This is a genomic window from Roseburia sp. (genome assembly GCF_041325975.1).
GTDB lineage: Bacteria > Bacillota > Clostridia > Lachnospirales > Lachnospiraceae > Roseburia > Roseburia rectibacter.
In genome coordinates, this window is the sequence record NZ_JBGLEJ010000005.1 from 1,668,373 (window position 1) to 1,726,043 (window position 57,671).

Genomic DNA, 57,671 nt, shown 5'->3' on the forward strand with positions numbered 1-57,671 from the left:
CCCGCCAAATTACCCTTTTCATCATTTAAATTCCTTTCCTTCTAAGTCAGCAACCACCAGTTCAACTGATGTTTTGCTTTTAGCCCTCTAAAGGGCTAATGTTACTGCTCTCCACAAAGAGCAGTGCCACAAGCATTATTACTGATCCGCTTATAAAGCGGTACTTCTTGAATCTTCTTTTCTTGATTCCTCTGCTTGCTCTTTAATATATTTTTGTACTGCTTCGTCGGTGATATTACCAATTGTTTCTACATAAATATCACCTTGCCCCAAACGCCATACCCCACTTACTCTGTTTTTACCTGCACTTGTCATAAATCATTAACGTACTTTTACCCTTCAAGTATCCCTTAAAATTAGATATACTGAGTTTTGGCGGAAGCACTACAATTAGATGCACATAATCCATAAATACTGCATTTGTAATAATATCCACTTCTTTATATTTACACAATGTACTAAGAATCTCCCTTACATCTTCCCTCAATTTCCCATACAATACTTTGGAATAAAAACTATATGATACTGGCATTTCCATCGAGTGTGATGAACTTCTGTTGTCCATTTGAACCTCCTATGCTACAATGAAATTTGGCTTGCGACACCAATTTCATTGTAGCATAGGAAAATTTTTATTGATATCCTCACCGTTTCCAACCACTCTAATCTCCTCAGCATAGCTAGGAGATTAGACATTTCATTTACAATAAACTACTTTATTATTTTGTTTTTCCAGATATTCATCTGCCTGTTTAAAATAAATATCTTTGTTAGGATTATTTACTCCTACTGGATTTTGTTTATTAGCAACTTTTGTTATATCTCCTTCAACTTCGGAAAGCTTTATTTCATAATAACGTTGCTCTAATCCTCTTGCTATTTGTTTACCAGTTTCATCTGGCTGGAAAAATACTGGGCTAGGAGCTACACCTCCAAATTGTTTAAAGTTACCACCATATCGTCTATTAACTATTTCTTGTGCAGTTAAGTTTAATTCAGATGGTGCGCTTGCATATCCGACATATGGCAAACCATTTTTCACTCCTATATAAGTTACATGAGTTCTACCAGTTCCTGTTTTCACATCTAACCCAAATAGGTCTATCTCTCCCAACGTATTAAAAACATACCCATAAATCGTTGGATTACCACCTGCCAATCCAATCGGATCCTGCTGCGTATAACATCCTTCCTCTGGCGAATAATACCGGAAACGATTATAATATAATCCTATTTCTTCATCCTCATACTGTCCCTGAAAACGGAATGGAATTAAATTCTTTTCACCTAATGCTTCCTCCGTTTTTACACGCCCATAGATATCCAGATTTCTTTCCCAAACCTTCTTTCCTTCTTCATCATAGGCTTCCACTGGAGTTCCCAGATAGTCACTTATAATACTGTAATTCCCATCCTTGGTGATTTTTCCTCTGGGAATAAAGTCATCCTGAAATACCCATGTAATCAGATTATCCGGTATATTTTCTCCCTGCCCTGCTTCTTTTTTTGCTTTTTCCTCCTCTCGTTTTTCCAGCTTCAAAATATAATCCGCTTTGAAATCTACTTTATTTTCAGTTTTCCTTCTGCCCACTGTGCATTTCTCTTCCCATTCATGAAACAAGTTGTTTCCATTCCACAGGAATCTTATTACTTTTTGCTGCCTTCCCTCTGATACTCCTTTACTATGTATACTGGTTACTGACTTTTCAATCCTCCTGCCAAAAGTATCATATTGGAAGCTGACACAGCTTTTGTCCGGTCTGGTTACTTCCCGGAGCATTCCGTTTCCAAAATAACGGTACGTCCATGTACCTCCATCCGGTTCTATTTTCTTCGCCAGATTTCCCTCTTCATCATAGAAAAATTGCCTGCCCTTGGTTATAAGCTTCCCATATCCTCCCTGATATTTGTTCCGCTTTTCCTTCAAGTTAATACAGGATTTCTCTAAGCGGCTGCCCGCTCCGTAAATACGATCACTGCAATCTTTTGTTTCATACAGATTTCCTACAATATCTGCACTTCTAAAAATTGTCTCAAAACCAGATTCTTTTGCACTTACTAAGTTACTGAACTGATCATAAGAATACACTGTTGTTCCTTTTGTCAGTCCATTCGTAACCTCCTTTAACTGATAATTCACATCCCATTCATATCTGTGCCTGCGCAATGTATCCGACCAGCCGACAACATTTCCAAAAATTCCCTGATGAGCAGCGTCTGCCTTACTTCGCTGATTACTTACTTCGTGAAAAATCGGTCTGCCAGCTTTATCATAATCCCATGCACTACAGATATTATTAGAGAACAGACGCTGAGTCTCCTGCCCCAAAGCATTATATTCCATCCTGGACACCCACGGCTTTTCTTTATCCAAATATGCCGCCACTTGTGTCGCCTGTCCCATTTCATTCCGACTGGTAAGTATATTTGCTCCAAAACTGCTTACTGTCTGAATACAGTTTCCCAATTCATCATACTGATTAGATATCCAGTGCCTGCCCTGCCACTCTTTCGTAATCCTGCCCAACGAATCTCGTTCAAACTTTACCTTGCCATATTGGTTTTCCACCTCTATTAGAGCGCCATTCTTATTATAAGTAAAGTTCTCATAAGTTTTGTCATAATAATCAGTTCTTATCACACGTCCCAGTTTATCATAACAATACCTTGTATATCTGCCTCCCGGACGATTAATTTTTGTAACAAGACCAGAATAATCTCGTTCATATGTGCGGGTTAAATTGTCATACCCTGTCTCCTTAACAATATTCCCCTTTACATCTCGCTCAAAACGATAGACTTCTTCCTTTTCATTCGTAATGGAAACCAACTCTTCCTGCTTGTTATATTCATATACTATTTTTCGATTACCCTGCCTTCTTGAAGCTATATTTCCCAATATAGTATATGTAAATTCCACCTGTGTTTTTCTATCTTTTGCGCAAAGTACATTATCATAGGCATCATAAGTAAGCTGGACTTCGTTTCCATCTGCCAGTTTTACTCCTATCATACGATTTAAATTGTCATATTTGTATGTTTCCACCGCACCTAAAGGATTTTTTGCCGTGAGGCAATTTCCTCTCTGGTCATATTCCCACGTAGAAAAACTACCATCCGGCAGCGTAACCTTGCTCAAATTCAAGTAACTATCATACTCCAAAAGAACTTCTGCATGATTTGCATAAATTACTTTTTCCACCAACTTATATTGGTTATACTGGTATACGGTTTCCATCCCTGCTTCATCTACCGTTTTCTCTAACGTGTCATCATCATGATAAACCCACTGTCTGATTCCTCCTTCCGGGTTTTTTACCTCCACAAGCCGCCCTGTTTCATCATAAGAAAAACATACTTTACTCGCATCTGCCCGCGTAACCGCTGTAATTTGCGACCAGCCATTATACTGATACAACGTAAAACGTCCTTCTTCGTCAGTCTGACTTATCAACTGATATTTATCATTATACTCTTCTCTTGTTTCAGTCAAGTCAGGATATATGATTTTCGTACAGAGCATTCTTTCATCATAATGATATTCACTGAGTCGGTTTTCCTGTTGTATTCTAACTGTATTATACCTTTCCTCATCATAGTAATCAATCTGCAAGTTTAAGACATCTCCGTCTCCCCATGTTCCAACTGCTCTAGCTCCTTCCTCATACTTATCATATTTCCAATAGAAGGAATTCTTGTTTCTATCAATTTTCCGTACTAATAAATGATTCCGGTATTCCAAACAAGTATCTGCACCAACTGCATCAGTGATTTTCTCTAAATCCTGTTTTTCATTATAAGAATAACAAACCAACACATGTGAATCCTGGCAATTCTCTTTTAAAGCCACCTGTGTAATGCGTCCTTCAGGGTTCGTTATGACATCCAGTTTCCTTCCTACACTATCTACCACTTGACATAAATATCCGTTATGGTCATAGAAAAACTGTATGTGATGCCCCTGCGGATTCTGTATCTTAGTAAGTTTATACGGTAAATAACCATTTGAACTCGGATCAAACAGATAACTATATCTGCTTTCCGGATCAAACAATTGGTAATGATCCTCTTTTCTTCTTAAAAGAAGTTTATTTTCATCACTAAAAACTTCTTCCCCTATTATAATATCAGGGAATACACATGCACGCCCATCATTTAAAAAAACTATTACTGCCAGTTCCTCTTCCAGTACTTCCAATCCCATCTCATAATTGTAACGTGTCCCATGTCCCAGATGCCCCGCAACTTGACTAGCGCTGCACCAGATACGCCGCCATTGTAATGGTAAAGGTCCCGGCAATTCAAAATCAATGGTATCATATATCACATTTCCTGTAATTAAATCTACCGGATCTCCACCCAATTTACAAAATGCTTTTTCTAACCATTTAGGCATATTTTTACCAAATTTTTCCAATAGCTTACGAGAAGTCTTTCGAATTGCTACAGATGTTGCCGGCATTATAAAACCTATTCCAAAAGATATCAATCCCTGTTTCGAGTCATAAGTTCCACCTTTAAAAAGAATATCTATCCCTTGCGAAATTGCATCTGTCAAAAAGGAAACTCCACCACTGACGAACATTTTAGTAAGGAGCTTCGCTCCCTTTAAAGCTTTGATTCCCAAAATTGCGCCAGATACTGCTCCCTCGATTGCTCCTTTTGCACCAGCTAAAGCATAATCCTGCCAGTCACTTACCTCTCCCCGCATAATATCTGATACCGCCATCACTCCAACTGCAAGCGTCCCGCTAATTGCAGCCCCCATACCTACCGCAGATGCAGAAACCCCGATAGCAGCCAATGCAGCACCTCCCGAAGCCACTACTGCTGCCGCCGCCACTGCAACCACTGCAACCACTGCCAAGCCAATCAATACGTTTTTCAGTAATTTCCCCCACTCAAATTTCTTTTCTTCATAAGCAATTTCTTCATTCAGCCGGTCAGTAAAAATCGCCTTTTTTCGCCCTTCATAAATCAGATTATTTCCTGCTTTAATATGAGTATCACCATCTGAACCCCCAAGCAAATAAAGTGAAGATTCCTCCTTTGCCCCCGCAACAATATTTCCTGTCTTGGCAAATATCTTTATTAATTCTTTTGCTTCCAGAGAAAGTTTCTGTTTCGTAAAAATATTTAAGTCTTTATCGCTTCGAATAGATACCCCATTTTCGGCAACCATTTTCATAAATAACTTTTCGTGTGCCTCAAAACTAATATCTGTTGCTCCCAGCTTTAATTCTTTTCCCTCCGGTATTCCCATGTATTTCAGCCTGGGGTTGGAGGTCTTAGCACAACTGCCCCCATTTTTCCGCACTGCATTCATCGCAATCGCACTATTTTCATCGCTGCTGGAAAAATACAGCGAAAGAGTACTGCCAATTTCAGGCATACAATAAAACAGGTTATTTGCCTGCGATGCATAAGGAAACCAGCAGGCAGGCCCCATATTATGCCCCCCATCTATCTTAAGTTCTAATTTTACCCGCTGATTTTCTGTTTCCAAAACCTTGCCCAGTAAAGAAATTCCCTGTATATGAGCATTACTTTTTTTAGGTATGCTCAATGAAGCTTCAAATCCCAATATGTAAGTATAGTAAAGTGCACCTTTCATTAAGAAAGTCTGACTTTCTTCTATTACCATTGGATGTCCTTCATACTCTACAATATTACCCAGTTCGAAACGTTCTTTACTTCGTAGATGATACTTTACAAACTGCTCCTCCTGCACCCAAAAACCGGCTGCAACTGCCTCCTGATACTGTGTTGCATCCTTCTGGATGGTTACTTCACCCGCGCTTTTTATTGTTTCAATATTTTTAGGCAGACCAAACCAGAGCCTTGGTCTCCTTCCTAATACATCTGCTACCAACTGTGTTTGAAAATGAGTTGCCAGACGTTTACAAAACTCCCAGTCTGTTTCCCGATACTGAAGAATAAACTTCCCTATTTCCTGATCTGGAGATGCTGTGCTATTGACAAATGCACTCCCCTGGTAATTTGTCAATACCTGTTGAATTAATGCAGAGTAACTCATTTCTTTATTCTGAAAAGAACGGCTCTTTTCCTCATAATCCAATAAACTGCTCCATGATAATCCATTGATTTCTACATAGTAAATACAATCGTGGTAAGATATACTTACATCTATCACAACACCAGAAAAAAGTAATATTTTCTCCGAATCTTTCTCTCCATATACAACAATAGGGGCTTTGCTCCCTACCTGATGAATGCATTCCTTCCCCGCTTCTTCCTGTAAAACACCTTTTACCCATATCTGACCATGTTGGTTTAATTTTCTGGTAATCCTCAGTTCATAAACCATTTGAAGTAAATATGGACATTCTACTTTTATCTGCCCCTGCATGAATTCATCCGGAATTCCATCAAGAGAAAGTTGATTATCACTCATTTTTATTCCTCCTTTGCGCGTACACGGAAGCCCTATCCCTCTCTTACATTAGTACACTCCCTGTCCGGCATCCATAAATCCAATAACCCCTCCATACTTACAGGTAATTGTGCATTTTACAGTAAGCGCCGGTTCTCCATCCACCAACGTTTCTTCTTGCGCATCTGCCCATTCCTTTGCTAATTCTGGTTCACACAATTTTCCCTCTATAGGCAATGGAACCTCAACTGGATTTCCATCCTCGTCCGTAACTTGTAACAAATCCTTTGTATCCTCAATCTTTATATCTATCCCATCTTTTGTTTCTGACCGACAAGCCCCAAAAGGTGGAATATTCTTATCTATTCCCACTTTACAATCTGTCCTATTCATCATCGCTTTATCTCGTATATACGAGCCATGAGATGCCGGCATATCCAATTTTCTTGTATGTGTTCCACAAGAACAATACATAGTTGCCCCCCGCACTACATAAGGATAGTGCATCTCTTCTGTTTCAGTTTTCATTTCATCTGACATTTTATCTGCTCCTCCCTGCTATCTTCACTGGCTCGAACCAAATTCCATTAGCCTCTCTCCGCAAAATACTTTCTGCTATATCTAACCGCACCACAACTTCCCTGTTAAAATCCTTTGCCATAAAGATTTTCCGCCCCTCTGTCTTTTCCACATCTAATACGAACTCCTGCACATTCCCTTTTTTATCATATTGGGACTGACTTGAATCTGCACATACAATCTCTGCCGGACATATCAAACAATACGGCGTTTGCTTTCCACTTTCTTTTTCAATCAGCATCACCCGTTGAAGATCCATATCCTGCTGATACTTTTGTAATATTTTTCTATATTTATCTGCAATCAAAGGATATGGTTTTTCCAGATAATCCGGATAGTCTATACACCGCCCGGTATATTCTTTTACATATGCAATAGATTGCTTCATAACATTCGTACCAATACCCTCTTTTGAAAACTGTATTTGCGGCAACAAACGTAATCGTCTATCTGTTTTCATGATAAAGTAATCCACTGCCAACCTCCTCCGGGAACTTACAATCCACAATCTGAGCATCTTGAAAATTAATCTCTTCTGCCAGCAATACTTTTGAAAAATCTACTTGAATCAATTTTGCTCCTGCAAAAGAGACATGCTTTATTTTTGCTCCTGCAAAATCAACTTGTTCTAACGTTGCTCCTGAAAAATCTGTATCAAAAATCTTCATTTTTTCCATCTTTGTGTTTTTCAGCATCGTATTTTGTAAATTACTAAAAAGTAAATGGCTCTTATTCCAACTGCTTTGAGTAAAATTACATCCTACAAACGAAGAAAATTGAAATTCCAATTCTTCATAATTTCCTTTTGACAAGTCTAAATTTTCAAAAATCTCATAACTAAAAAGTTTTTTCTTTTTGGATTGTAGATAACTTCTTACCTCTTTGCTATCTTTTATGGTATTATCTTCCTTATACAAAATATCAAACCGATCCAGATACCCACCAATACAGACTACAAAACACGGTGCCCTCTCTATCCTCTGGTACGCCTCTGTCTGAACAACCTTCCGCATCCCTGCCCGAATCAATTCAGCAATATAAAAGAGATACAACTTGCTTTCTGCAAATACCCTTCTTTGTGCCTCTGCCAAGCTTGTCTTTCCATTGGATTTTTTTCGTAACTCCTCCACCAAATCCCCATACTGCTCTAAATAAGAATAAAATTCTCCCACATGATAACTGTCACTACATTCCACGTAATCCAAAAACCAATTCTCATCATACGCATCCAAACGGATTTCATGCTTTTTCAATAAAATATTGGTTTGCAACACAGAAAAATGGATATAGGCAATGGCTCCTTTTCTTCCCTGCCTCTGCATTTCATAGATTTTATTACAATATTCAGAAAAACAATCTACAAACTGTTCAACTAACTGTTCAAAATGACTTTTCACATAGTAATCCAGTTCAGCAGCCAACTCTTTACCTTTTCGTTGAAGGTCAATTCCTTGCACACACTGCACCCCCTCACCTAATTAGATTTTACTTCCTGTCCTGTTACTTTTATATCTTCTTCTATTTTGACAGATGCTGTTTCATTACAGCTTAAATCAACTCCCGTAAGTCCGATAATATTTATATTTTCCTCCGCACTTAAAACTATATTCTGATCTGATTTGAACTCAATATCTTTATCGCTTGTAATTAAAACACCCCCCTCATCCGTTAAGGTAATAACTGTACCATCCGCAATAATATAAATACCTCCCGGAGTTAAACGAATTTCTTTGCCGTCTTGATTACGAAGAGACTTGACACTAGGATCATCTCTCTGCCCACTATATTCTCCGCTGCCTCCAGAAACACTATCACTGCCTCCACCAGGAGAACTGTTATTTACTTCTTCATGTACAGAACTTATCGCATAGCTATGCTCTTCCACACCATCTGGAAAGTAAACTCTTACACTATCACCAATCTCAGGCATACAATACCATCCACTTCCATCTTGTGATGAATAAATTGTTGAATAAGGGAAAAAACACAATTTTCCCGGATTATGTCCTGAAATTTCATCTATTTCCAGTGAAACCTTTACCTGATCATTTTTAATTGCAACAATTTTTGCATTTAATGAAGCTCCGGCTATCCGTTCATTCCATTGGTGAAGCTGACTCATTCCTTTTCGGGTTGTTAATGTCAAATGGTATACAAAAATTCCCTTTTCCATACGTGCCATAATCTGATACACATATAATGTCTGTCCCTGAAACTGTACTTCATCTCCGATATCCGCAGGTGAATATGTTTCCACCTCATAGTAAATAAAATCCTGTTCGCTCAATCCACTGATACCACTGTTTGACAATTTTAAATACTTGCCAATATCTTGTTTTACAACATAGTTAACCGTTTCTAAGTTCAGTTTTCCATTGTCTGGTACACCAAAATAACATCTTGGACAATTTATATGAACATCATTAACCAAGCCCGTATGAAAATGTGAGGCCAGTCTTCGAGAAAATTCCCAATCTGTCTCTTCGTACTGCACAATAAATTGTCCTATACTTGCATTTTGAGTAATAACATCCCTAAACGCAGCATCCGCATAATCAGCGGCTACCTGATTTAACAATTCACTGTATAGCATTTGTATATTCTGAAAGCTCCGGCTCTTTTTCCCTATATCCAAAAGATAACTGTAGGAAATAGCATATACTTCCATATAATAAGAACCCTGTATGGCTTTGACTTTCACATCCTGCACAATTCCCTGAAACAAAATATCTCTATTTCCGTCAGTTTCTCTGACTGACAAACTCACATTGCTTCCCTGACTGTTATTTATCACATAACTGTCCTTTTTTTCCTCTGGAAGCAGTGCCTTAAAATAAAATGTACCATGTTCATTCATTTGTTGATCAATACGTACATCTAATAATTGTTCTACTATATAGGGGGCTACTTCTATATTTTGAAAAGAAATAATTTTTTCCATATTTGCTTCTCCCCCCTATTCTATTGTTTCTACCGTTTCGATTGACTGTATCATTTCAAAGGCAACCGGTCTCCAATATTTCATCTCTTTGGTTCGACAATTAAAACTTCCCATCAATGGTTGTCCCTTCACTGCCAAATAGAACATAAGATTGTATAATTTCCCGTCCATAGCAGGATTTGAAAACTCCACATAAGCAATCTTTTTCCCTAAAACATCCACCGAACCTATTTCTCTCTCTTTAATGCCTGGATTTACTCGTTTCATCATACCAAAAATCTGATTACGAAAATTTTCTATTGTTGCATCGCTTACCTCTCCTTCCATATATTGAAACATCAGATTTATGGTTCCTGTTTCATCTGTAAGAATTGTTTCCGGTCGATGTTCAGACGGATATTTATTTTTAGTCATATCTGGATCTAATGGTACAAAATTCTTCGGCAGCATCATGGTAATTGTATCTTTTGCCAGAAGACTACGTTCAAAATATATCCATTTTCCAAAAATCCTGACACCAGTATATATATTGCGTTCTTCCACTGTTTCTGACTGATTAACCTTAGAACTTTCTTTTTTTTGTTCTGCCTTATTCATCATGTCAATAATTTGTTCATCAAAAAATTCTTCTTTTCCCATCTTTTTCTCTCTTTCTTAAACCATCATTCAATTACTATAAATTTTCAGTTTGTCATTTCAATCCACAATAATCACCCTTGCATTTACTTTTTCTTTTTTGAATTTTCCCATATTATCCACGATATTCTCCAGCTTCTCATACACCATTTGGTTATCGTACGACATGATCTTATCCACTACAGCTTTCTTCATCTTATTACTTAAATATGCCGCAATCACTTTTCGCTCCACCCTCCCCTGTGTATTCCAAACCAGACTGCAAAATCCAAAATCAAACTGATCCTTCTCCTCCATGTTCCAAAGCTCTTCTCCAAACTGCTTAACTACCACCGGGTGCAGCGTTTTCTCCCCCATTCCTGCCACCGTAGCACAGATCAGATTTACCGTATCGTACTCGGTTGACATATCCGCAAAATTCTTATAACTGTCACGCAGTGCCGAACCTTCCCGCAGATAGAAGCGGCACATTTCCATCTGGTTCTCGCCCAGCTCCAGCTCCTCATCCAGAAAAAATCTGACACGGTAAGCCTTGTAGTCTAAATTTGTATCATCCTCCAAAAATTCGGCTTTCAAAACCTGCCACCTGTTCTTGGGCTGATAAGTTACCTCTTCCTCTTCCATCAGCAAATAGATAAAATCGTGAAATTTCAACATCCCTTTCCCGATGACAAGCCGACCATCTTCTGCCCGTATATCACAGCCCTTTAACAGACCGTCCGTATACTCCGCATAATATAACTGCCATCCTGCATAGGTGTAATCCCTGATATCCCACAAACTTTCTTTTTTCAAAATACGCCTGCCCGCAAACACCGGAACCCTGATTTCCATGAAACTTCACACTCCTATTTCTTCCCGTCAAAAAAACTGTTCACCCAGTTATCACTCTCGAAACTGAAAAATTCTGCTTTCCCCAGATAAAGTTCATCCATTTCACAGTAAACCGGAACAACCTGAAATCCCCATTCCTCCTGTTCTGCCCATACGAAGAACTTCACATCTCCATTCTCAATACTGTCCGTCTCTTTCTGTAGAATATGGGAACCATAAACCGCCTCAATCTCCTCATAGCTTTTCTGTGAAAAATCTTCTTGCCTGCATACATACTGAAAACGGCAATGTTCCTCCCCGTCCGCATTTTTCAAGTACAGCGGAAGAATCAAATCCTCCATATTCCTCGAAATAGTTCCCGCCGTATCCCAGTCTTTAAAACCATCCACCAGTACCACTTCTTTTCCATTATGGGTATAAGCGGTAATCCGATAGGGGAGCACAGCTTTACCATTGTTCAGGTGAATATCTGCCAGCCCATATTTCCGGTCACGCAGATATTTCAGCGCCCCGTCCACACAAGTCATCTTTAATTCAAAATCTGCCGCATCAATATTCGCCCTTTTCCGAAACTGTATCATTCTCCCCGGAACGAACTCTTTTAACGCATCCTTGAACAAATCAATCTTGCAGGACTGCCCCGTCAGCTTAATAAAGGAAAAATCCTGTATTCTTCCGCTGTGGTATAATTCCTCCATAAATTTCTGTACAATGCCGTATATCTCGCCGGATAACAGCAGCTCTATCTCAAAATAGTTCATCATCACTTCCGGTATCATCTTTTCCACCGTAAGGCTGTTCCCTTTCCAGAAAGACAGTTTCCACTTATCCAATAAAACAGTATTTTCCCGCTGTCCTTTTTGTTCCGAAGTAACTGTGACCTCCAATGCTCCGACTTTTCCGTAAAATAATTTTTTTATCTGCTCTGCTGTATTGAACAAGGTATAAAAATTATTTTTCACCTTGTAATACTCGCTGCGGTTATATCTTTCAAAATCGGCAAAACGCGTCGGAAGTGTCTCTTCCGCTTTTTGATATTCCTGCTCTAAATACTGATAAAACGCCTTTACTCCATGCGAATCAATAAAACGGTAAATATCCGTATCCATGTATTCCAGGATTTCTTTCACACTGCTTACATTCTGATTTCCAGTTGCCCGCACCAGTGCGATTTTCAATATCTGCATAATGCGGTACGTTATGTTATTTCCGCCAAAGTCCGTATCGCCGTTTTCGTATGTAGTTTCCATATAGATTTTGTAAGCGGCTCTGCGGTCCTGAATACGAAAACGATAAGAACATAAATCTGTTGTCCCTCCTCCACAGTCTATGATAAGCGCTTCATATTCTTCGTTTTCTTCCAAAGTATCCTGCTCTAACATATTCGAAATGGTGTTATATAATACAGCCATTCCCTCATCTAACATAATCTCCTGATTGATCATATATTCCGGCAGTATTTTCCGAAACATTCTGCGGAAATAATGCTTCTGTTTCACCGGGCTTGAGATATGTACCTGCGAAATGCGGCATTTAAAACGGTTCTCCGTTTTTCTTATGATATATAGAAAGAAGCGGCGCAAAATCTCTGCCCTCTTTACCAGCCTCCGCCGTCCCTGTCTGTCAACAATTTCTTCCTCTTTGTCATATTCCCCAATCCATCGTTTTACATCATAAAAGACACAAAAACCCTCGTCTACATAACTCGCGTTTGCCAGCCTTATGGCATCATAACCGAACAGCAGCTTATCGTCTTCTTCCTCCACTGCCAATACTCCTATCACGCTGGGTAATAGCATACTTTCCCCTGCGCCGTCCTCAAAAACCGTATAATTGATTTCATTTTCCCTGCAATTTTTTATTGCTGCCTGCTGTCCCACATGCTCGAAATAAGCAGAATCCAGATACACTCCGGCAGTGGTATTTACAGAACCAAAATCAATCGCCATAGGCAGCATCAGCGTTACCGGTTTTCTCACCACAAAATCAATCAACGGTATACTGTAAACCTCGATATGCTCCGGCAATATCGTCTGCTCTCCATAGTACAGGTGATACATACACTCTGAGTTCTGACGTCCCATGCAGAAAATTCTGTAATCTTTTCTCTGCGTCTCCCGTGTCTCTAACTCCGCCGCCTTAGTAAGATACAATTTTTCCTGTTTTCCCCCATGCTCTTTGAGATTTAAAATCGCACAGAGCGTCTTATCGCTTCCTATTAAAAAGGCATTTGTTCCTGCCAACTCTTTCTTATAAGGAATGGTATAGCCGTCATAATACTCGATGGAAAGTCCCTCATAAGCTAAAATCTGGGACTGGCAGTATAATTCTTCACTGGGCTTTATTACAATCCTGGTATTTTTTAAAAATTCCTCTACCCGCTCTTCTCCCCCTTTTTTCCTGTCACAGATAAGGAAGTCCTGTCTTTTTCCCATGTAACGCATAATCGTCTGGATCAGTTCTTCTTTATCGAGAGGGTGTATCACACCATTCATAATCTTTTCACGACGGCAGATTTCCCTTAGCTGATAGGTGGTCATCAACTCCAGTTCTGATTTTTCATATTTCATTTCGTTTTTCCTTGTATCCGTTCCGGTTGCCTCCATACCTATCACCTCCGCCTCTATATTAAAAGTACCTTATCTAATATCATAGTTTCTTCTACTTCCAAAATTCCGAAATGTTCCTGATAAAAAACTTCTGTCCTCACTCCTATCGGTAAAAAAGTGTCTAATAAAAATTGAACCCTTTTCCTTTCTTCCTGCGTTTCTGCACTTCCAACGTAAATATAAAGTTCATTGGCACAATCCATGCTTTTATATATAATAGAGTCTTGATATATCTCTTGAAACAGCCACTTGAAAATCTCACGATAGTTACGAGAAGATATGACATCCATGAGCGCCAATACAATATATTTTTTTTCATAGGATGAAAATAACTGTATAGCCGCCTTTGCCTTCCTCCCAAACTGCCCGCTTTCCAATTCCTCCACCAGGAACTTAAAATAATAATCCTTCCTGCTCATGCCCATCCTTAAGTCCGTCAGCGCCAGATAATGAAATACCGCATCCACAAAGATTTCCTTTGTTTTTCCATATTCTTTCTGATTAATATCCAACACCCCGCTGAAAATATCAAAAAAGCGGTAAAATGGATTCACCTCTACGGCAGTCTGCTCCACTGTCTGCGTATTTAAATCGTAAAAGGATACCTCCAGATACGGACTTCGTACCTCTGGCACCTCATACTGCAAATCAGCTTCCCTTATTCCGTTTTTTTCCGCTGCAAGCACAACCTCCCAGATATACTGCATACACTTAAACTCCTTTGTCCTATGTCCTGTCTCCCTGTCGTTTTACAAGGCTGTACCGCCTAACATAAAATGGTTAAAGGTGCGAATCCATCAGAATACCAACACACTTATATTCACAGACCGATAACTGTATCTGTGACACAAAAAAACGTACCATATCTTCGCAAAAGTTCTTTTTCTGTCCCTTTCGTGTGAAATACAATGCCAACGTTTTTCTTGTCTCCATCGGGAAAACGGTATTTCCCAAAAATGGATTCATATCCCCTTCCAGACAGGACTCCGGTGGTGTTTCAAGCACCTCACACTTTTCTAACTCTACATAAACATTATGTTCAAAGCTCTGTACCATCCAAAACAACTCTGTCCGGCTGTCAAGGGAACTTTCCTGCCGTTCTCTGTAATTTTGAAAAAAACTGCTTTTTCTGCTGTTGCTTAACATTTCGCAGGTATACCCATGGGAACTTGTATCTGTCTTTTCAATGAAACGATATGCTTCCCAATCCCGAAAAGATTCTTTCAGCGACGTCATAATAATTTTATCTTTTTCATGCCTGACTTTAAGGACATCCTCATTGATCCCAAGCATATATCCGCTGTCCAAATCATAGTTTTTTAAATCCAGTTCATGTTCATAATATTTCTCATCAATGCACGGAACCATAAATTTACGGCACTGAAATGTGAACTTTTCTATATTCCATAACAGCAGCATGCCATTTTTAATATCTTCCTCATAGCTGCCAAAATCTATTTTCAAACCGTTTCCATCCGTTTCCCCGTCCGTATCTATTTCATAAAATCTATCCAGATATCCCGTATTGACTGTTGTCCAGCATATCTTGTTATAGACGAATACCTGATACAGCTCCGACAACGCCTGCTGATAACATTTTGCTTTGCGCACCCGGACGGTATAGGATTTGCCGCTGTCATCGACCCCTTGAAAATCTGCTGCTTTTTCAAATTCTGCTTTCTTTTGATAACTGCCCGCAAAATAGATAATGCAGGGCATTGCTTCCTGCTTCTCCTGCTCCTTATCCTCCTGCAGTAATGCCGGAACAACCGGGTACAGTGTTCCGTTGATAGGGTCATAATCTTTCTGGGTGATAACCGTCATAGAGACTGCATATTTCTCATTTGGAATCTCTATTTCCCGTTTGATTTGATTTTCCAAATCCAGATACCGTTTCTCCATCCGTTCAAAAATCGGCACAAGACCTTCTAACAATATCTCCCTTGCGTCCTTCCGCTCATCCAGATCCTCTATTTCTGTCAGCCTTTTTCGTATGTGCTGCTGTAAATCTGTCATACTTTCCACAATATTTACCCCTCTGTGATCTGCATATCAATATCGCTCAAAATTCCCTCTATCCTCTGCACATCTTCATCACTCCCAAGTTCCTGATAAACCGATTTTGCAGACAGATACTGTGATTTTGCTCCCCACAAATCCCCGGACTGCCGGCGGGCTTCTCCCTGGCTTTCATAGGCAGCCGCCGTATTTTTCTGTTCCTCCTGTTCACTTAACTTTTCTTCTACGGCATCCAATTTTTTCTGTGCATCTTCCTGTCCCGCCGTATCCGCTACTTCACCATACTTGGCAACTGCCATCGTATAATAAACTTTCGCCCCAACATAATCTTTTTCCAGACATGCCTTATCTCCTGCTGCCACCATCTCCGCTGCGGCAACTGTCTGCTGTGCCTGACTGTCTGCTTCTTCCTGTGCCGCGCTCTCGGCATCTGCCTTTTCCTCATAAAGCTTTTCCAGCGAATCCATAGCAGTCTGTTTGCCCTCCGCATCATGTACGGACAACGCGGCTTTTTTTGCCAGCAGATACTTCTCTTCCGCCCCATCATAATCGCCCTGCTCTAACAGGGAATCTCCAAGGTTTATATAATCCTCCACCGACAGGAATACACTGATATTCTCCAGCTTATTTTCTATGTAATCCGTCCCTACATTGTCCGCATATCTGGTGCGATCCAATGCAGAAAGATAGTATTCTTCGGCCGCTTCATAATCTGCGCTGCTGTAGCTTTCATCTGCCAGTATCACAGTCTCTATCACAAAGGAATATTCCTGCAGACGGTTTCTCATACTGCTGTCTTTCAGCTTTTCTGCCAGTTTCTGCGCCTGCTCGCATTCCTCCTTTGCCCTGACATAATTTCCGGTATTGATATATTCCACTGTATTGGTAAAATGATAATTCATATCCTCAGTACGCTGCACTTTTCTATCACGCAGAAACCACAGCACCACACCGATAACGATTGCCGCTATGACAACAATAACCGTAATCGTCACTATTTTTTTTATCCGTTTCCGTTTCTCCGGATTTTGGTATACTTTATTTACAAAAATAACTGCCAGCGTATAGTTGTCCAGATTCTCCGGCTGTCTTGAAAGCAATAAGTCCTCGATATTATCCACCGTTGTCTGCACTTCGTTGTCAGCTTCTGCAAAAACATCATCCAGCTCCGCCTCGTCCACATTCTCCCAGATTCCCCTTGTATACAGAGCAATCATGTCGGTTTCCGCCAGCTTTATCTTCTTTGAAACCACGGGCTTAAAATTTTTCTGTCCCAGATAGGCATAAAGATTATTCCTCTCTTCATGCTGCATCAACTCATCTTTGGCAATTTTCTCCTGCTCCACCATCTCCTGGGCAAGAGACATATCCCTCGTCTGACGGTAAACCGCCCCTCCCCGGTACATGCGGAGCCTTGTGTTCCCCACATAGCCATATCTCATCTTCTGGTAATCCGTTACAACCACTGTAATAGATGCCTTTAACCGTCTGTCACTTTCTTTTCCTAACAATGCCCGGTTTGCCCGCTTTAACAATCTCTTTACAGTTCGCTTTGACAGAGATGGATTTTCCTGAAAACTAAGAATGACTGTCTCAATGGCAAGCCTTGCGCTTTCTACATCCGTGACCTCCGTAATTCCGTCTGCGATGACATAGCAGGCGAACTCATCTAATTCCACATACCCAAAATAATCTCTGTTTTTTAACCTGCTTCCCTCTTCGGAAATAAACCGTGCCTCAAAATCACTGTTCTGTTTTCTCATGTCATTTCTCCAACTCTTATCAGAATTACGCTGGCATTATCCTTATCGCCTTTTTTCTGATTTACCAGTTCCACCAAATCAAATGCCATTCTCTTACAGCTTTTCTTCCGGGCTAAGCAGTCTTCCATCTCTTTCCATGTCACGCTCTCCTGCATTCCATTACTGAAAACTGCCACCACATCCCCTTCCTGTAAGCGAACCGGCTTGTCGTAGAACTGTATTTCCTTAAAACCGTCTCTTCCCAGGTAATTGTAAATTCTTTTTTCCTGCAGCATAGACAGGGCATCTTCTCTTGTCAGAACGCCTTCCACATACTTATCCTGTGCCAGCACATCTACGGTGTGTCCCGTTCCAAGGGGAACCAATTCCTCATTTCGGAATACTGCAATCTTTACATTCCCGACAATCCCGTAAAACAGAAATCCTCCCTGTATCATAACGGCGCTGACTGCCGCCATTCCTCTTCCCTCATCCATCTGTTTTAAAATTTCCCGGTTTGCCGTCTGAAACGCTTTCTTAAAAAAATAGGACGGGTGGTCTGCCATGTTGTACGTTTCAAAAATTTCTTTAAAACCCCGAATGACTGTCTTAGCAGCAATTCTGCCGCCCGCTTCTTTTCCCATTCCGTCTGCTAAAACCGCCAGTAAACCATTCTCATTTTCTTCTATTGTAAAGTAATCCATCTGTATTTCACGGCTGCCGATGGTCTTGCAGGCTCCCGTCTCATATCCCTCTCTGCTGCTCCGGAATACCAGACAAAAACGGTACAAAAATGCAATCCCTAAGAAAGCGCATAAGATACAGACTGTCAGGTACGGGACATTCATTTATCGTCCTCCCACATATAATGCTCCCCGCAGAAAGGGACAAAAAGGAATGTGCTCTCCCCCATCTCAATCACGTCATATGCACTTAACGGCTGCGGCAGATAGACCGCTTCACCGTTCAGATAGACCAGACCGTTGCTGTCTCCCGGCAAAATCATGTTCTCCCGTTTCTTCGCATCAAATACAATCACCGCATGATTTCTCCGTGCGATTTTGTTATCCCCCAGAATCTGAATGTCCATATCATCTGCCCGTCCCACAAAATTCTTTCCGTCCATGACCCGGTAATCTTTGCCTCTTCTCGGACCTTTTACGCATACAATCCAGCCGCAGACCGGATTCTCCTCCTCCAGAAAAAGAATGTCCTCAATTTCTTCCTGCGATTTTTCCACTGACTTTTTTTCTTTCGTGGCTGTCTCAATATTGCAGTACGGACACACTGTTCCATATCTCCTGCTTGAAAAAAGATGTCCGTTCTGACAGCGAATTAAATTTCCACTCATGTTTTTTCCTCCATATGTACACGCTATTTTGCCCCTAATCTGGTATTCCCGATAAAAATAATATCGCCTGCGTTAATCCGGCAGGGATGCTCCCTTGACACCTGATACACTTTGCCATCCTTCGCATCCTGGATTCTTACGCCGTTTCTGCTTCCTAAATCTTCAATATACCACTGCCCCGCCGCATAATTTAACACGGCGTGCTGACGGTCTGCCATTCCGCCATACTCTGTATTCTGAAGATTAATGTCCACGTTTTCCTTATGCTCGTCCCGTCCGATTAAAAGGGACGTCTTTCCGCCAATATGCCAGGCTGATATTTCGTTTCCCTCTTCATCTAACAGCAACAGTTCCTGTATTCCCCGCCCATTTCCTCTTTTTTTCTGTCTGCCGGACAGAGAATCCGTCACTGCCAGCAGCAAAAATGCCAGAAATACAATCCCGCAGACAGCCATAAGCGTATCCCGCCCCCTGCTCTGCTCCATATATGTAAAACATAGAATTATAATTGCAGCGGAAAGACTGCATATCATCATGTCCATGAAATTTTTCTTATTCATTTTCACCTCAATATCACCGCAAATCTGCGTCTGAAAAATCAAATCGTCTTTCTCAACGTTTCAATCCCATATAACGTTCAAATAAATCTGTCACATCCATGGGATTAATCTTTTGTTGCGTGCGATTCTCCTTTTTCTCACTCTGCTTTCCCATGGAAAAAAATCGTTCAAATTCCTTTTCAATATCTCCCGGATCAATCGTTCCTCCTCCGGTATTCTTTCTGCCCGTCCCAGCACCGTTCCTTCCTGTCCCAGCGCTGTTCCTTCCTGCCGCACTTTTCTGTTCTTTCTGCGCTGCCCCGGCATCATACTCTTTTCTTTTTTGTTTATCGCTCAGAATCCGGTATGCCTCTCCGATTTCCTTAAACCGTTCCTCTGCCCGCTTATCTCCCGGATGTGTATCGGGGTGGCATTCTTTTGCCGCTTTTCTATATGCCTTTTTTATGGTGTCCTCATCAGCCGTTTGCGAAACCCCTAATACCTGATATGGATTCATATTTGTTCCAACCTTTCATTCATGGCAATAGAAAGCCCGTAAAATGCGCTTTCTATTGCCGATTTAAGGCGCAGGCTGTCCTATTTGCTGACAATCTGCGCCCTGCTGTTATGCTGAATAATTTCCTTCTACCGCTACAGAAGCGATTTTGTCTTTCTTCTGTCTGAGTACTAATGTGAAGGTTCCGGTTCCCTCTACATCGCCAAACTCTTCTTTGTAGTCAAGCACAAATGCGTTTGGGAAACAATATTTTCTCTCCATTACGCCGCCTGCCACATGCTCTACTGTCACCTTCCGATAACAATCCGCTTTCTCCGCCGGAACAACGGACCATAATGCCAGCTTCCTGGTACTGTCAGTAATATCCCCGTCCAAAGCCGCTAAAATCTTTCCGGTAATTACCATAGTTGCGCCGACATCCTTCGTTCTCGCATTAGAATCCAGCGGAATATCAGTAGTAACCTTTACGCTTCTGACACATTCCTTCGCCACTTCAAAGCTCTCGCTTCCTTCGACTTTTACTAAAAATGACATAATTTCCTCTCCTTTCTTTATTCACCGTAGCCGCCTTCGATCTTCACCGCATCATTCTCGTCCTTTTTCTGCTTGATGTGGAGGTAAAATGTACCCACACCGGTTTCATCATCCATATGCTCCTCATATTCCATGACAAACGCATTGGGGATTGTGTACTTTCTTACCACCTGTCCTGCTGATACAACATCGATCTGTGCATTTCTGTAGCAGTCTGCCTGCTCGGACGGAACCTGAGACCATTTGGATAATCCAAGTGTTCCGTCTTCTCCGTCTGCTCCCACCTTATACAACATTTTTCCGGTAATCTTTACTGCAATGCCAAAATCTGTAGCCCTTGCGTTGGAATCTGTTGCGGAATCGGAACTGAACGTAACTTTCTGGATAGTTTTCTCGTCCAGATTGATGTTCTCTGCGCCTCCACTCACTGCTAATCTAAAACCCATGTTCGTTTCCTCCTTCTTTTCTTTTAGACTTTATTTAAAATGTTCTGTCCTCGCTGTTGACCCGGTTAATCTCGATTTCGAGATTCTTCACGTTACCGTTAAATGCGATATCAAGCGTGCAGTATCCCGCTGCCTCGTCGATGGAATACCGGATATCGTCTCCGTTTCCGATAATCGCATTGATGCAATCCTTCTTCTCCATCCATCTGCTTCTCTGGCTGGTAGGCTTGCTGGAGAAAAACTCCACAATATTTTCCTGCTTAAAATCGCCTGTCGCTAAACGCATCACTCTCTGAATGTAAGTAGTCACCTGTGTCTTATAGATTGGCTCATAACTCTTTCCGTCTGTCAGCAGGTTACGTGCCTTGTAGACCATAATGTTCTGGATATTCATATCCTTAAGCACTGCATTTTCGGAAGAAAATACAAATCCGAAATTCTTCCGGTTGATATCGCTCTTGATATCGTTGGTGTATCCTGTAATCTCTTTTGCCATGGTAGTCCGAACCTGCAGTGCGTGATCTCCTGACTCAATGTCAAACCGGACACCCGGAAGCTCATCGTCCACGTTTTTCTTAAACACTTCTTTTAAGTAGTCCGGACTCTGGTAAGCTGCCACCAAACCGGCTGCCACATAAGCAGCTCCTATGTAGACACCATCAATCCAGATTTTCATAACATCTTCTTTTTCTTTAGACAGCGCTGCCGTATTCTGCTCTGTAATGTACATTTTGTTATCCAGAATGACGCCGGACTTGTCTTTTGGTATTACGGTAAAATTCGGGATACAGGGAATTGCATATTCACTAAAAGGCTTGCCAATCAACTGCGTGCATTTTGTTTCATATTTTTCAATTCCCTCTGTCGCCATAACATTAAAGGTGGTCTTATCCCCCGTCTCATAGCTGAAGAAACACTGCACTTCATAATCTTTCAGCGCATCCAGAATCCGAACCAGCGATTCCATGCTGTTCACATCCTCTTTCTCTACGTTCTCATTTCCTTTAAAACGCTCCTTTACCGCCTTCAGCTTAGAACTGCTGTTTAAGGAAACCGACGGAACAATGGCATACCAGATGGTATTCTCAAAATCATTTTTTGCGTTTACCGTATTGAGATATGCTAAAAGTCGCGGAATGTTGCTGCTCTTTGCCAGCATATCGTTGCTCACATTCGATACCACCAGAGAAGGTTTCATTCCCTTGCAGTTTCTCGGATACTGCTCGAAGAAAGCCCATACCCCCATGATTTTTTCCACCAACGGTTTTACTGTCTTGATAAAATCATCCTTGCTCCGCTTGTAGAACTCAAGGTAAGAATTGTAGTTCGCTACTTCTTTCTCAATATCTACCACACTCTCCATCGTAGATGCCAGCGGACAGAAAGTTCTTGCAACCAACGACATAACATACTCATTTCCGTCCTCGTTCAAATCCATATAGTCTTTCTCGATTGCCTGAATCAGTCCGGCGTTGGCATTGTCGTCTAATACCATCAGCTCTTTTTTGTTTTCCTTCGGCGCCTCTAAAATCTTAAGTTCTCCGTGTTCATCCATACTGAGCACGCCAATGCTTAACGGCGCTTCGTCTTTTTTCTTCTGTCCATCGCCCAACAACAGCCTTGTCTTGATATCCTCTATCGCAAGCGGCAGCATTGCCATTACATTGTTGTAATTGACACTTGCTTCTTCAAACATCAGATTCAGCTTATCTGCCGTATCTAACTTCTTCGGATCGCCGTCCTCAAGTTTCGCATATTCGCTGTAGGTATACTGAAGTTCTTTTCGGTTCTGTCGGATATCGTCCATGACCTTTTTGGGTGAAATCATATCCGTCAGTTTCTCAAATTTAAAATCTACGTTGATGCTTCCCTCCGCCCGCTTTGCCTCAACAAGCGTCATCAGCATTTTCAGATAATCATTCTGGCGGTTCAGATGAATTTCACTCAGTAACTCATCTTCAATCGTTTCCGGTTTTTTCAGCGTATAGATTACTTTCTGATTGTTTGCGTCAAAATACGAATACACCACCGGCTCAAATTTCTCCAAAAATTCGTCAAAACTTCTCACCAGCAAGGCATCGTTTATTTCTTTGATTTTGTCGTCACTTACGCTGTTTACCCCCCTGACGTCTCCAACAAGTGTCAGAAGATTCAGCTTTTCCGGATTGATTTCCTCAAAGAGAATCGTCCTGTTTGTCTGTGTTATTGTATTCACTTTGTTCCTCCTTACCTTTCGCTTGGTTTCATATTTTTATAATGAAGTTCAATTTCTGTTCCTCCATTATTAAAAATCAGCAATATTTTTTCTCCATAGTATAAAGAATACTTTCTCTCCCGTTTCAAAATCTGGTTTTCTTTTACGATTGTTGCATAACCACTGTTTTTGAAACACAGTGCATGGTCTTTTCCGCCAGTAAACCTGATTTTATCTGCATCCGATAATTTATAGTCAATCCCGCAGCGGTCTTTGATCCAGTCAAAGGATATACTTTTTCGTGATTTTCCGAATAACTTAATACTGCAGGGCGCAACGTCGTCTTCCTGCTCCCCCTTTAACAAATATACCGCCAACTGTCCTGAGAAATCATATTTCGGCAGCACAGGAGGTTCCGACTTCTCTATGATAATGGAACCCGTCTCACCATCGTTTTTTTTTTGCTTTTTCCTTTCATATAAAACAGAGAGCAAAAGCACCACTGCACATAAAGATATAATTACAATCCAAAGAACCGTATAATCAGGTTCCTCCTCTACAACCGGAACTGTCAATTCCACCGTATCTGCCGTTTTTATGTAATGAACCACATTTTCCGACGGCTGAATTGCAATTTCCACATTCACTTTTGCCGTCTCGTCTGTCTGATACGGAACCATCGCCGTGCCATTTTCCACACGGTAAGACGCTTCCTTGCCATTAATCAAAACAGAAATACTGTCTTTTAAAGTTTCCGAATCCAAAACCGGCTTCTCCTGATGGTTTACAACATTTACTTTCAGGGTAAATACGCCTTCCTCCGAAGTATAGGATTTCTCCATATCAGCTTTTAAAAAATATTCTTTTATCAGATAAGTATGGACATTTCCTCTGTTTTCCAGAGAATAGTCCATTGTAATCTGCCGTTCCAATGGATTTTCCAATTCAGCAACCGCAAACTTGTTTCCCTGAAGCATATTCAGGCTCTCACACTGTCCTGCAACATGAAAATCCTCGATGTTTTCCCCTGACACGAGAAGTATCTTTGCATTCTGCATATAAGTATCCTGCAGATCCACTGTCATATTTCCTTCTCCGGAAACCGCCTCGCCAAGTTCTATTTTTTCTATCTGTAACGTCTGGAACAGATATTTTGCAGTGATTTCTTCAATCGTCTGGTTTTCGCCTACTGTATACTGCTCTCCTGACGTCACTTTCGTTCCATACGAAACCTCATTCTCCGTCTTATCATTGGGGATTGCAAACATGTCAATTTTTATTCCCTGTTCTGCAATCTGATCCACCATATTTTCAAACTGCCTGATTGCAGTTTCTGTTTCGCTTTGATCCCGCAGAGAAATTTCCCCGTCGGAAATAAATACCACTCTTTTATCTGCCGCCGCACTGTCAAACATATCAGCCGCCGTTTCCAACGCCACCGCTGGGGTGGTGTAGCCCTGCAGTTCTACCGTCTCGAGTGCATGTCTGGTTTTCTGATTAATGTTTCCGAAATCTTCCTCATAAACAATTTCCGTGTTATATACCAGCAATGCCACTTCGTATTCTTTCGGCAACGCCGACGCTATCATGCATGCGCTGTCCGCTGCCTCAATCCACTGTCCGTCTCCCTGCATTGATTTGCTTGCATCCAGCAAAAATATAATCTGCTTTTTTTCGGTGATTTCATTGATTTCATTCTTCTCCGCTGCCAAAACCCTTGCCGGAAACAGCAAAGAAAGCCCTATGAACAGCATTGCCAATTTAATTGTTATCTTCTCTACTTTTCCCATTTTTCTCCGTATATCTTTTTACTGACCATGCCAGATAACTCACTCCACACCAGATAACTGCGCCCAAAACCGCATATGCAGCTCTCTGATTTACCGCTAAGAATACCATTCCGAGTATCAGCTCTGTTACAACTATGATTCGCGCCTTTTTTCCGATTACTTTCTTTTCTGCTTCCTCCAGAGGCTTATTTTTATCCTCCAGGGGAGCAAATAGAAATATCCCCATCCCCGCTGCCAACGCCGCAGCGATTGTAAGACAGGTCTGATAAGCAAATTCTGCTTTTATCCATAACAAGGTTAAAACCAGAATCCCACATGAAAGAAAATAGCAGCTCATCCATCCCGGTGCGTGATATCCTCCTGCTTCCTGCCGCAACAGCATAAATGCAATCAGAAATATCATGCAATATAACAATTCCCCAAAGGCCGCGCCAATGACAACACCCGTTCCAATATTGAAAGCATATACGGCAACGGTCTGCAACGCGAATAGATATATATCCCTGTACTCCGATTGAATGCTTCCATTTTCTTCCATGAAGTCTACGATTCTTTCAAAAAGTTTTCTCATTTCTTACTCTCAGAAAACTTTTTGAGATTTTCCGGCACCTTGGGCTGATGCAGAATAAAATAGCAGCATTTTGTTGCAGCGCCTGTTGCTACTTTCTCCAGACCAAATGTCATTAAATTGCTCAAATAGCGGTTTAACAGATTTCTCATCTTGATTCCCCCTCTCTTTTTTCCTAATAATACCATTTTTCGACACAGAATCTTCAAAACGTCAAGAATCGTATGGTTATCTGTAACTTTTTTATTTTTATGCAAAAAAAAGAGACGCCTGTCTCTCACTCACGCATCTCTTATTTCCCTTTACATTTCTTTACATAGAAAAAATCTCATACAATAATACTGTCACCACAAATTGATGATTCCCATCATCAATGATAACCTCCCCATCATACCGTCTGGCTATCTTCCTTATTATATTCAGTCCAAATCCATGCCTGTGTTTTTCTTTTTTTGTTGTCATATAATGATTTCCGCTCTTTTTCCGTTCTTCTTCGTAATGGTTAGAAACCATCATCATAAGGTTTCTTCTATCCACTCGTATTTCTACGCAAACACTACGTTCTTCTGCTTTCACTTTTTTGGATGCCTCTATCGCATTATCCAACAAATTTCCAAGACAGATACAGATATCTTCTGTTTCCACTTTTAAATCTCTCGGTATCATCAGCTTTGTTTCAAATTTAATATCAAATGTCTCAGCAACCGCCGCTTTATAGTTAATAATACTGTCAAAATAGAAACACCCTGTATTAGATACTTTTCTCTGCTTATGTAACTTTTCTAAAGAATTATCGCAATATTTTTTGAGTGCCTCATAGTCTCCTTTCTCCAGATACATTTTCTCCATCAGATACCGTTCCGTCATATTATGGCGGAACTCACTCATTTCTACCCACAGATTCATGTTTTCATTGTACTGTCTGAGATAATATTCACTTTGCTCCTGTAAAACCTCTTCCCGTACTCTTTTTTCTGCTGTTTCTCCAATTTTATCATACAAATAATATGTAAAAATATTTATCAGCATTACCATAAGCGCTGCCACAAAATCCAATGTCTCGCTCATGCTTTCCTTTTGACAGATCATTTCAGCTAAAATGACAATGCTTCCTCCGGGAATCATAAAAATTTCAACCCATTCCTGTGTATTCAACCTGATATTTTTATGCCGCTTGATAAGCGCCAGCAATATTTTTATAAAGAAAAACATAACTAGCTTGGAAACCAGCAATAGTAAGTAATCCTCATTTGCCGTATCTACTTTGACTCCACTTTTCTGAACAAATATCTGCCACCCATAATAAGTCAATACTTCTGATAATGCTCCGCTAATTGCCATAAAAGCAGTAACTGCCGATAAAACCCATGCAGAATCTATATATAAAATACGTAAAGCAAAAAAAAATGAGACAACAAATATTCCTGTATTGTCCCACGCACTTTTTGCAAAACTGTAAGTAAAAAAATTAGAAATAACAAAATACATTCCCCATACAAAACACTCCCACACTCTGCCATGCTTTCTTTGTGTCAGGACTTTTTGTGCAAAAATTCTCTGATACACTAAAGAAAAAATTTCAATGGCTGCCAGCATTACTTTCATCATTTAGCTTATCCTCATCAATTCAATATAACTTTTTCTTATTTTATCCTTATATCTGGGACCTATTTTAAATTCTTTGCCGTCATCCATCACTACTTTTTCATACCGAAATTCCTTTACATAGTTCACATTGACCAGATAAGATTTACTAATCCTTAAAAACTTGATATTCATCTGTTCTAACTGTGCTTCTACTTCATCCAGTTTTTTATAAAAGGAAGAAACACCGTCTGTACTGTAAAGATTCACCTGTCGCTTATCACTCTCAAAATAACGAATTTTATTTACCAAAATCTTATATGGAACTTTTTTATATGTATACTCAAAAATTTCTTCTTTTTGACTCATCGCCTTAAACGCTTCTCTAAACCCACAATCCAGTTCCTCCTCCGAAACAGGCTTGTCTATAAACCGAAATGGCTGTACATTAATGATTTCCTTACAATACTGTTCATAGTAGGAAATGAAGAACAAAATTGCCCTGTTATCCTTTTCCCGAATCCGTCTTGCCGTTTCAACTCCGTTTATCCCGCCCATTTCAATGTCCAAAAGAATGATATCCATATTGCCTTTTTGTTCTATTTCCCATAACAAATCTTCTCCACTTTGAAAACATTTTATTTCTGTATTCAGTCCCAAACGGCAAACGATATTCCTAACCATCTCTTCCTGTATCTGAAGTTGTTCTACTAAATCATCACAAATCCCGATCCTTATCATATATCTTTGCCCCCACTGTAACAACTAATGTTTCCGTTTTGCCAGACTTTTAACCAACGCTTTTACCATATCATAAACAATTCTAATGTCTTCTTCACTGCATTCTTCCAATTCCTGTGAAATTTCTTCATCAAAAACAACTTTCCCTTTCACCAGATTATCACAAATCAATGCGTCAAATGTCGTATCCAGAGTGTTTGCAATATCTATCAAAGTTGCCAAGCTTACTTTTGTCTTTCCCCGCTCTATATTACTCATATGTGGATTAGAAATTCCAACAGTAGATGCCAGCATCTCCTACGACCATTCTTTCTTCATCCGACGCTCTTTTATTCTCATACCTATTGCGCAATAGTCTAATTTCATTTCTATCTCCGAAACTCATTTTCCTTTATCATATCTTTTCTTTGACTATTTAAGAATGCTCTGTATACTAATTTATTTTGCTATGGTTTAATAATCTACAAGAAATTTTTTATTTTATTTGCAAAATTATCATTTTAAGCTTAACATATACGTCATTTTACGTTTATTACCAATGTGTAACCAGACTATATTTCTATTTTATCCTAAATACTTTTTTTCAGTCTGTTTCCTTTGACATTGCTTAGTTTTCTCCTGCTGCGTCTCTGCATTTGCGTGGCTCTTGATTCTGTGGAAAGCCCTTAGAAACTCTGCCATTCCCTCTACCGCCAGCGTTTCCGACTGTACCGGAATAATCAGACTATCACAGCATATCATCACATTTTTTATATGCACTTGGATAAAAATAGGGTTAAGCACTTGCCTCCTCCCGATAAAAATTAAAGCAGAGCTAAATCAAGTATCCCATTTTCATGGAATTTAGATTTAGCCCTGCTTTGGTCATAACGACATCAGCCAATATCCCTAATATTGACAGATCCCGGCTATTCACTATAAGATTTTAATATAACAGCGCTGCCCTATCTACTCTCCTTAGAATAGCGAAAATAGGACTAAATCATAGAAACCGCTTCTTTATAGCTAATCTCTTGACTTAGTCCTATTATAACGTCATCATCAAAAGTAATCGCCACCTTTTTTTCTGCGGTATCTTCCTGTGCCGCAAAAGACAATGTCTCTCTGGCATTTTCATGATTGCCGCCCCACTGACAGACTGCTGCTGCAAAAATAACTGCAGCGATCAGAACATCTTTCGGATAATGAACTCTTTGTTTATGAAAAATATTTTTTACAGATAAAAGCACCCGCGCAATCTCCCATATTTGTATAACTTTATATTTTCTCTTATCTGTAATATATGACTGATATTGCGGATTTTATACTTTTATTTATAACCTGCTGCCTCTCAACTATACATAATCTTCTCGCTGTCAAAAATCTTTGCTAACCCGGCCGTCATAACCAGTGCATACAAAAGGTTTGCCACGATTGTTACCACAAAATTAACAGGCACAAGATCAAAGGAAAAAATTCCATTCATGCACTGTACACTGTTATAAAACGGGATCAGATACCAGTAAACCTCCTTCGGCGCACCATCCCCGAACATCGTCGACACACCGATCAGCATGACGACGATCATCAGAGGCGAAACCATCGTTCCTGCCTCTTTGACGCTCTTTGCCAGGCCGGACATCAGGGAGATTGCACCGATAATTACCAGAACCGTACTTAAAATGACAAATAGCAACAGTACATAATCCGTTCCACTGTAAACTGCAGCGCTCATCGCACCCGTCATACTGTCATCCTCAAGCGCCGCACCGCCCATCAGATTCGGAAGTGCCAGCATCGTGCCGATAAAGCTGGAAACTCCGCCCAAAAGTCCGATGACACTCAGACTTAAGACTTTTCCGACGGCAAGCTCGCTGCGTTTCATCGGTGTGACAAGCAGCGTTGCGATCGTTCCGCGCTCCTTTTCCCCGACGATGGATTCCGGGGCAACCGCCATACAGCCACTGAATAAAAATGACATCAAAAGCATCGGTAAAAGCATGGAAAAAAGCTGCGCGGAAGTATCTTTTTCCGTTGCAACATCATATTTCACACCTTCTTCGGCATTGATATCAAACTTATTTGCCAGAGAAGATTCATAATCATCAAAAACCTGATACATCTGATTGTAGATCGTCGACGATTCCGTCGAAACTGAATTATAGTACATGTTGATATCCGGTGCTGCCTGCGTGGTATCTAACGGATCATATGCAGCGACAGCCGCATCAAAATCCGACTGGAACACCATCAAAAGATCTGCTTCCTCCGCCTCGATCTTTTCTAAGACATCAGACTCTTTTTCTACTGTAATTTCCGTCACTTCCAAATCAGATTCTGTCTTTAAATAAGAAAATGACTCCGGCAGATCCACCGTATAGATCTGATACACATAATCCTCAGAAGCTGCAAACTGCTTCATGATTCCCTGTCCAAGGAGTGTATACAGAATGTAGATCATCAATCCCGGCATCAAAATCGTGGTGAATACCAGTCTTCTATCTCCAAAAAAGCGGGCGAACTCTTTTTTCATGATTGCAATCATTTTTTTACTCATACTATCTCACCTGCCGTTTCCCGATAGATTTCAAAGAACTTATCCTCAAGTGGCATTTCCGCCGTCACATTAGAAAGCGTATCGCACAAAACCATTTTCCCATTGATAATGATGCCGACACGGTCACAGATTTTCTCGATCAATGAAAAAATATGTGTCGATACAATAATGGTTTTTCCCTCTGCCTTAAGCTCCTGCAGAAAATCAGTCACAACCTTTGCCGTGATAACATCAAGTCCGTTTGTCGGCTCATCAAAAATAATGATCTGCGGATCATGTACCAGTGAAATGATCAATGAAACCTTCTGCTTCATACCGGTTGAAAGATTAGAAACTTTTACCTCTGCAAACTCATCCACACCAAACTTCTGAAACAGAAGCCGTTTTCTCTCATCCCGCTCTGCCGGATCAATACCGTATAATTCGGAGAAAAAGTCAAACAGGTAATTCGGTGTAAAAAATTCTTCCAGTTTTAATTCACTCGTCAGAAATCCGATCTTTTTCCGAACACCGTTCGGATCTGTCACAATACTGCTTCCGTCAATCAGAGCATCACCTTTATCCGGTTTGATCAGCGTTGCTAACATGCGAAGCGTTGTTGTCTTTCCCGCTCCATTTGGCCCTAATAATCCAAAAACTTCCCCCTTGTAAGTACAAAAGGAAAGATCATCCACCGCAACCTTAACTTTGGCTGCGGTCTTTTCCAGTTTCTGTTGTTTCTTCGACAGATGAAATGTCTTAGACAATCCACTGACTTTCAATAATTCTTCCATAACCCTCTCCATAAAAACAAATGAATCCTTCTGTCATCATCTATGCTGTTCCAGCAAAAATTTTTCAGATAGTTCCATCATCCATGCTATTTTCGATATCATCATAAATATCATCGTAAATATGATTGTAAATATCATCATAATTGCTATACGATCCAAGACTGGTAAAGAAGATCAGAATATACAGAATGACCGATGCGATAAATCCGATTCCGCCTGTGATCAGACCAACGATTGCCATTCCTTTTTTATTTCCTTTTACAAGCTGTATGATACCAAAAATAATCGCAAGAATACCGGTGATCCAGCTGATACAGGTACAGAACAGCAAAACCGTAATGATTCCAAGTACTAACGACGCAATACCAAAGCCTTCACTTTCTGACTTATTACTTCCATACCTGCCAGCCGGTTGTCCGTAATTATATTCTGTACTTCCATTTGACTGTCCATAGTTATAACCTGCACTGTCATTTGACTGTCCGTAATTATAATTTGTATTGCCGTTTCCATATGAAGTATTTGTATAATACGGATTGTCTGCTGTATTCTTCTCTAAATTTGCCTTTTGCGCATCATCAGTCATATTTTTCTCCAGGCTGACAGGATTCCCCTGATTTATATTCTGCTCATTCGTTCCATAATCCCAGTTATTTTCTTCACTCATATTCCCATTACCTCTTAATTAAATCCAACTACTTTCTGCGACAAACGATATGCAGCAACCGAGATCTTTCTGCCTCCCTTGCCCGGCAGATTCATTGCATTCCCCATGATTCCTGCACGTAAATGATGGAATAAACGGATATCGTGGTCTTTGATGTACTTCCAGAGTTCACGTTTTTTCAGGAGATTTTCCTCGGTGCCGGAGCGGATCAGCATGATCGTAGAAATAACTGTAATAATCTCTAAATAATTAAACATATAATGGCGCAGTTTGCGGTTTGGAATCTTCCAGAGATCAAACTCATCCACCATGATCTTATTTACCTTGATCTGCTGATCGATACGGCTGATCATCACCTTCTCATTGACTGACTGATCTTCCCTTCCGATAAAGTAACGGTAAAAATCGACATCCATATAATACAGCGTCTTTACGCTCGGCAATGGTTTGTACACATAAATATTATCCACATAAAAAGTATGTTTCGGCAATTCCAATCCACATTCCCGCAACAGTTTTGTACGGTAAATCACAGAATGCATCAGGATATACTGGCCTTTCCGGAAGCGTGACACATCATTCCATGTAAAAATCTGGTCTTTCGGCAGGTTTGTGTAATGCATTACCTTTTTATGGCGTACACCTTCTTTTTCATAGACATAATTGGCAATAAACATATCAAGCGTCTGATTGCCGCCGGTCAGCTCACGAAGTTTATCTAAAATCTTCTTATAAGCCTCCCCATCTACCCAGTCATCGCTGTCTACCACTTTAAAATAAAGTCCTGTCGCATTGCGGATACCTGCATTAACTGCTTCCCCATGTCCTCCATTTACCTGATGAATCGCCCGGATGATCCCCGGATATTTTTTCTCATAAGCGTCTGCAATGTCTCCGGTACTGTCTTTTGATCCATCATCAATGATCAGTATCTCAACATCATCACCTCCCGGAAGCAGTGATTTGATACAGTTTTCCATATAATCCTGTGAGTTATAACATGGAATCGCAAATGTCATTAATTTCATATATAAATCCTCCGATCAGTTTTTTGTATTTTCTGCCATGATCGCATCGGCAAGTTCCATCGCTTTTTTCGTCATCGCATCAATATTATAATATTTGTATTCTGCCAGTCGTCCAAGCAGATAAAAATGTGGCAGTCTGCCTGCAAGTGCATGATATTTTTCATACAGTTCCTGGTTTTTCGGTTCTAAGATCGCATAGTAAGGAATTTCTCCTTCCGCTCCTGTATAAGCAAACGGATACTCCTTCACGATCGTGGTTCCATCCGTGTCTTTTTGTCCGGTCAGATATTTAAACTCTGTAATTCTCGTAAAATCTTCGCTGACCGTATAGTTGACCACACTGTGTCCCTGATAAGATTCTTCATTATAATGTTCAAAATCGAATCTTAAGGAACGGTACGGAAGTCTTCCAAACTGACAGTCAAACAATTCATCCAGTGCACCTGTATAAATAACATCCCCATCAAACGGTCTTCCATCAAAATAAATCTGATCTTCCTCAAAACGTAGCCGTTCTTTGCAGTCAACACCTGTCTCAACCGTGATATTCTCATGATCTAACATACGCTCAAACATCGGTGTAAATCCTTCTTTGGGTACTCCCTGATATTTATCCTGGAAATAACGGTTATCATAGGAAACCAGCACCGGAACTCGTCCTGTTACTTCCGGACTGATATCCTCCGGTTTTTGTCCCCACTGCTTCATTGTATATTTTAAAAATACATTTTCATATACAAACTGTGCTATCTCACGGATATCAGGATCATCATTTTCACGTAATTTCATGATCGGTACACGGCTTCCCTCACCGTATGCAGCGATCAGTTTCTGCTCTAAGGCATCCGCTTTTTCCTTATCATATACCATATGAAGTGTATTTAAATTAAATGGAACCGGGATCAGACGATCTCCAACCTTTGCTACCACCTCATGCCCAAATGCATACCAGTCCGTAAATCTTGACAGATACTGATACACTTCCTCGATTCCTGTATGAAAAATATGTGGTCCGTAATTATGTATTAATATTCCATGTGCATCCGGCTCATCATAACAGTTGCCTCCGATATGACTGCGTCTCTCCAAAACCAGCACTTTCTTTCCGGCTTCTTCCGCAAGTTTTCTCGCACTGACAGCACCTGCAATTCCTGCGCCGATCACGATACAATCGTACATAAAATCCTCCTTGTTTTCCGATTTTCATAACATCATAGCCACTTTATTATACACATTTTCCCACTGCAAACCAATCAATTTTTTCTTTAGATATTCTTAATTCTTACCATATTCCGTAGTTGTTCATATTTTATTTACATATTTCTCACAAACAAGGCATACGACGGTCACAATTCCCCGGTATACTAAACTCAAAGTTAAGGCAACAAGTTAAAATTTTTCATAGAACTTTTTTTCATACCTGATGTAAGTCAGGCAGCCTTGCTTATCTGATAAGCAAGGTTCCTCCCAGCAAATAGTGAATCACTTCACTTTCCATACACACTCTTTTTCATAATGAATAGCCGGTGCTGTTGCACCGGCTCCCTCTTTTTTATCTGTTCTTTTCACTACCAAGAAGAATATTCATATATTTCGCATAAGCAGCAAATGCAGATGGTATGGCATATTTTTCTTTCGCATCTTCTGCATCCACAAATAATAATCCGTCTGTACCAATTTTTTCGCTCTGCACCTGTGGCTGCATTTCCGGTTCCTCCACACGGACCGCATATCCTGTCATATGCCATTCTATATGGGAAAAAATATGTTTTGCATCCCCCAACGGCTGAATACGGATTGGTGCATATCCCAGCTCTTTTACCAGAGAAAGTACTTCCTCCTGCCCCAGATTTCCCTCAACATTTGGAAGTTCATACAGTCCTGCCAAAAGTCCCTTTCTCGGTCTTTTCCTGATTGCAACCTTTTGATCATCCCTTAAGATCAGAACCGTTTTTTTCTCGATCTTACGCGGTTTCGCCTTGCTCTTGACCGGTATCTGTTCTATCAGTCCCTGTTTTTTTGCCTCACACAGTTTTTCCCACGGACATTCTTCACATAACGGCGCACCGTTTGGCACACAGACTGTCGCTCCAAGTTCCATAAGCGCCTGATTAAACGCACCGGCAAGGTTTCCATGATATACCTGTGCCCTCAGATCCACTGCATCCTCCATCCATGGGAATATATTTTTCTCATTTCTGTCACCAGTCCCATGCATCAGTTCTTCCAACAATGCTTCCATCTCACTCCGGAAAGACTGTTTCATAATATCCGTATCATCTGCCGAAACGCGTGTTAAAACACGAAGCACATTCCCATCGACTGCCGGAACCGGGATTCCATATGCAATAGACGCAACCGCACCTGCTGTATAATGACCGATTCCTTTCAGTTTCAACAGTTTTTCATAATCTGCCGGAAGTTGTCCACCATAGTTTTCCACGACTTCCACAGCAGCTTTCTGCATATTCCGGACACGGTTATAATACCCTAATCCCTCCCAGAGTTTTAAAAGTTCATCCTCCGGGCAGACAGAAAGTGCACCTGCATCCGGCAATGCCTTCGTAAAACGTTCAAAATATGATTTTACTGCCTCCACTCTTGTCTGCTGGAGCATGATCTCTGAAATCCACACCCTGTATGGCGTCGGTTCTTCACGCCACGGCAGTATGCGGGCATGGCTTAAAAACCACTTTAATAATGGGGATACCAGTTGCTTTAAGTCGTAATCTTTTAACATGTATCTCTCAAACTTTCTTTTATAATATTCTTCATTTCTGTGCTCATTTTTACACAGTTCAGCACTTTACTTTAAGTCAAACCGGCTGACAAATACTGCGATCTTATCCAAACACTGCCGGATAATGTCTTTGGAATAAGCATAAGAACAGCGGATATAACCCTTTGCACAATTTCCAAATGCATCCCCCGGAATGACTGCTACTTTCTGCTCCTGTAACAGACGGTTACAAAATTCCATACTGGTAAGTCCTGTCTTTTTCACCGATGGAAATACATAAAATGCACCTTCCGGCTCTGTCACATCAAGTCCCATGTTCTGAAATCCGTCCACCATGATCTTTCGCCTCTCATCATATTCCTTCCGCATGACTTCAATCTCTTCGTCACGAACCGGACTTGTCAGTGCTTCAAGGGCTGCCACCTGTGAAGTCGTTCCTGCAGACATGGTTGTAAACTGATGGATCTTATTCATATGGAAAATGACTTCCGCCGGACCTGCTGCGATACCCATGCGCCATCCTGTCATTGCAAATGCCTTTGAAAAACCATTTAATACCACACATCGTTCATACATATCCGGCAGTGCTGCAATCGACGCATGCTTTTTGCCGTAAGTCAGCTCTGCATAAATTTCGTCAGTGATCACAAAAATATCATGTGCGATCACAACCTCACGGATCGCCTCTAAATCTTCTTTTTCCATGATCGCTCCGGTAGGATTGTTCGGAAATGAGATCAGCAGAACCTTTGTTTTATCTGTGATCTTTTCTTCCAGTTCTTCTTTTGTCAGACGGAATTTATTTTCTGCTTTTAATGGAATTGAAACCGGAACACCTCCACATAATTCTACACACGGAATGTAGGAAACATAACAAGGCTCCACAACCAGTACTTCATCCCCCGGATCTACCAGTGCACGAAGTGCCAGGTCTATTCCTTCGCTTGCCCCCATTGTGATCAATATCTCATCTTCCCTGTCGTAATGAAGTTCGAACTTTTCCAGATATTCTGCAGCTGCCGCACGAAGCTCTACGGTGCCACGGTTGTCCGTATATTTTGTCTCTCCCCTTTTTATAGAGGCGATCGCTGCCTCCCTGACATGTTCCGGTGTCGGAAAATCCGGCTCGCCGACACCAAGTGACAATGCTCCCTCCATCGTATTTGCAATATCAAAAAAGTCCTTGATCCCTGAATCCGGCATCTCCTTTACTACCTTAGATAAGTATGATTTGCTTGTGCCCATGGTTTTTCCTCTTTTCTGTATCTTTGTCAAAATATCATACCACCTATCATAGCACTTTTTCTACCGAATTTATAGTGAATTTTTCCCATAATCTATTGACAAATTCTAGGAAAAGCTGTACGCTATTAATAACGTATATTGTTAATTTTTTATCAAACTATTCAGGAGGGTTCCAAACGATGAGCGATTTTAACAATTTAAAACTGGAAGTTGCTGAGGAGATTGCAGTTCTTACAATTTCAAGACCAGCAGCATTAAACGCATTAAACAGCGAGACTTTAGACGAGTTAAACACAGCCTTAACTGAGATCGAGGCAAGAGACGACATCAAAGTTGTAATCTTAACAGGTGGTCCTGACAAGAAAGGCAACGAATTCAAATCTTTCGTAGCAGGCGCTGATATTTCTGAGATGGTAAACTTTACTGCAGCAGAGGCAAGAGCTTTCGGTATGAGAGCTTCCGTACCATTCTTCAAATTAATGAACATGCGTCAGGTAACGATCGCAGCTGTAAATGGTTTTGCACTTGGCGGTGGATGTGAGATTTCCATGGCATGTGATATCCGTATCGCATCTGACAACGCTACTTTCGCACAGCCAGAAACAGGTCTTGGAATCATTCCTGGATTCGGCGGTACACAGAGACTTGCCCGTTTAGTAGGCATGGGACGCGCAAAAGAGATGATCTTTACCTGTGATTCCGTTGATGCAGCAGAAGCTTACCGCATCGGTCTTGTAAATAAAGTAGTTGCTCCGGAAGAGTTAATGAACACAGCAAAAGCTATGGCAAAGAAAATCATCTCCAAAGGAAGCTATGCTGTTTCCGTTGCAAAAGCAGCTATCAACAACGGTTATGATATGGACATCAAGAACGCTGTTGAGATGGAAGCAAACTTATTCGGCGTAACCTGCTCTACCCACGACAAAAAAGAAGGCATGACTGCTTTCTTAGAGAGAAGAGCTGCTGATTTAACAGATTTCTAGGATTTTTCTAAAATATAAAAAGGCATTGGAGCTTAGATGCTTCCAGTGCCTTTTTTGTACTTCTGCTATTTTAATTTTGTAACATGTTCTTCCGGAATTTTGCCGGTGTACAGCCCTTTACCTGTATAAAACGGTTTACAAAATAATCCAGGTCACGATAACCCACATCTTCTGCGATCTGTGCGATCTTCTTATCTGTATGAAGCAAATAGTCTGCTGCCTGTTCCATTCGGTAATTATTTAGGTAGTCTTTGAATGACTGTCCGTATTTTTTTCGAAACAGCTGTCCTAAATATGCACTGTTGACATAATATTTTTCACTCAGACTTTTTAACGTGATATTTGATGCAAAATTTTCTTTCACTTCTTTTTCTACCATACTTAAGACACCTCTGGAAACATTTTTCCGAAGCTGTGAAAGATAGTCTGCATATTCACAGGCAAAACGTGTCAGGTGTGCCTTACTTCCTCTCTTTACCCCGGTCTCAAAGCTGCTTTCACTGATCAGCCTTAAGATTTTTTCCTGATTCACATCATCATCCTGCTCACAGGCAAGATGGATCAGCTGGAACAGAAGATAATTGATATTCAACGTCATTGTCTCACCGCAGATTCCCCTTTTTCCCATTTCTTCATAGAAAAATTCCACCGCATTGCGGATTCCGACATGATTGTTCTGCTCGATCATTTTTAACAGCCCATCTAAACTTTCCTTACATAAAACAATACCATCCGGCGATACCTGAACTTCCTCTTCATAATAGTAAATCTGTTTTTTACTCCGGAATCCCTGAAAAGAACGAAGCATACAGGTATTGCCATATGACCTTGCTATATTACTGATGTCCTGTACCTTTTTCCCGACTAACATAATGACCGGCTGATTCATATTATTTTCCAGATACTCACGAAAATGTTCTAAATAATCCTGTTCTGACATCCCTGCTTTCTTTGCAACACGGTCAAAATATAAAAAACAAACATCATAGATTTTTTCATTTACCGATACATCAAACACGCATAAATCGGCATCTTCCTTTAAATATTCCATACACAGATGGTAAAGTTTTCTCTGTGCCACCCTCATTTCCTGATCGGACGTTTTTTCTTCATCAAAAATCTCTTCCATCTGGATTTCCACATAACGTACGCCTTTCGTACATTCCATATGCTCACGGACATATTCAAGATTAAGCTGGTCAAATTTTCCCTGGACAAGTGAAATAATATGTCTTGCCAGATATGCCTGTTTCATTTTTTTATTCTTTTCAATGTCCGACTTCTCCTGACTGCTTAAAGCCATCACCTTGTTTAACATCTTTAACAGGATCTCTCTGTCTACCGGTTTTAAAATATAATCTGTGCACCCATGCTGCATTGCCTGCTGTGCAAATCCAAATTCCGCATATCCGCTTAAAACCACAAAACATGCATCAGAAATTGATTCTTTACGGATTTTCTCTAAAAGTTCTAATCCCGTCATCTGCGGCATCTTGATATCTGCAATGATCAGATCTGCCTTTTTCTTCTGTAAAAACTCCAATGCCTCAAGTCCATTTGCAGCCGTCCCTGCAATCTCAAATCCTTCCTGTTCCCAATCAATCAGATGCTTCAGTCCCTCTAAAATGAAGGGTTCATCATCAACCAGTAAAACCTTTAACATTTCCCTAATCCCCCCTATACATACTGCAATGGTATCTGTATCAGAACCGTAGTTCCCACACCTTCTTCTCCGTCTAATTGAAACTCTACCTGATTTTCTGTAACCAGTTTAAGGCGGACACAGGCATTTAAGATTCCAACTCTTCCATTGCTTTTTAACATTTCAATATTGGCACTATTCATTTTCTTCTCCAGTTCTAAAATTTTCTCCTCTTCCATTCCGGTTCCCGTATCTTCAATTTCAATATAAAGTTTTTCATCCTGTCTGTTTATTCTCACAAATATCCATCCCGGCGATGCTTTCCCCTCAATCCCATGTACACAGGCATTTTCAACAAATGTTACAATCGTTAATTTAGGAATCCTGTATGTATCACACCCTTCCTCCACATCAATGCTGTAATTTAATCTGTCCCCAAACCGGTATTTCTGAAGAGCCAGATATGCTTTTACAAATTCGATCTCATCTGTAATGCTTACGGAATCATTTCCCCATTCCACATACTGTCTCTGCATGATGGCAAGTTTTGCCACCATATCTGCCGTCTCATTTTCATTTTTCAGAATACTGTGCATTCGGATACTCTCAAGAACATTAAACAGAAAATGTGGATTGATCTGGCTGTGCAGGGCTAAAAGCTCTGCATTTTTCTGTCCTACTAACATTTCCTGTTCCCGGATCTTATTTTTATATACTGTCTGGATCAGTTCATTCGTCCTGTCTACCATGCGGTTATAATTCCGTATCATGCTGCTGATCTCATCTTTTCCACCCTCATAATACATCGGGATCAGATGATCACTGTCCACGGACTTAAATACCCTGCTGAGTTCTGTGATCCTCTTCGTAAATGACCGGTTAAAAATCTGTACAAAACAAAATGGAAAAAGAGCATTTATCATAACAAGAAGCAGTAATATTGGCATTTCATTTTTAATGCCGTTCCAAAATCCATTCTCTGCTTTTTTTACATAAATCTGCAGCTCTGTCCCATAAAAACTGAATGAATGTTTATATGCATCTTTCGTATTTCCCTCTATACTCTGAAATTCATTTCCATAACTTCCATAATTGCCATTAGAAAGAACAATCCGGTCACCCTCACATACCAAAACCTCATTATCATAATTCATGTTTCTGAGTATTCGTATCATACTATTATAATCAAATTCAATTTTCAGATATTTTTCCGTACCAGCATCATAAAAATCCATCTTCTGCAGATAGATGATCCTTCGTTCTTTTGTCATCTTCGAGCTGCTGTCATCATAGACAAAAAAGATTCTCTTGCTTTTTCCACTATCCTTTAAGATCTGGTACCCCTGTGTCCCTTTTATTTTTTTCAGGCTGTTTACACGTCCGCCATTTACAATGGTATCATTGTCCGTATACAATGTAAAAACCATATTGTTCATTCCTAATGCATTTTCTAACAATGTATTACCAAAAAACTGCTGATAAGCCGAAACATATTCCGCAGAATCCGAATATTTTTTTGACAGAAAATTATTAAAGTCCTTATTTGTATAGATACTGTTTGCGATCTCCCGCACATTTCCAGCCATACTGCTGATACTGTATTCTACCGCATTTGCGATATTTGCCATCTCATGCACTTTGCGTTCCCTGTCAAATTTACTGACCATAAAAATGACTACACTATCCGTAATGATCAATGGAATCAGAACACATAAAATATAAAATATATAAAATTTCTTTTTGATCGTAAGATTATTCATATAATGATCTATCCGATTCAATAATTTTTCCATAAAAATACCCATTCCTGCGCTGTCTTTCACATAACCGAAAGAGAGCAGACACTTTTTTTGCCTGCTCTCAACGTATATATCTATTATACGCAATATTTTTATTCCCTGCAATGACATTTTATAGTGCTTTCTGAAGAAACCAGCCAAAATCTGCATGATTCTGACTTTCCACTCCGTTTGCAGATGCATACATACCGATCGTACAGCCTACAAACCCTCCGGCTTCCTCTGTTGTATACGGAAGAAGGCTGATATCTTTCGCACACAAAATCCATTCTTCTCCTGTCTGAATCCATACACATGCTTTCTGCCTGTCACACAAAATACGGATTCTGGTTATCTTTTCATTACCATCCATCGGTGTCACAGAAATGATCTTTTCCTCTCCCTGTATACAGGATGTCACTGCAAAACATTTTCTTCCATCTCTCCTCATGATCTCCATACGAAGATGGTTTGCATGATTCTGATACAATACCATACCTGCAGTTTCTTTCTCATGCACCGGCTCAAACTCTACCCCGGTCTCGGCATAGAACTGATAACTTTTCTGCCGTATTCCAAAATAAGCACAATTGTTCTTATCTGCAATACGTTCCTTTCTGTTATAGAGTCTCAACATGCCAGCACGCTCTGTCAGGGAATAAGTCTCCCCATTTAAACTCTCAATACTTACCAGCCGCTTGTCTAACTTTGCATCCCAGAACTGGATATAATCAGAAGCACCAACCTCCTCTGTCAGCCTGCATTCTTCCATTGGAATTTCAAGTTCTTCCTCAAGATGTCCGACTCCCTCTGCAATGACCGGCCATCCGTTTTCCCATGTCACTTTTGCAAGGAATGTCTCTCTTCCCATGCTGCTGTGTCTTTCACATGGCCTTGATGCAAGCATGACAACATACCAGTTTCCATGACCATCATCCACCAGATCGCCATGACCTGCATAAACAACCGGATAATCCATTCCAAGATTACGGTGTGTAAAAACCGGGTTTCTCGGACATCCCTCAAACCATTGGAACAGCTTCTTACTTCTTGCAATACTGATACTGTGTTCCGGACCTGTCCCTCCTTCTGCATGCATCAGATAATAATATCCGTCTATTTTATAAAGGTGTGGTCCCTCCGGCCAGATCACATCCTTTACCGCACCTTTCCAGATCGCCATGCTTTCGCCTACAAGTTTCATGGTGTTAAGATCAAGCTCCTGCACCCAGATTTCCCAATCCCCATTATACCTTACACCTTCCGGGTTCGGTCTTGTTCCGCAGTAATAACATTTTCCATCATCATCAAAGAACAGGCTCGGATCGATACCCGGTGCCTCCTCTCCAAGATAATATGGATCTGACCACGGGCCTGCCGGGTTTTTGGCAGTCACAATAAAATTGCCCCCATAGCTGACATTCGTTGTTATCATATAAAATGTTCCATTATGATACCTTATCGTTGGTGCATAAATTCCTTCTGAAATTTCACTTCCTTTTACTGGAAGCTGCTCTTTTCTGTCTAAAATATTACCGATCTGTTCCCAGTGTGCAAGATCCCTGCTATGAAAAACCGGAACTCCCGGTCCATAAACAAAACTTGAATTTACAATATAATAATCCTCCCCCGCCCTGCATATAGAAGGATCAGGATAAAATCCACATAAAATCGGGTTTTTTACTGTTACCATGTCATTCTCCATTCCTGCGCTGTCTTTTGCGCACCTTTTGTCCGTGCTTATTCCACAAATCCAAATCCCAGTATCGTAAACTGTTTTTCCAGATCTTCCTCTGCGATCTCAATCCGGATTTTGTGTTCTTTTCTTTCCTTCTCCACAAAAAGTATCACCGCATTACAATGCTGCCAGTTATTGATATGGGGGTCTGCGGTAAGACAGTAATCACCATCTACATATACTTTTGCCTTTCCGACATTGACTTCTCCGGAATCCTTAAATACCAGAAGGAGCGACCGGCACCGGATCGTCATTTCAAACCAGTTTTCTTTGCTTTTTGTTCCGTCGTACATCCAGTTATATGGAAATTCCGGCGTTAATGTAAGATCGGTATCCATTTCCACACTCTGAAGCTTGGTATCTGTCCAGACAAAACCACCTTCTGAAATGTCAGCATAAGAATATGTATCCCTCTTATCGAGCAGTTTTACCTGTTCAAAATCTGCACCGATCGCAGTACCTTCGAAAAGCTGCTGCTCTAAAATTTCTTCCTCCGTCATCCCCTTGGTAAATGTATCCAGACGCGCATGTTCTGCCGCTTCACAGCGTTCAAACAGATACTGCAGACAATCTGCCATAATGGTATGTCCAATATTATCCGGGTGAAACATATCATAAAAAAACTGATTTTTCGAAAGTACTTTTCCCTCTTCCTTCTTCTTTGTAAACTGTGGCGTTACTGCATCCATGATACTTACCATCGGCAGATCATAACGTTCTCCTACCGGCCGCAGCCTCTCCTGAAGATTCCAGTCATTTGCAAATACAGAGAATAAAAGCACGACTGCCGGTTTCCACGGAAGATTTAATACCTTCCGAACAAGACTCTCATAACAGTTTCCTTTCGTTTCATCCCCCTCATCATTGACTGCAAACTCGATGACTACAATATCCGGTTTTTCTCCATTTCTCAATACATCCCGGTCAAACCGTATCATTCCAAGCTCGGATGACGTTCCTCCCACACCTGCTTTGATAAATTTTACATTATCCAATACAGCAAAACGTTTTTGAAATAACTGATAAGATTTATATGCATAACATTCTGTATTGATCGGCGTTGCACCTGCCCCCTGTGTAATAGATCCTCCGATATAAGCAAGTGTTACCTCTTTTCCTGCCCTGGATTTTTCAATCGCCTTCCGGATACGGTATGTATTTCCAAGATTCATTAAAGAATGACTGATCATCTCACAATACGCTTCCGAACCGGCATCCACCGCCTCATCTTTGATCTCAGGCGGTGCATCATATCCATCATTTAAATAAAAACGGACACTGAGCTTTCCCATCTGCTCCGGTGTCTGAAACACTACTTTGATCTGTCCCGGAACATCATCATCTTTTGTCCACTTTTCATCTGCCAGATAGATCTTATGTTCCATTCCGTCACAGGTTACTTCTGCCTTAAGATTTGTTCCGCCGCCATATAAATCTTTTTTTCCATACATCTGGAAAATAAAATTGACGGAGTCATTTGGATCATCCGTTTCCACGGATATCCCGATACTGTGAACAAGCTCTGCAAACCCGTCCACTGTCCCCAGCAGTTTTAATATTTTTTCATCTGTGATATTTCCAACAATCTGCGCACTGTTGATCAGACGTCCATCATTCTCATAAATAAACTGTATCCCTGTTCCGTCTTCCTGTCTTGATCCAAAAATATCTTTTTCTTTTATAATATAAAAATATGGTCTTGCCTTTTCCGGATCTTTCGGTGCTGCCGGTCCTCTCATATCAATACCCTCTCTTTATCTTTATCGTTTTCTTTTATTGTAGCAGTCCCTGCTCCTTTTTCTACCCGATAAAGTATATAAAAGCACCGCATTTATTTCACTTTTTACAATTAAACATGTTCACGTATGAAATGTTTCCGCCGGTCCTAAGTAACTTTCTCTGATCCTGTATCCCTTCGGATAAATCACAAACTTTTCCAATACAAATCCGGGTGTCAGTGGATAAATACGCAAAGCATTTTCCCCTTTCTGGCAGACAACCTCTGCACATTGCTTCCGGATCTGTTCTAATACTCCCTTTGACCAGGCTTCCTCCCTGTCCCCGATACGGTAGTCCCTGTCTACTTCATTATAAATCACAGTTTCTGCTTCATTCATCTGCACACCATAGAGGATCTCATTATCCCTTGTCACCGGATTTGACGGCTGCAGATAAAATTCTATCTCATATGTGCCGCCCTCTCTTAACATAAAACGATACTCCAGATAAGGTGCGTTTTCATCCAATGAAAAATATGCCGTCGAAGGAAAATATTTAACGGCTGACAATGTTTTTCCATATCCCTGCAAAATGCCAAATCCACTCTCTCCATCCGGATTTTTGATCCATGCACCAGGTTTTGCATCATAAAAATGTTCTGCCTCAATAGAAATATATCCCGCCGTATCTTCAAAAACATTTTTTGCAGACAAATATTTTTTTCTGTTTACCGGAATTTCTATCTCACACTGCCCCGCCGGAGTTTCTATCACAAGTGTTCCACTTACATTTTCTTTGTCCTGAAGGAAACTGCCCTCGTCAATCGTTATTTTAATTGTCTGTTTTTTGTGTAAAATCCCATCCACACTGCCTTCTGTGACATCTGTTTTGATCCAGTCCGTTTTTTCCTTAACAGAAAAATGGCTCTCTGTCTTACTCCTGCCATAAACGGTAACATATGCCTCCATACATTCCGGATTCCGGAAATTCTCCAGTATCATTCTGTTATCTAACCACATGCTTCCTTCGGCATGCTGGCTTGTACCATTCACTGCTACTATCACCGATGGTTTATCCAGTAATAAGACCTGCATGATAACCGGATTCTGACATTCATCCTCATTCCAGTGCGTAAACCCGATATGCTGTGAGGCTCCCATACCATACCATCTCTGCCCGTCTAACTGGTGATACCATTCGGTAAGTTTCCTGTCACAGGAAAAACACGCTGCTGCCTCTTTCCCATAATCATTTGCAATTGCCGCCCCGATTCCGGCATAATAATGATTTAACCCGGTAAAGACCTGCATCTTCACCAGATTCATTGTCGCAACAGCGGGATAATAAATAAGTGCTGCAAACGCTGCCTGATTATCTGCAGACTCACACTTTAATTTTGTACGGACTCCTTCTGCTTTTTTTATGATATCATCTGCCTCTGACAGAATCCGTTCACTCTCCTCCTCATTGACCGGATGATAGGTATCCGCTCCCAATGCTTCTGGTCTGCGCCTGTGAATCACTTTGGTATATCCGTTTAATATCTCTGCAATTTTCTGTCTGATTTCTTCTGAAAAACTGCCAAAAGATCTTCTAACCCACTGCCTGACATACTCCTGCACACAATTTACCGCCCTGCTTCCAAAGCGCTCAAAATCATAAGCCATATCCATAAGAAAAGACAATGGGAGTTCCTGCGTTGCAATATCACCGACATTGACCATCCATAATCTCCTGACACCAAAATCATACGCCATACTCATCTGTTCCCATATTTTAGGAAGATAGGAACTGTTGATCCATTCATAGGAAACCGGCCATCCATGATAATCCAGATGATAATACATCCCATATCCGCCCTTATGTTTCCTCATCTCTTCTGTTGGAAGTGTTCTTAAATTTCCATAATTATCGTCACAGAGCATCAAAATAATATCTTCCAGTTCCGGTTCCTTTAAAAGTCCCGCCGTATCTTCTGTTCCGTAAAAGAACTCCTCCACCTCTTTATAAAGTGCAAGCATCCGCGGTACTTTTTCTAAATCCTTATTTACATTTTCCCGGATCAGTTGATTCTGTACCCTAAGAACCTCCCGTAACAGCGCAATATTATCCGCAACCGCAGCATTCTCTCCAAGGATTGCCGTGTCAGCCTCTCCACGCATTCCCACAGTTATGACATTTTCAAACTGTCCGCTCCGTTTTAATCCGTCCTCCCAGAACCGTATAATTCCATCCCTGTTTGTCCGAAAATTCCATGCATCACCATAAACAGAACCTTTCCCGCGGAGATATTTATACTCTTCTCCCTGTCTTAAACAGGGCTCATGGTGTGACATTCCCATAATAACGCCATATTCATCTGCTAAAATGGCATTCTTAAGGCCAGGTCCGTCATCCTCAAATCTTGCACTCCACATCGCCGGCCACAGATAATTGCCTTTCAGACGAAGAAGCAGCTCAAAAATATGCTCATACATATCTGTACCAAAACCGCCAAAATGATGCATACACCAGTTTCCGAACGCAGGCCACTCATCATTGATAAAAAATCCCCGGTATTCTACTGACGGTTCTTTTGAAACACACTTCATATCCCACGCAAGAATAATTTTGTCTCTATGGCAGGGTTTTATCCCACACCAGTCAACAAATGGAGAAACTCCCATCTGCTCGGAAAGGTGAAACAAACCATATATCGTTCCCCGCTTGTCACTGCCTGCGATCACTAAAAGATGTGGATTTTCACTGTCTTTTTTCTCTGGAAACGCAAAACAGTAACATTCTCTTTTCCCTTCTATTTGATCAAGTGGAATCCTTCGTCTTATCTCTTCTTTTTCCAGAACTGCGCTTTTGCCTATCGTTGCTGCCACAACTGTTAATTCATCCGGCACCCGTAACATATCTTCTGTGATATTTTCTGCTGCCAGATATTCCGTTTTTCTTCCAGTCACAAGTTCTGCATCCTTCGCTACTTTTTCTGCGATCTTAATGACACCTGAATAAGCACTCTGTTCTACGATCAGTCTCATTTTATCTCTCCATAAACACTGCCAGCCGGTGTCTGAAAGCAGTCCAGTTTTCCCCTTTCATCCGCTCTATTACTTTCATTTCTTCGCAGACACCATACTTATGTAAGACTTCATTTATCTGCTCCTTTGATGCATCTTCATTCACCATAATTAATAGCTGCTTTACTCCGTCTTTTTCTGTGCTGATGCGGTCAGCTATATTGGCTGCCTTTCCCTGATGCAGAAAACAGGATGCCGTCTCATCCATAAGTGCCTTTAACAGGATGACATTTTCCCGGTTCTGCACTGTTTTAGAATCCCCTGCAGATGTGTAAGTATAGATCATATCAACTCTGTCTGCTTCCTTATGATAAAAATAGTGGATGTGTATCTGCCCATGCGGCACATCTGCCAGTTCTGCCAGTGAAAAATCCGTCTCTTCCATTTCCAGATAATTTACCGCTGTTCCATCCTCATACCCCACCGGTGCATCCGGATTCAGAACTGCTGTTCCATTTACAGAAAACCATACTCTGTGATATCCACCTGTGATATTTTTCACTACTTTTGTCCAATATCCTTCTTTCTTTTGCGACCGCTCTAATGCCTGCTCCTCGCAGCCATCTACCTTTACGGTCACCTTTGACGCCTCCGGTGCATAAAAATTAAATTCTGCCATCCCCGGTTCTAAAACAACGACACCGTGCAAAACATCCGGGTATACTCCTGCCGGTTTTCCATCTTTATCTGTTTCAAACTGAATCTGACGATACACCGGATCAAAGAAAAGCATCTGTTCTTCTTTCGTCTGGATCTTCAACTGTGTATCTTCCACTTTTACATCTTCCATACATGCAATATCTGCCATCTCAGAGGAATCCCACCGGAAAAGCAGCTGCACAAAATCATATAGACTTTTTCTCCAGACATGCCATTCATGATAACCCTCATAAACAAAAGTTTTGCAAGGTTTTCCTGCCTGGATCAACTTTTTTTGCATCTCATCCATACCGTGTCTGATTTCTTTTTCTTCACTGCCGCAGGATAAAAATACTTCTTCCAGCTGATGCTCATTCTGACAGATCCGCTCAATCTCATGAAGCGCAACACCGGAAAAAACTCCTAATGCCGAAAACAGCTCCATATGTTTCGCCACGCTGTCAGTCGCCTGCGCAGAACCTAATGACAATCCTGCCAGCGCCCTGTTATTTCTGCCTTTTTTCGTCCGGAAATGTTTTTCTATATAAGGAATTATATTATATATCAGTTCCCGGTCAAAATCCCCAGGATAAAATACCGGTTTTTCATCTTTATAAAATGCATAACCACAGCCTGCAACAACAATCATCCGTGCGCATTTTTTTTCTGCGATCAGATTATCCATAATATAATTCATTTTTCCCTGCCAGATCCATCCGGTCTCATTCTCCCCAACCCCATGCTGCAGATATAAAACCGGATAGGTTTCATCCAGATCCTGTTCATAACCATACGGCGTATAAACATAACATTCCTTCAGATGTCCGCTTACCTCTGATACATATTTACAGATATGCACTGTACCATGTGGAACTTCCTTCGCATAATAAAAATCTACACCATCTTCCGGTATCTCAAACGTGTTAATCGGTGTAAAACAGCCATAGGATATTCCTGCATCCGGGTTACAGACACGCTCGCCATCCACAAACCAGAAATAGTAATGCATTGCCCAGTGCATCTTAGGTACTGTTCTACAAAATCCTCCCCTTCCATCTGACTCCAGTGTAATTTTCTCATTTGAAAAATAACCGCCTGCACCTGCAACCTGTACCTCTTTTGCATTCGGTGCATACATGTAAAAAGTAACCGTACCATCTTCATGTACGGTTACTGGTCTTCTTTTCCCCGCCATATCCTTTCCTACCGGATACTGTTCTAATCCCCCGTTTTTTACCATAACCCCTCATTTCTGCTTCCTAATCAGAGATATCCTGTTCCACTCTTTTATTTACCTCTGACTGCAGATCTTCAAGATATGCAGCCGGATCACATGCGTTATACTCCTGCATATAATTTTCCCATGCAGTATCGAAATCATCTGCCATGATAACCTGCGGAAGCCATTTATGTTTTACCTCATCTAACTGTTCCCTGATCTGCCCTGCCTGTGAATTAACTGACAGTGCTGTTGTGTAAGAATACATCGGATACCAGGCGCCAGGCGCTTCATTTGTTCCAAGCATCTCAACATAATTTGTAACCCCATAAGCCTCAAAACATTCTCTCACATCCTGTGGCTGATTTTTCAAAAACTCCGCTGACTGATATTCCATGGAAAATGCATTTTTTCCATCCGGCAGAAGCCCTTCTACTTTTGGAAAATAAGAATAAGAACAGAAATGATTTTCTGCAGTCTCCTGATCGCTCCGTCTCTCTCCCTGTTCTTCATTCATATAAAACATGCCATTCTCATCAACAGAATAATCAATTCCCTCTTCTCCCCAGAAACGTAACTTAACAATCTCCGGTTCCATCAGATCACTGATAAACTGCATGGCTCCATCAATATCCTGACAGGATACTGTAATGGATAATCCCGTCGAACTGTCAAGTTCTGCGGAACGTGTCACATGCCATTTATTTTTGATTCCTTCCTCACGTGTAATTGGCAGAGGGACATAATCACACCCTAAATCCCGCAATCCGTTCTGGTCATAGATACCCACGATTGCATAATAAAACTGCCACCACTGATCCGGCATGCCACACACAGCACCCGTAGACAGCTTTTTCAGATAATCATCATAAGTTGCAGTAAAAGATTCTGCATCCAGAATCCCTTTATGAAATTCTTCGTTCAGCTTTTTAAAGTACCACTGTGCCGTATCTGTCGTATTATAATCCACTACCTGCAGCGTATCAGGATCAACAATACAGCTTCCATCATTCGGATAACCATCCAGAAACTGCGGCACATTTTCCAGACAGAAATATCTCCATCCATCACACAGCACCGTAAACGGAATATTTTTCGTTCCATCCTCCATCGCAGGATTTGCTGCAACATAGCGTTCGATCAGATCAAAATATTCATCTACGGTATGAATCTTCGGATATCCTGCCCATTTCAATACTCTTGTCTGTATCCAGAATGCCTCTCCGGTATGTGTTACCTCCACATCTTCCCCATGGGATACTCCAAATTGCGGAATCCAGTAAATATGACCGTCTGCCTGCCGGAATCTGTCCCACTGTTCCTTAGTCAGGTATCCTTTGATATTCGGATATTTATCCCAATATTCATCTAATGGTATCAATGCATTTGCTTCATATAAACTGACCTCTCCTGATATAAAATCCGGATATTCCCCATTCACTATATAAGCATTCAATGCATTTTCCTTTGTCTGCCCGACAAGCCATATTTCCTCACAATCTGCACCTGTCAGCTGTGCGATCTTCTGCCGGATTTCGTTATTTGGTTCTAACGTATCTCCTTCTACCGAAAAAAAAGCGGTAAAATGTTTTATATTTTTATCCGGTACACTGCTCCCTTTTGAAACATGTACCAGACCTGCCATACATACAACTACACAAAGTGCTGCTATCAATCTTTTTTTCATAATATATAAATTCCTTTTTCGTTTTTATAAATGTTTATTATAGGAAATTTACATATTAAAGTAAAGGATAACTTATGTATTGTCGTCAAACGTAAAACATTTTAAATCTGCAGTACCTTCTCCGCGAAATGTCAGATAAAGTGCCTGTACTCCATCCTCTATTTTCACAGGTGCCTCATAGTTTTCCCACACATTTGTAAACTCAACAGGAATTTTTCCACAGACAGGACCATCCCATACAGTCCGGACCTCAAATTCTCCTCTTGCATATCCTCTGACACAGATTCCTAATTTTTTGATTCCTTTACAGGAAAAATACTTAAATCCTGCTGTTGCATGATCTGTCATATTTGTAATATAGGCAGGGACATAATCACCATCACACCCGTCCTGCATAATATACGGCTGTTTTTCCCCACCGACATACATTTCTTCTTTGTCCGTAAAAAGGTTGCATGCGATATAAGACGGATATGTTCCTTCTCCTCTTAAGGGACTTCCGTTTAGTCCACAGGATGTCATCTCTGCCTGACAGATACGTTCTCCCTGAAATACGATCGGTTCTGCGCATCCCTGCCTGCAATACCAGGAATGATTTGTATGCCTGTGATAAAAAATATACCACTGATCCATGATATCTATGATGCTTCCATGATTATTTGCACCATATGCCACAGGTTTTTCCGCCGGTTTACCATTTGTAATGCCAATGTCACAGTTGCTGACGATCACGCCTCCATAAGTAAAACCTTCCAGAGGATTTTTACTGACTGCATAACAAAGTTCATGCATCACAACAGAAGAATATATCAGATAGTAATAATCTCCCTTTTTCCGGATTGACGGTGCCTCAAAAAATTCATGTTCTTCAAATCCGGTTCCTTTTCCGTAAACATGATTTGGCAGAACGATCCGTGGTTCTTCTATGACTGTCAGCATATCTTTACCAAGTGCCATTCCCATAGCACCGTGCCTTGACGCATCATTCGACGCACAAAATCCTGTATAGAGATACGTTTTATCGCCCTCTGTCAGTACAGCCGGATCAAACTGCGGTTCATCCTGACTGCGCTCCCCGATCCGGTTTCCGTTTTTATCATGCACATACCCATAAAACTTATACGGGCCATCCGGTTTTTCTGCTACTGCCACAGATACAACAGATACCTTATCCAGAACATAATATAAATAATATCTTCCATCTGCCCCTCTTGTCACATCCGGTGCATACAGACACATTTTCCCGTCTTTGTTCAAAGGGTCGTCTGTTTTCCGGTAAATGGTTCCACTACAGTGCCATTCCCCCAGACTGTCTAACGGCGCAGACCAGCACACATAATCATTCAGGCAGAACACATGCCCATTGTATCTGTCATGTGATCCAAAAACATAAACTCTGTCCCCGAAAACATATGGTTCACCATCCGGGATATATTCCCATGATGGCAGATATGGATTATATACCTGTTTTTTCATTTCCATCCCCATTCCTGTATAAAACATCACTTCTGATAGATCCGGTAATTTCCGGAAAGTGCGAGCATTGCAAACATATAAAGGAAATTATCATAATATCTTCTGTCTCCGGTACGAAGCGGCGTATCCCACAGACGATCCACACATTCTTTCACATATGGCCCGTCTGCCGCTAAAGATGCCTGTGCATTTACTGCAACAATGGCAACCGGATGAAGTGCCTTCTCCTCTAATCTTGTTCCATCGGTCAGAAATACTCCGTCCCAGTGTTCCTTCTGCTCGGCACAGTAAAAGTTCTGTAATCTGTTTGCGATCTCAACCTGCCAGGGATCTTTTTCAAACCAGAGATGATCCATGCCTATATTTGCAATGGTACGGTAAGCATCACTGTAATACCAGTCATGACGTCCGAAAATTTCCTGATGCCCAATATGAGGCTTTCCATCATAATCCGCATACTCGGCAGACAATCCGGTCTTCGGATGGCATGCCAAATGCAGATAACCTCTGCTTGCCTCCGCTGCCTGTTCCCAGAATGTCCGGTCACAGGGATCTGCATTTTTTGCAAATAACTCATAAAAATGCGGCAGATGATAGGATGGATCAGAAAAATCAAATCCCGGCACAAATTTGATCAGTTTGTTTGATGGCTCCCACATTGGCTCTCCCGGATGTGATGCTTCCCCTTTGTGGACACATTCTCTTAATATCGCTTTTGCCTCTGCGCCGTAATTAAAAATTCCTTCTCCGTCTCCCCAGCGTGCAGACGCAAAAAACAGTGCCATTGCAAAATATTCTTCTCCATCCGGAGCAGGACCGTCTGCATTCTTACTTCCATCTAACCCGCAGGACCAGACAAAATAATTTTTATTTGGTCCGTTTTCAATATACATATAAGTGCGTACCCACTTCCAGAGACGATCAAATTCTTCCTTTTTATTCATCTGTACGCAGACCATCATCCCATAGGACATGCCTTCGGTACGGACATCATGGTTTCCGGTATCCTCCATATAAGCCATGTCATCTCCCACTTCATGGTAAAACCTTTCCTCCTCTTTTCCATAAAAAATGGTTTCAAATGTCTGCTCTACTCTTTTTGTTATCTCATCCTCAGAATATCCGCACTCTTTAAAAACATTGCGGTATTTTCCTGTCAAAACTGCTCCTGCCATTTTAATCTCCATTCCTGCCGCTTTCCAGGGCATTTTTAGTTTGTGCTCCGGCACAAATTCTGCACAGCCTGATCTTCTGTCCTTTACTCTTTGACACCGCCAAGGGTAAGTCCTGTCACAAAGTATTTCTGTAAAAACGGATAAATACAGATGATAGGAAGCATGGTGATAATGGTTGCTGCAGCACGAACAGAAGTTGGTGTAACAGTTCCTACTGCATTTTTCATAGCCTCTGCGTTGGTTCCCTGGTTTGTTACGGATGATAATAATTTCATTAACTCATACTGAAGCGTTGTTAAGTTATCACTCATACGGTTATATAACATTGCATCAAACCATGAGTTCCACTGCCCGACTGCAACAAATAATGCAACTGTTGCATATACCGGTTTACACAGCGGAGAATAAATTTTTAAGAAAATCGTTGTATATCCCGCACCATCTAACTGCGCAGATTCCTCTAAACTGTCAGGTATACCATTCATATATGTACGGATGACAAGCATATTAAATGCACTTACCATGCCCGGAATTACATAAACCCAAAAACTGTTTGTAAGTCCAAGTCCTTTGTATAAAAGGAAGGTCGGAATCAGTCCACCATTTACATACATGGTGATAACCCAGAAAAGAGATACTTCTTTTTTGAATAAAAATCTTTTTCTGCTGACGATAAATGCAAGAATCGCATTTGCGATCAGTGCAAGAACCGTACCGATGATCGTTCTTGCGACTGTAATATAAGCTCCGGTGATCAGATTATCTTTCTGAAGCACAGTCGTATAGTTTTTCCATGTAAACTTTCTCGGCAACAGATAAATCCCGCCTCTTAAGGCATCTGTTCCATCGTTTAATGAAATTGCCAATGTATTTAATACCGGATACAGGGTAATGATCACAAACAGGATCATTATGACCGCATTTACGATCGGAAATACCTGTATCTTTTTTGTTTTCTTTCTTTTTTGTGTCTTTGCCATGACCAAAACCTCCTAGAATAACTGTTCCTCTCCATTTCGTTTTGCAATCTGGTTTGCAATTACGATCAGAATAATACTTACAAGACTCTTGAAGATACCTGCTGCAGTACCGATTGCATAATCTCCCTGACTGATACCCCATTTTAATACATAAATGTCAATGGTCTGGGATACTTTCTGTACAAGTCCGTTTCCTAACAGATACTGAATCTCAAATCCTGCATTTAAGACATTTCCTACATTCATTAAAAGTAAAATAATAATAGTTGGTTTGATTCCCGGCAGAGTAACATATTTAATTTTCGCCCATCTTCCGGCACCATCAATCGCTGCTGCTTCATAAAGTGACGGGTCGATCGCTGTGATCGCTGCTAAATAAATAATTGCATTCCATCCTGTTTCTTTCCACACATTTGCAAATGCAACGATCGGCCAGAAATATCCCGGATGTGCAAAAAAGTTGATCGGCTGTTCTATCAGATGTAAATTTACAAGCATTTCATTTATGATTCCGGTTCCGGAAAGCATATCATGTAAAATACCTGTTACAATGATCCAGGAAAGAAAGTGCGGCAGATAAGATATCGTCTGTACCACTTTTTTCCCGCCTTTTGTGACCATCTCATTTAATAAAATTGCAAATGCGATCGCTGTCACAAATGTTACCACAAGGTTAATAACACCCATTGCAAGTGTATTTCTGATTACCCGGATAAAAGTCATATCCGAGAATAACATTTTAAATTTGTCTAATCCGACAAATTGTGAATGGAGGATACCAAGCTTTGGTTTGTAATTCTGGAATGCCATTGCCCATCCTGCCAGTGGCAGATAATAAAATATCACTCCATAGATGACAAGGATCGCAGCCCAGAACAGTAAAACTTTCTGCCTCTTGATCTCTTTCCATGTAATTTTAGTCCGGTTCTCTTTTATTTTTTCTTTTGATTTTGTTCTCGCTAACGACATGACTTCACCCCTTAAAAAAATGGGCAGATGTTTTCCATCTGCCCGTTTTTAAATTATATTTCTTCTCTTATTTGAACTGAGCAGCCTGTTCCATTCTTGTATCAAGTTCTGTCTGTAATTCACTAAGGAAATCTTCCGGCTGACATGCATTATATGCATCCATGTAAGCTGCCCATGCACTGTCAAAATCATCTGCCATGACAACCTGTGGAAGCTGTTCATGTTTTACTTCACCAATCTTTGTCCATGCCATACCACCCGGTGTACTTGTCGTAAAGTTATTTGAGAAAGACCACATCGGATACCAGTCACCAGGAGCCTCATTTGTTCCGAGCATCTCTACATAAGTTTCTACGCCATATGCTTCAAATGCTTTTTTCACATCTTCATTTAAACCATCAAAGAATTCGTTTGCCTGTCCTTCCGGTTTGTTTGCATTGATTCCGTCATCACTTGTTCCACTATACTGTGGGAAGTATGAGTATGAGCATAAATGTGATGCTTTGTATGCTGTATCAGAAGCCTGCATTCTCTGATCATCATTTCTGATAAACTCGCCGTTTTCATCTACCTGATAATCAACACCTTCAACACCCCAGAAACGAAGGTTATGTGTATCCTGATCTAAAAGATCACTGACAAATTTAGCTGCTGCATCCGGATCTTCACATCCTGTTGTGATAGCAAGACCTGTTGCTTCATTGAAAGCTCCGCCTGAGTTATGCCACTGGTTTTTCACACTCTCATCAATTGTGATCGGAAGTGGAATGTAATCACAGCCCTGTTTATCTAAGCCTGCCTGTTTTAATGCATCACCTGCTGTGTAAGCGAAATCCCACCACTGATCGATCATACCAAGAACACGTCCGGTAGAAAGTTTCGCGATATACTCATCATATGTCTGTGTAAAAGATTCCGGGTCTACGATACCTTTTTTGTACTCCTCATTTAATTTTTTAAAGTATTTCACTGCTGTATCAGATGTATTGTAGTCAAGTACTGTAAGTGTATCCGGATCTACCATACAGCTTCCATCGTTTGGATATCCATCAAGGAACTGTGGTGCATTCTCTAAGCAGAAATATCTCCAGTCATCGCAGAGAATAGTATAAGGAATATTTGCTGTTCCATCCTCCATGGTAGGATTTGCATCATTATATGCTTCGATCAGATCAAAATACTGATCCATGGTTCTTATTTCCGGGTAGCCTGCCCACTCTAAAACTCTTGCCTGGATCCAGAATGCCTCATCATTATGTGTACAAACTTTTTCTTCATTTTTAATGCAGCTAAACTGTGGAATCCAGTAAATATGTCCATCATCCTGACGAAGTTTTTCCCACTCTAAATCTGTGAAAAGGTTTTTGATATTTGGATACTGCTCAATGTAATCATCCAGTGGAATCAATGCATCTGCTTCATATAACTGCATCTGTCCGCTTCCACCTTCAATAAAGTCCGGATATTCGCCACCGGCAATCATTGTTCCGACTGCCTCATCTGCTGTCTGTCCGGTAAGCCATGTCTCCTTTACCTTCACCCCTGTTTTTTCTGCAATGATCTGCTGGATCTCATTGTCATCATTGATCTC

The 57,671-nt window shown here is 40.8% G+C and carries 48 protein-coding genes (2 of these 48 only partly in view); 1 reads left to right on the plus strand and 47 read right to left on the minus strand.

Annotated elements, in window-relative coordinates:
• The 35 genes from ACDD58_RS18830 to ACDD58_RS19000 all read right to left on the minus strand — a co-directional run.
• A protein-coding gene (locus ACDD58_RS18830; RefSeq protein WP_015520298.1) for a hypothetical protein crosses the window boundary here: on the minus strand, positions 1-25 show its 5' portion. 590 nt of this gene lie to the left of the window's left edge; 25 of the gene's 615 nt are visible here — the first part of the coding sequence; its start codon is at positions 23-25; the stop codon falls past the left edge of the window.
• A 125-nt stretch (positions 26-150) separates the two neighbouring features.
• Positions 151-315 (minus strand): hypothetical protein, encoded by a 165-nt coding sequence (locus ACDD58_RS18835; RefSeq protein ID WP_015520297.1) that lies wholly within the window; start codon positions 313-315, stop codon positions 151-153.
• Entirely contained in the window at positions 299-565 is a 267-nt protein-coding gene (locus ACDD58_RS18840) for a transposase (protein WP_370778682.1), read from the minus strand. The genes ACDD58_RS18835 and ACDD58_RS18840 overlap by 17 nt, the downstream gene beginning before the upstream one ends.
• A gap of 132 nt (positions 566-697) precedes the next feature.
• Positions 698-6,415: a DUF6531 domain-containing protein gene (locus ACDD58_RS18845; RefSeq protein ID WP_370778683.1), complete on the minus strand. Its 5,718-nt coding sequence runs from the start codon at positions 6,413-6,415 to the stop codon at positions 698-700.
• Between the two features lie 48 nt (positions 6,416-6,463).
• A complete protein-coding gene (locus ACDD58_RS18850) occupies positions 6,464-6,934 on the minus strand; it encodes a DUF4280 domain-containing protein (RefSeq protein WP_015520294.1) in 471 nt (156 codons plus the stop codon).
• 1 nt (position 6,935) lies between these two features.
• A complete protein-coding gene (locus ACDD58_RS18855; RefSeq protein WP_370778684.1) occupies positions 6,936-7,448 on the minus strand; it encodes a hypothetical protein in 513 nt (170 codons plus the stop codon).
• Complete coding sequence (locus ACDD58_RS18860) at positions 7,420-8,430, minus strand: pentapeptide repeat-containing protein (protein ID WP_117921953.1); 1,011 nt, start codon at positions 8,428-8,430, stop codon at positions 7,420-7,422. The genes ACDD58_RS18855 and ACDD58_RS18860 overlap by 29 nt, the downstream gene beginning before the upstream one ends.
• A gap of 17 nt (positions 8,431-8,447) precedes the next feature.
• On the minus strand, positions 8,448-9,914 hold the full coding sequence (locus ACDD58_RS18865; protein WP_370778685.1) for a contractile injection system protein, VgrG/Pvc8 family: 1,467 nt from the start codon (positions 9,912-9,914) through the stop codon (positions 8,448-8,450).
• 15 nt (positions 9,915-9,929) lie between these two features.
• Entirely contained in the window at positions 9,930-10,553 is a 624-nt protein-coding gene (locus ACDD58_RS18870) for a hypothetical protein (RefSeq protein WP_117921951.1), read from the minus strand.
• A gap of 57 nt (positions 10,554-10,610) precedes the next feature.
• Positions 10,611-11,384 (minus strand): hypothetical protein, encoded by a 774-nt coding sequence (locus ACDD58_RS18875; protein ID WP_370778686.1) that lies wholly within the window; start codon positions 11,382-11,384, stop codon positions 10,611-10,613.
• A gap of 14 nt (positions 11,385-11,398) precedes the next feature.
• Positions 11,399-13,990 carry a molecular chaperone gene (locus ACDD58_RS18880; protein WP_370778687.1) on the minus strand — a complete coding sequence of 864 codons (2,592 nt, stop codon included), beginning with the start codon at positions 13,988-13,990 and terminating at the stop codon, positions 11,399-11,401.
• A gap of 17 nt (positions 13,991-14,007) precedes the next feature.
• On the minus strand, positions 14,008-14,700 hold the full coding sequence (locus tag ACDD58_RS18885; RefSeq protein WP_006858373.1) for a hypothetical protein: 693 nt from the start codon (positions 14,698-14,700) through the stop codon (positions 14,008-14,010).
• Positions 14,701-14,773: 73 nt separating this feature from the next.
• On the minus strand, positions 14,774-16,009 hold the full coding sequence (locus ACDD58_RS18890; protein WP_370778773.1) for a hypothetical protein: 1,236 nt from the start codon (positions 16,007-16,009) through the stop codon (positions 14,774-14,776).
• A 14-nt stretch (positions 16,010-16,023) separates the two neighbouring features.
• A complete protein-coding gene (locus tag ACDD58_RS18895) occupies positions 16,024-17,775 on the minus strand; it encodes a hypothetical protein (protein ID WP_370778688.1) in 1,752 nt (583 codons plus the stop codon).
• Positions 17,772-18,602 (minus strand): PP2C family serine/threonine-protein phosphatase, encoded by an 831-nt coding sequence (locus tag ACDD58_RS18900; RefSeq protein ID WP_370778689.1) that lies wholly within the window; start codon positions 18,600-18,602, stop codon positions 17,772-17,774. Before ACDD58_RS18900 ends, ACDD58_RS18895 begins: the two co-directional genes overlap by 4 nt.
• On the minus strand, positions 18,599-19,105 hold the full coding sequence (locus ACDD58_RS18905) for an FHA domain-containing protein (RefSeq protein ID WP_006858377.1): 507 nt from the start codon (positions 19,103-19,105) through the stop codon (positions 18,599-18,601). The genes ACDD58_RS18900 and ACDD58_RS18905 overlap by 4 nt, the downstream gene beginning before the upstream one ends.
• A gap of 23 nt (positions 19,106-19,128) precedes the next feature.
• Positions 19,129-19,665: an FHA domain-containing protein gene (locus ACDD58_RS18910; protein ID WP_055193079.1), complete on the minus strand. Its 537-nt coding sequence runs from the start codon at positions 19,663-19,665 to the stop codon at positions 19,129-19,131.
• A 52-nt stretch (positions 19,666-19,717) separates the two neighbouring features.
• Positions 19,718-20,161 (minus strand): DnaJ domain-containing protein, encoded by a 444-nt coding sequence (locus tag ACDD58_RS18915; protein ID WP_195441746.1) that lies wholly within the window; start codon positions 20,159-20,161, stop codon positions 19,718-19,720.
• Between the two features lie 108 nt (positions 20,162-20,269).
• Entirely contained in the window at positions 20,270-20,695 is a 426-nt protein-coding gene (locus tag ACDD58_RS18920; RefSeq protein WP_022112793.1) for a hypothetical protein, read from the minus strand.
• Positions 20,696-20,712: 17 nt separating this feature from the next.
• On the minus strand, positions 20,713-21,141 hold the full coding sequence (locus ACDD58_RS18925) for a hypothetical protein (protein WP_006858383.1): 429 nt from the start codon (positions 21,139-21,141) through the stop codon (positions 20,713-20,715).
• Positions 21,142-21,175: 34 nt separating this feature from the next.
• A complete protein-coding gene (locus tag ACDD58_RS18930; protein ID WP_006858384.1) occupies positions 21,176-23,356 on the minus strand; it encodes a hypothetical protein in 2,181 nt (726 codons plus the stop codon).
• An 11-nt stretch (positions 23,357-23,367) separates the two neighbouring features.
• Positions 23,368-25,125 carry a VWA domain-containing protein gene (locus tag ACDD58_RS18935; protein ID WP_370778690.1) on the minus strand — a complete coding sequence of 586 codons (1,758 nt, stop codon included), beginning with the start codon at positions 25,123-25,125 and terminating at the stop codon, positions 23,368-23,370.
• Positions 25,097-25,696 carry an accessory gene regulator B family protein gene (locus ACDD58_RS18940; RefSeq protein ID WP_006858386.1) on the minus strand — a complete coding sequence of 200 codons (600 nt, stop codon included), beginning with the start codon at positions 25,694-25,696 and terminating at the stop codon, positions 25,097-25,099. Before ACDD58_RS18940 ends, ACDD58_RS18935 begins: the two co-directional genes overlap by 29 nt.
• On the minus strand, positions 25,693-25,845 hold the full coding sequence (locus ACDD58_RS18945; RefSeq protein WP_241070752.1) for a cyclic lactone autoinducer peptide: 153 nt from the start codon (positions 25,843-25,845) through the stop codon (positions 25,693-25,695). Before ACDD58_RS18945 ends, ACDD58_RS18940 begins: the two co-directional genes overlap by 4 nt.
• Positions 25,846-26,005: 160 nt before the next feature.
• Positions 26,006-27,301 (minus strand): sensor histidine kinase, encoded by a 1,296-nt coding sequence (locus ACDD58_RS18950; protein ID WP_006858388.1) that lies wholly within the window; start codon positions 27,299-27,301, stop codon positions 26,006-26,008.
• The gene (locus ACDD58_RS18955) at positions 27,302-28,018 is read right to left on the minus strand and encodes a LytR/AlgR family response regulator transcription factor (RefSeq protein WP_370778692.1); all 717 of its coding nucleotides are present in this window, start codon (positions 28,016-28,018) and stop codon (positions 27,302-27,304) included.
• A 24-nt stretch (positions 28,019-28,042) separates the two neighbouring features.
• The gene (locus ACDD58_RS18960) at positions 28,043-28,312 is read right to left on the minus strand and encodes a helix-turn-helix domain-containing protein (RefSeq protein WP_370778693.1); all 270 of its coding nucleotides are present in this window, start codon (positions 28,310-28,312) and stop codon (positions 28,043-28,045) included.
• Between the two features lie 683 nt (positions 28,313-28,995).
• Positions 28,996-29,247: a hypothetical protein gene (locus ACDD58_RS18965; RefSeq protein ID WP_243006892.1), complete on the minus strand. Its 252-nt coding sequence runs from the start codon at positions 29,245-29,247 to the stop codon at positions 28,996-28,998.
• A 101-nt stretch (positions 29,248-29,348) separates the two neighbouring features.
• Positions 29,349-30,554 carry an ABC transporter permease gene (locus tag ACDD58_RS18970; protein ID WP_370778694.1) on the minus strand — a complete coding sequence of 402 codons (1,206 nt, stop codon included), beginning with the start codon at positions 30,552-30,554 and terminating at the stop codon, positions 29,349-29,351.
• The gene (locus ACDD58_RS18975) at positions 30,551-31,327 is read right to left on the minus strand and encodes an ABC transporter ATP-binding protein (protein ID WP_370778695.1); all 777 of its coding nucleotides are present in this window, start codon (positions 31,325-31,327) and stop codon (positions 30,551-30,553) included. The genes ACDD58_RS18970 and ACDD58_RS18975 overlap by 4 nt, the downstream gene beginning before the upstream one ends.
• Before the next feature lie 64 nt (positions 31,328-31,391).
• Positions 31,392-31,994 (minus strand): DUF4190 domain-containing protein, encoded by a 603-nt coding sequence (locus ACDD58_RS18980; protein ID WP_370778696.1) that lies wholly within the window; start codon positions 31,992-31,994, stop codon positions 31,392-31,394.
• Positions 31,995-32,008: 14 nt separating this feature from the next.
• Positions 32,009-33,022, minus strand: a complete 1,014-nt coding sequence (locus ACDD58_RS18985; protein WP_186899594.1) for a glycosyltransferase family 2 protein — start codon at positions 33,020-33,022, stop codon at positions 32,009-32,011.
• 15 nt (positions 33,023-33,037) lie between these two features.
• A complete protein-coding gene (gene glf / locus ACDD58_RS18990) occupies positions 33,038-34,201 on the minus strand; it encodes a UDP-galactopyranose mutase (RefSeq protein WP_118210348.1) in 1,164 nt (387 codons plus the stop codon).
• A 373-nt stretch (positions 34,202-34,574) separates the two neighbouring features.
• Positions 34,575-35,762 (minus strand): A/G-specific adenine glycosylase, encoded by a 1,188-nt coding sequence (locus tag ACDD58_RS18995; protein ID WP_370778697.1) that lies wholly within the window; start codon positions 35,760-35,762, stop codon positions 34,575-34,577.
• Between the two features lie 66 nt (positions 35,763-35,828).
• Positions 35,829-37,007, minus strand: coding sequence for a pyridoxal phosphate-dependent aminotransferase (locus ACDD58_RS19000; RefSeq protein WP_370778698.1), 1,179 nt, complete (start codon positions 37,005-37,007; stop codon positions 35,829-35,831).
• 179 nt (positions 37,008-37,186) lie between these two features.
• Here ACDD58_RS19000 and ACDD58_RS19005 point away from each other — a divergent pair, with 179 nt between their 5' ends.
• Positions 37,187-37,990 carry an enoyl-CoA hydratase-related protein gene (locus tag ACDD58_RS19005; RefSeq protein ID WP_117921934.1) on the plus strand — a complete coding sequence of 268 codons (804 nt, stop codon included), beginning with the start codon at positions 37,187-37,189 and terminating at the stop codon, positions 37,988-37,990.
• A gap of 70 nt (positions 37,991-38,060) precedes the next feature.
• Here ACDD58_RS19005 and ACDD58_RS19010 read toward each other — a convergent pair whose 3' ends face one another.
• From ACDD58_RS19010 to ACDD58_RS19065, 12 genes are all read right to left on the minus strand, one after another.
• The gene (locus tag ACDD58_RS19010; protein ID WP_370778699.1) at positions 38,061-39,653 is read right to left on the minus strand and encodes a response regulator; all 1,593 of its coding nucleotides are present in this window, start codon (positions 39,651-39,653) and stop codon (positions 38,061-38,063) included.
• A gap of 14 nt (positions 39,654-39,667) precedes the next feature.
• Positions 39,668-41,425: a sensor histidine kinase gene (locus tag ACDD58_RS19015; RefSeq protein WP_370778700.1), complete on the minus strand. Its 1,758-nt coding sequence runs from the start codon at positions 41,423-41,425 to the stop codon at positions 39,668-39,670.
• Positions 41,426-41,543: 118 nt separating this feature from the next.
• Complete coding sequence (locus tag ACDD58_RS19020) at positions 41,544-43,103, minus strand: glycoside hydrolase family 43 protein (protein WP_370778701.1); 1,560 nt, start codon at positions 43,101-43,103, stop codon at positions 41,544-41,546.
• A gap of 47 nt (positions 43,104-43,150) precedes the next feature.
• Positions 43,151-44,887, minus strand: coding sequence for an SGNH/GDSL hydrolase family protein (locus tag ACDD58_RS19025; protein ID WP_370778702.1), 1,737 nt, complete (start codon positions 44,885-44,887; stop codon positions 43,151-43,153).
• Positions 44,888-45,007: 120 nt separating this feature from the next.
• Entirely contained in the window at positions 45,008-47,896 is a 2,889-nt protein-coding gene (locus tag ACDD58_RS19030; RefSeq protein ID WP_370778703.1) for a glycosyl hydrolase 115 family protein, read from the minus strand.
• 1 nt (position 47,897) lies between these two features.
• Positions 47,898-49,814, minus strand: coding sequence for an alpha/beta hydrolase-fold protein (locus tag ACDD58_RS19035; RefSeq protein ID WP_370778704.1), 1,917 nt, complete (start codon positions 49,812-49,814; stop codon positions 47,898-47,900).
• A gap of 19 nt (positions 49,815-49,833) precedes the next feature.
• Positions 49,834-51,480 carry a sugar ABC transporter substrate-binding protein gene (locus tag ACDD58_RS19040; RefSeq protein ID WP_370778705.1) on the minus strand — a complete coding sequence of 549 codons (1,647 nt, stop codon included), beginning with the start codon at positions 51,478-51,480 and terminating at the stop codon, positions 49,834-49,836.
• Positions 51,481-51,552: 72 nt separating this feature from the next.
• Positions 51,553-52,956, minus strand: a complete 1,404-nt coding sequence (locus tag ACDD58_RS19045; protein ID WP_370778706.1) for a family 43 glycosylhydrolase — start codon at positions 52,954-52,956, stop codon at positions 51,553-51,555.
• A 26-nt stretch (positions 52,957-52,982) separates the two neighbouring features.
• Entirely contained in the window at positions 52,983-54,131 is a 1,149-nt protein-coding gene (locus tag ACDD58_RS19050) for a glycosyl hydrolase family 8 (protein WP_117921955.1), read from the minus strand.
• An 83-nt stretch (positions 54,132-54,214) separates the two neighbouring features.
• Positions 54,215-55,111, minus strand: a complete 897-nt coding sequence (locus tag ACDD58_RS19055; protein ID WP_117921926.1) for a carbohydrate ABC transporter permease — start codon at positions 55,109-55,111, stop codon at positions 54,215-54,217.
• Positions 55,112-55,123: 12 nt separating this feature from the next.
• A complete protein-coding gene (locus ACDD58_RS19060) occupies positions 55,124-56,080 on the minus strand; it encodes a sugar ABC transporter permease (RefSeq protein WP_186899584.1) in 957 nt (318 codons plus the stop codon).
• Positions 56,081-56,147: 67 nt separating this feature from the next.
• Positions 56,148-57,671: the 3' portion of a sugar ABC transporter substrate-binding protein gene (locus tag ACDD58_RS19065; RefSeq protein WP_370778707.1), read on the minus strand. Its footprint extends 204 nt past the window's final position; the window shows 1,524 of its 1,728 coding nt (coding positions 205-1,728); its start codon lies off the right edge, out of view — the gene reads right to left on this strand; its stop codon occupies positions 56,148-56,150.

Bases quoted from the DNA above. Each gene is read 5' to 3' on its own strand.
- ACDD58_RS18945 (WP_241070752.1), bottom strand. From the start codon at position 25,845: ATGAGAAATCTGTTAAACCGCTATTTGAGCAATTTAATGACATTTGGT.
- ACDD58_RS19005 (WP_117921934.1), top strand. From the start codon at position 37,187: ATGAGCGATTTTAACAATTTAAAACTGGAAGTTGCTGAGGAGATTGCA.
- ACDD58_RS18915 (WP_195441746.1), bottom strand. From the start codon at position 20,161: ATGAATCCATATCAGGTATTAGGGGTTTCGCAAACGGCTGATGAGGAC.
- ACDD58_RS18980 (WP_370778696.1), bottom strand. From the start codon at position 31,994: ATGAGTGAAGAAAATAACTGGGATTATGGAACGAATGAGCAGAATATA.
- ACDD58_RS18900 (WP_370778689.1), bottom strand. From the start codon at position 18,602: ATGAATGTCCCGTACCTGACAGTCTGTATCTTATGCGCTTTCTTAGGG.
- ACDD58_RS18840 (WP_370778682.1), bottom strand. From the start codon at position 565: ATGGACAACAGAAGTTCATCACACTCGATGGAAATGCCAGTATCATAT.
- ACDD58_RS18905 (WP_006858377.1), bottom strand. From the start codon at position 19,105: ATGAGTGGAAATTTAATTCGCTGTCAGAACGGACATCTTTTTTCAAGC.
- ACDD58_RS19025 (WP_370778702.1), bottom strand. From the start codon at position 44,887: ATGAGAGGACCGGCAGCACCGAAAGATCCGGAAAAGGCAAGACCATAT.
- ACDD58_RS18865 (WP_370778685.1), bottom strand. From the start codon at position 9,914: ATGGAAAAAATTATTTCTTTTCAAAATATAGAAGTAGCCCCCTATATA.
- ACDD58_RS18970 (WP_370778694.1), bottom strand. From the start codon at position 30,554: ATGAGTAAAAAAATGATTGCAATCATGAAAAAAGAGTTCGCCCGCTTT.
- ACDD58_RS19060 (WP_186899584.1), bottom strand. From the start codon at position 56,080: ATGTCGTTAGCGAGAACAAAATCAAAAGAAAAAATAAAAGAGAACCGG.
- ACDD58_RS19010 (WP_370778699.1), bottom strand. From the start codon at position 39,653: ATGTTAAAGGTTTTACTGGTTGATGATGAACCCTTCATTTTAGAGGGA.
- ACDD58_RS18985 (WP_186899594.1), bottom strand. From the start codon at position 33,022: ATGAAATTAATGACATTTGCGATTCCATGTTATAACTCACAGGATTAT.
- ACDD58_RS19020 (WP_370778701.1), bottom strand. From the start codon at position 43,103: ATGGTAACAGTAAAAAACCCGATTTTATGTGGATTTTATCCTGATCCT.
- ACDD58_RS18950 (WP_006858388.1), bottom strand. From the start codon at position 27,301: ATGATGAAAGTAATGCTGGCAGCCATTGAAATTTTTTCTTTAGTGTAT.
- glf (WP_118210348.1), bottom strand. From the start codon at position 34,201: ATGTACGATTGTATCGTGATCGGCGCAGGAATTGCAGGTGCTGTCAGT.
- ACDD58_RS19035 (WP_370778704.1), bottom strand. From the start codon at position 49,814: ATGGTAAAAAACGGGGGATTAGAACAGTATCCGGTAGGAAAGGATATG.
- ACDD58_RS18875 (WP_370778686.1), bottom strand. From the start codon at position 11,384: ATGGAAATCAGGGTTCCGGTGTTTGCGGGCAGGCGTATTTTGAAAAAA.
- ACDD58_RS18845 (WP_370778683.1), bottom strand. From the start codon at position 6,415: ATGAGTGATAATCAACTTTCTCTTGATGGAATTCCGGATGAATTCATG.
- ACDD58_RS18850 (WP_015520294.1), bottom strand. From the start codon at position 6,934: ATGTCAGATGAAATGAAAACTGAAACAGAAGAGATGCACTATCCTTAT.
- ACDD58_RS18835 (WP_015520297.1), bottom strand. From the start codon at position 315: ATGACAAGTGCAGGTAAAAACAGAGTAAGTGGGGTATGGCGTTTGGGG.
- ACDD58_RS18925 (WP_006858383.1), bottom strand. From the start codon at position 21,141: ATGGGTTTTAGATTAGCAGTGAGTGGAGGCGCAGAGAACATCAATCTG.
- ACDD58_RS19015 (WP_370778700.1), bottom strand. From the start codon at position 41,425: ATGGAAAAATTATTGAATCGGATAGATCATTATATGAATAATCTTACG.
- ACDD58_RS19050 (WP_117921955.1), bottom strand. From the start codon at position 54,131: ATGGCAGGAGCAGTTTTGACAGGAAAATACCGCAATGTTTTTAAAGAG.
- ACDD58_RS18960 (WP_370778693.1), bottom strand. From the start codon at position 28,312: ATGCTGGCATCTACTGTTGGAATTTCTAATCCACATATGAGTAATATA.
- ACDD58_RS18920 (WP_022112793.1), bottom strand. From the start codon at position 20,695: ATGTCATTTTTAGTAAAAGTCGAAGGAAGCGAGAGCTTTGAAGTGGCG.
- ACDD58_RS18890 (WP_370778773.1), bottom strand. From the start codon at position 16,009: ATGACAGATTTACAGCAGCACATACGAAAAAGGCTGACAGAAATAGAG.
- ACDD58_RS18975 (WP_370778695.1), bottom strand. From the start codon at position 31,327: ATGGAAGAATTATTGAAAGTCAGTGGATTGTCTAAGACATTTCATCTG.
- ACDD58_RS18995 (WP_370778697.1), bottom strand. From the start codon at position 35,762: ATGTTAAAAGATTACGACTTAAAGCAACTGGTATCCCCATTATTAAAG.
- ACDD58_RS18910 (WP_055193079.1), bottom strand. From the start codon at position 19,665: ATGAATAAGAAAAATTTCATGGACATGATGATATGCAGTCTTTCCGCT.
- ACDD58_RS18955 (WP_370778692.1), bottom strand. From the start codon at position 28,018: ATGATAAGGATCGGGATTTGTGATGATTTAGTAGAACAACTTCAGATA.
- ACDD58_RS18935 (WP_370778690.1), bottom strand. From the start codon at position 25,125: ATGGGAAAAGTAGAGAAGATAACAATTAAATTGGCAATGCTGTTCATA.
- ACDD58_RS18880 (WP_370778687.1), bottom strand. From the start codon at position 13,990: ATGGAGGCAACCGGAACGGATACAAGGAAAAACGAAATGAAATATGAA.
- ACDD58_RS18870 (WP_117921951.1), bottom strand. From the start codon at position 10,553: ATGGGAAAAGAAGAATTTTTTGATGAACAAATTATTGACATGATGAAT.
- ACDD58_RS18895 (WP_370778688.1), bottom strand. From the start codon at position 17,775: ATGAGAAAACAGAACAGTGATTTTGAGGCACGGTTTATTTCCGAAGAG.
- ACDD58_RS19045 (WP_370778706.1), bottom strand. From the start codon at position 52,956: ATGAAAAAACAGGTATATAATCCATATCTGCCATCATGGGAATATATC.
- ACDD58_RS19000 (WP_370778698.1), bottom strand. From the start codon at position 37,007: ATGGGCACAAGCAAATCATACTTATCTAAGGTAGTAAAGGAGATGCCG.
- ACDD58_RS19055 (WP_117921926.1), bottom strand. From the start codon at position 55,111: ATGGCAAAGACACAAAAAAGAAAGAAAACAAAAAAGATACAGGTATTT.
- ACDD58_RS19030 (WP_370778703.1), bottom strand. From the start codon at position 47,896: ATGAGACTGATCGTAGAACAGAGTGCTTATTCAGGTGTCATTAAGATC.
- ACDD58_RS18885 (WP_006858373.1), bottom strand. From the start codon at position 14,700: ATGCAGTATATCTGGGAGGTTGTGCTTGCAGCGGAAAAAAACGGAATA.
- ACDD58_RS19040 (WP_370778705.1), bottom strand. From the start codon at position 51,480: ATGAAAAAAAGATTGATAGCAGCACTTTGTGTAGTTGTATGTATGGCA.
- ACDD58_RS18940 (WP_006858386.1), bottom strand. From the start codon at position 25,696: ATGAGAAAACTTTTTGAAAGAATCGTAGACTTCATGGAAGAAAATGGA.